The organism is Gordonia sp. GONU, from assembly GCF_024733855.1.
In the GTDB taxonomy this organism is placed as follows: Bacteria; Actinomycetota; Actinomycetes; order Mycobacteriales; family Mycobacteriaceae; genus Gordonia; species Gordonia amicalis.
On the sequence record NZ_JANRHB010000017.1, the window covers coordinates 1 to 57,671 of the forward strand.

At 68.4% G+C, this 57,671-nt stretch carries 45 protein-coding genes and 2 pseudogenes (1 of these 47 running past the window's edge); 23 read left to right on the forward strand and 24 right to left on the reverse strand.

Annotation, left to right across the window (positions count from 1 at the left end; all coding sequences use genetic code 11):
- From NWF34_RS15685 to NWF34_RS15695, 3 genes and pseudogenes are all read right to left on the reverse strand, one after another.
- Positions 1–227: pseudogene (locus NWF34_RS15685) on the reverse strand (HNH endonuclease); the annotation flags it as partial.
- Positions 228–411: 184 nt separating this feature from the next.
- Entirely contained in the window at positions 412–1,914 is a 1,503-nt protein-coding gene (locus NWF34_RS15690; RefSeq protein ID WP_258325459.1) for an aldehyde dehydrogenase family protein, read from the reverse strand.
- Positions 1,863–2,111: a hypothetical protein gene (locus NWF34_RS15695; protein ID WP_258325460.1), complete on the reverse strand. Its 249-nt coding sequence runs from the start codon at positions 2,109–2,111 to the stop codon at positions 1,863–1,865. Before NWF34_RS15695 ends, NWF34_RS15690 begins: the two co-directional genes overlap by 52 nt.
- Before the next feature lie 133 nt (positions 2,112–2,244).
- On the opposite strand from NWF34_RS15695, the gene NWF34_RS15700 reads away from it, so the two are divergent.
- Positions 2,245–3,042 carry an SDR family oxidoreductase gene (locus NWF34_RS15700; protein ID WP_258325461.1) on the forward strand — a complete coding sequence of 266 codons (798 nt, stop codon included), beginning with the start codon at positions 2,245–2,247 and terminating at the stop codon, positions 3,040–3,042.
- A gap of 4 nt (positions 3,043–3,046) precedes the next feature.
- Here NWF34_RS15700 and NWF34_RS15705 read toward each other — a convergent pair whose 3' ends face one another.
- On the reverse strand, positions 3,047–4,006 hold the full coding sequence (locus tag NWF34_RS15705; protein ID WP_258325462.1) for a phosphotriesterase: 960 nt from the start codon (positions 4,004–4,006) through the stop codon (positions 3,047–3,049).
- Between the two features lie 177 nt (positions 4,007–4,183).
- Here NWF34_RS15705 and NWF34_RS15710 point away from each other — a divergent pair, with 177 nt between their 5' ends.
- On the forward strand, positions 4,184–4,738 hold the full coding sequence (locus NWF34_RS15710; protein WP_258325463.1) for a dihydrofolate reductase family protein: 555 nt from the start codon (positions 4,184–4,186) through the stop codon (positions 4,736–4,738).
- Here the strand turns inward: NWF34_RS15710 and NWF34_RS15715 are convergent.
- From NWF34_RS15715 to NWF34_RS15735, 5 genes are all read right to left on the reverse strand, one after another.
- Positions 4,731–6,008 (reverse strand): hypothetical protein, encoded by a 1,278-nt coding sequence (locus NWF34_RS15715; RefSeq protein WP_024498926.1) that lies wholly within the window; start codon positions 6,006–6,008, stop codon positions 4,731–4,733. The genes NWF34_RS15710 and NWF34_RS15715 overlap by 8 nt on opposite strands.
- A gap of 95 nt (positions 6,009–6,103) precedes the next feature.
- The gene (locus tag NWF34_RS15720) at positions 6,104–6,928 is read right to left on the reverse strand and encodes a hypothetical protein (RefSeq protein WP_024498927.1); all 825 of its coding nucleotides are present in this window, start codon (positions 6,926–6,928) and stop codon (positions 6,104–6,106) included.
- A gap of 155 nt (positions 6,929–7,083) precedes the next feature.
- Positions 7,084–8,256 carry a hypothetical protein gene (locus NWF34_RS15725; RefSeq protein WP_024498928.1) on the reverse strand — a complete coding sequence of 391 codons (1,173 nt, stop codon included), beginning with the start codon at positions 8,254–8,256 and terminating at the stop codon, positions 7,084–7,086.
- 291 nt (positions 8,257–8,547) lie between these two features.
- On the reverse strand, positions 8,548–9,924 hold the full coding sequence (locus NWF34_RS15730) for a DUF6777 domain-containing protein (RefSeq protein WP_024498929.1): 1,377 nt from the start codon (positions 9,922–9,924) through the stop codon (positions 8,548–8,550).
- A 226-nt stretch (positions 9,925–10,150) separates the two neighbouring features.
- Complete coding sequence (locus NWF34_RS15735; protein WP_024498930.1) at positions 10,151–11,647, reverse strand: NAD(P)/FAD-dependent oxidoreductase; 1,497 nt, start codon at positions 11,645–11,647, stop codon at positions 10,151–10,153.
- A 130-nt stretch (positions 11,648–11,777) separates the two neighbouring features.
- Here NWF34_RS15735 and NWF34_RS15740 point away from each other — a divergent pair, with 130 nt between their 5' ends.
- A complete protein-coding gene (locus NWF34_RS15740) occupies positions 11,778–14,006 on the forward strand; it encodes a molybdopterin-dependent oxidoreductase (RefSeq protein ID WP_258325464.1) in 2,229 nt (742 codons plus the stop codon).
- 89 nt (positions 14,007–14,095) lie between these two features.
- Here NWF34_RS15740 and NWF34_RS15745 read toward each other — a convergent pair whose 3' ends face one another.
- Positions 14,096–14,755 (reverse strand): fasciclin domain-containing protein, encoded by a 660-nt coding sequence (locus tag NWF34_RS15745; protein ID WP_258325465.1) that lies wholly within the window; start codon positions 14,753–14,755, stop codon positions 14,096–14,098.
- A 154-nt stretch (positions 14,756–14,909) separates the two neighbouring features.
- Here NWF34_RS15745 and NWF34_RS15750 point away from each other — a divergent pair, with 154 nt between their 5' ends.
- Positions 14,910–16,454, forward strand: a complete 1,545-nt coding sequence (locus tag NWF34_RS15750; protein WP_258325466.1) for a molybdopterin-dependent oxidoreductase — start codon at positions 14,910–14,912, stop codon at positions 16,452–16,454.
- Position 16,455: 1 nt separating this feature from the next.
- Here NWF34_RS15750 and NWF34_RS15755 read toward each other — a convergent pair whose 3' ends face one another.
- On the reverse strand, positions 16,456–17,025 hold the full coding sequence (locus NWF34_RS15755; protein WP_258325467.1) for a DinB family protein: 570 nt from the start codon (positions 17,023–17,025) through the stop codon (positions 16,456–16,458).
- A 159-nt stretch (positions 17,026–17,184) separates the two neighbouring features.
- On the opposite strand from NWF34_RS15755, the pseudogene NWF34_RS15760 reads away from it, so the two are divergent.
- Positions 17,185–17,802: pseudogene (locus NWF34_RS15760) on the forward strand (pyridoxamine 5'-phosphate oxidase family protein).
- A gap of 216 nt (positions 17,803–18,018) precedes the next feature.
- Here NWF34_RS15760 and NWF34_RS15765 read toward each other — a convergent pair.
- Positions 18,019–19,593 carry an AMP-binding protein gene (locus NWF34_RS15765; protein WP_258325468.1) on the reverse strand — a complete coding sequence of 525 codons (1,575 nt, stop codon included), beginning with the start codon at positions 19,591–19,593 and terminating at the stop codon, positions 18,019–18,021.
- Positions 19,594–19,688: 95 nt separating this feature from the next.
- Between NWF34_RS15765 and NWF34_RS15770 the strand changes: the two genes are divergently transcribed.
- Both NWF34_RS15770 and NWF34_RS15775 read left to right on the forward strand, forming a co-directional pair.
- Positions 19,689–20,492, forward strand: coding sequence for a LuxR C-terminal-related transcriptional regulator (locus tag NWF34_RS15770; protein WP_258325469.1), 804 nt, complete (start codon positions 19,689–19,691; stop codon positions 20,490–20,492).
- A 73-nt stretch (positions 20,493–20,565) separates the two neighbouring features.
- On the forward strand, positions 20,566–21,447 hold the full coding sequence (locus NWF34_RS15775; protein WP_258325470.1) for a DUF5995 family protein: 882 nt from the start codon (positions 20,566–20,568) through the stop codon (positions 21,445–21,447).
- A gap of 350 nt (positions 21,448–21,797) precedes the next feature.
- Here NWF34_RS15775 and NWF34_RS15780 read toward each other — a convergent pair whose 3' ends face one another.
- Positions 21,798–22,073, reverse strand: coding sequence for a Rho termination factor N-terminal domain-containing protein (locus NWF34_RS15780; RefSeq protein ID WP_006438464.1), 276 nt, complete (start codon positions 22,071–22,073; stop codon positions 21,798–21,800).
- 269 nt (positions 22,074–22,342) lie between these two features.
- Between NWF34_RS15780 and NWF34_RS15785 the strand changes: the two genes are divergently transcribed.
- The gene (locus tag NWF34_RS15785; protein WP_024498939.1) at positions 22,343–23,431 is read left to right on the forward strand and encodes an S-(hydroxymethyl)mycothiol dehydrogenase; all 1,089 of its coding nucleotides are present in this window, start codon (positions 22,343–22,345) and stop codon (positions 23,429–23,431) included.
- The gene (locus NWF34_RS15790; RefSeq protein WP_258325471.1) at positions 23,431–24,060 is read left to right on the forward strand and encodes an MBL fold metallo-hydrolase; all 630 of its coding nucleotides are present in this window, start codon (positions 23,431–23,433) and stop codon (positions 24,058–24,060) included. Before NWF34_RS15785 ends, NWF34_RS15790 begins: the two co-directional genes overlap by 1 nt.
- A gap of 65 nt (positions 24,061–24,125) precedes the next feature.
- On the opposite strand, the gene NWF34_RS15795 is transcribed toward NWF34_RS15790, so the two are convergent.
- Complete coding sequence (locus tag NWF34_RS15795) at positions 24,126–24,668, reverse strand: hypothetical protein (protein WP_258325472.1); 543 nt, start codon at positions 24,666–24,668, stop codon at positions 24,126–24,128.
- Between the two features lie 111 nt (positions 24,669–24,779).
- Here NWF34_RS15795 and NWF34_RS15800 point away from each other — a divergent pair, with 111 nt between their 5' ends.
- The 3 genes from NWF34_RS15800 to NWF34_RS15810 all read left to right on the forward strand — a co-directional run bounded on the left by NWF34_RS15800 (position 24,780) and on the right by NWF34_RS15810 (position 29,566).
- A complete protein-coding gene (locus NWF34_RS15800; protein WP_258325473.1) occupies positions 24,780–26,558 on the forward strand; it encodes a SulP family inorganic anion transporter in 1,779 nt (592 codons plus the stop codon).
- Positions 26,559–26,618: 60 nt separating this feature from the next.
- Entirely contained in the window at positions 26,619–27,986 is a 1,368-nt protein-coding gene (locus tag NWF34_RS15805; RefSeq protein WP_258325474.1) for an MFS transporter, read from the forward strand.
- 62 nt (positions 27,987–28,048) lie between these two features.
- Entirely contained in the window at positions 28,049–29,566 is a 1,518-nt protein-coding gene (locus NWF34_RS15810; RefSeq protein ID WP_258325475.1) for an ATP-dependent DNA ligase, read from the forward strand.
- 3 nt (positions 29,567–29,569) lie between these two features.
- Here NWF34_RS15810 and NWF34_RS15815 read toward each other — a convergent pair whose 3' ends face one another.
- Both NWF34_RS15815 and NWF34_RS15820 read right to left on the reverse strand, forming a co-directional pair.
- Complete coding sequence (locus NWF34_RS15815; RefSeq protein ID WP_258325476.1) at positions 29,570–30,421, reverse strand: anti-sigma factor; 852 nt, start codon at positions 30,419–30,421, stop codon at positions 29,570–29,572.
- 176 nt (positions 30,422–30,597) lie between these two features.
- Positions 30,598–31,005 carry a YccF domain-containing protein gene (locus tag NWF34_RS15820; protein ID WP_024498946.1) on the reverse strand — a complete coding sequence of 136 codons (408 nt, stop codon included), beginning with the start codon at positions 31,003–31,005 and terminating at the stop codon, positions 30,598–30,600.
- A gap of 95 nt (positions 31,006–31,100) precedes the next feature.
- On the opposite strand from NWF34_RS15820, the gene NWF34_RS15825 reads away from it, so the two are divergent.
- The gene (locus NWF34_RS15825; protein ID WP_024498947.1) at positions 31,101–31,355 is read left to right on the forward strand and encodes a hypothetical protein; all 255 of its coding nucleotides are present in this window, start codon (positions 31,101–31,103) and stop codon (positions 31,353–31,355) included.
- 213 nt (positions 31,356–31,568) lie between these two features.
- Positions 31,569–32,045 carry a hypothetical protein gene (locus NWF34_RS15830; protein WP_258325477.1) on the forward strand — a complete coding sequence of 159 codons (477 nt, stop codon included), beginning with the start codon at positions 31,569–31,571 and terminating at the stop codon, positions 32,043–32,045.
- 113 nt (positions 32,046–32,158) lie between these two features.
- Here the strand turns inward: NWF34_RS15830 and NWF34_RS15835 are convergent, their stop codons facing one another.
- The gene (locus NWF34_RS15835; protein WP_258325478.1) at positions 32,159–32,719 is read right to left on the reverse strand and encodes a maleylpyruvate isomerase family mycothiol-dependent enzyme; all 561 of its coding nucleotides are present in this window, start codon (positions 32,717–32,719) and stop codon (positions 32,159–32,161) included.
- Between the two features lie 37 nt (positions 32,720–32,756).
- Between NWF34_RS15835 and NWF34_RS15840 the strand changes: the two genes are divergently transcribed.
- The 5 genes from NWF34_RS15840 to NWF34_RS15860 all read left to right on the forward strand — a co-directional run bounded on the left by NWF34_RS15840 (position 32,757) and on the right by NWF34_RS15860 (position 38,091).
- Positions 32,757–33,593 (forward strand): AraC family transcriptional regulator, encoded by an 837-nt coding sequence (locus tag NWF34_RS15840; RefSeq protein WP_243828565.1) that lies wholly within the window; start codon positions 32,757–32,759, stop codon positions 33,591–33,593.
- A gap of 100 nt (positions 33,594–33,693) precedes the next feature.
- Positions 33,694–35,001: a GAF domain-containing protein gene (locus NWF34_RS15845; RefSeq protein ID WP_258325479.1), complete on the forward strand. Its 1,308-nt coding sequence runs from the start codon at positions 33,694–33,696 to the stop codon at positions 34,999–35,001.
- Positions 35,002–35,165: 164 nt separating this feature from the next.
- On the forward strand, positions 35,166–36,689 hold the full coding sequence (locus NWF34_RS15850) for an aldehyde dehydrogenase family protein (RefSeq protein WP_006438484.1): 1,524 nt from the start codon (positions 35,166–35,168) through the stop codon (positions 36,687–36,689).
- 335 nt (positions 36,690–37,024) lie between these two features.
- Complete coding sequence (locus NWF34_RS15855; RefSeq protein ID WP_024498953.1) at positions 37,025–37,450, forward strand: DUF779 domain-containing protein; 426 nt, start codon at positions 37,025–37,027, stop codon at positions 37,448–37,450.
- A gap of 104 nt (positions 37,451–37,554) precedes the next feature.
- Positions 37,555–38,091 (forward strand): hypothetical protein, encoded by a 537-nt coding sequence (locus tag NWF34_RS15860; protein WP_238064115.1) that lies wholly within the window; start codon positions 37,555–37,557, stop codon positions 38,089–38,091.
- On the opposite strand, the gene NWF34_RS15865 is transcribed toward NWF34_RS15860, so the two are convergent.
- From NWF34_RS15865 to NWF34_RS25385, 3 genes are all read right to left on the reverse strand, one after another.
- Positions 38,060–39,604, reverse strand: a complete 1,545-nt coding sequence (locus NWF34_RS15865; RefSeq protein WP_024498955.1) for a dynamin family protein — start codon at positions 39,602–39,604, stop codon at positions 38,060–38,062. The two genes, NWF34_RS15860 and NWF34_RS15865, sit on opposite strands and share 32 nt — an antisense overlap.
- On the reverse strand, positions 39,604–41,526 hold the full coding sequence (locus NWF34_RS15870; RefSeq protein ID WP_024498956.1) for a dynamin family protein: 1,923 nt from the start codon (positions 41,524–41,526) through the stop codon (positions 39,604–39,606). Before NWF34_RS15870 ends, NWF34_RS15865 begins: the two co-directional genes overlap by 1 nt.
- Before the next feature lie 157 nt (positions 41,527–41,683).
- Positions 41,684–44,833: an IniB N-terminal domain-containing protein gene (locus NWF34_RS25385; protein WP_309148641.1), complete on the reverse strand. Its 3,150-nt coding sequence runs from the start codon at positions 44,831–44,833 to the stop codon at positions 41,684–41,686.
- 352 nt (positions 44,834–45,185) lie between these two features.
- Here NWF34_RS25385 and NWF34_RS15880 point away from each other — a divergent pair, with 352 nt between their 5' ends.
- The 3 genes from NWF34_RS15880 to NWF34_RS15890 all read left to right on the forward strand — a co-directional run bounded on the left by NWF34_RS15880 (position 45,186) and on the right by NWF34_RS15890 (position 50,309).
- Positions 45,186–46,892 (forward strand): Hsp70 family protein, encoded by a 1,707-nt coding sequence (locus NWF34_RS15880; protein ID WP_024498958.1) that lies wholly within the window; start codon positions 45,186–45,188, stop codon positions 46,890–46,892.
- Entirely contained in the window at positions 46,879–49,386 is a 2,508-nt protein-coding gene (locus NWF34_RS15885) for a helix-turn-helix transcriptional regulator (RefSeq protein ID WP_258325480.1), read from the forward strand. The genes NWF34_RS15880 and NWF34_RS15885 overlap by 14 nt, the downstream gene beginning before the upstream one ends.
- A 215-nt stretch (positions 49,387–49,601) precedes the next feature.
- Entirely contained in the window at positions 49,602–50,309 is a 708-nt protein-coding gene (locus tag NWF34_RS15890) for a hypothetical protein (protein ID WP_258325506.1), read from the forward strand.
- 129 nt (positions 50,310–50,438) lie between these two features.
- On the opposite strand, the gene NWF34_RS15895 is transcribed toward NWF34_RS15890, so the two are convergent.
- The 4 genes from NWF34_RS15895 to NWF34_RS15910 all read right to left on the reverse strand — a co-directional run bounded on the left by NWF34_RS15895 (position 50,439) and on the right by NWF34_RS15910 (position 54,193).
- A complete protein-coding gene (locus tag NWF34_RS15895; RefSeq protein WP_258325481.1) occupies positions 50,439–50,903 on the reverse strand; it encodes a hypothetical protein in 465 nt (154 codons plus the stop codon).
- Between the two features lie 287 nt (positions 50,904–51,190).
- On the reverse strand, positions 51,191–52,480 hold the full coding sequence (locus NWF34_RS15900; protein ID WP_258325507.1) for a sensor histidine kinase: 1,290 nt from the start codon (positions 52,478–52,480) through the stop codon (positions 51,191–51,193).
- Positions 52,481–52,490: 10 nt separating this feature from the next.
- On the reverse strand, positions 52,491–53,129 hold the full coding sequence (locus NWF34_RS15905; RefSeq protein ID WP_096272711.1) for a response regulator transcription factor: 639 nt from the start codon (positions 53,127–53,129) through the stop codon (positions 52,491–52,493).
- Between the two features lie 2 nt (positions 53,130–53,131).
- Positions 53,132–54,193 (reverse strand): alpha/beta hydrolase fold domain-containing protein, encoded by a 1,062-nt coding sequence (locus NWF34_RS15910; RefSeq protein ID WP_096274880.1) that lies wholly within the window; start codon positions 54,191–54,193, stop codon positions 53,132–53,134.
- A gap of 559 nt (positions 54,194–54,752) precedes the next feature.
- Here NWF34_RS15910 and gltB point away from each other — a divergent pair.
- A protein-coding gene (gene gltB, locus NWF34_RS15915; protein WP_258325482.1) for a glutamate synthase large subunit crosses the window boundary here: on the forward strand, positions 54,753–57,671 show its 5' portion. It continues 1,665 nt past the right edge of the window; the window shows 2,919 of its 4,584 coding nt (coding positions 1–2,919); the start codon lies at positions 54,753–54,755; its stop codon lies beyond the right edge, outside the window.

Genomic DNA, 57,671 nt, shown 5'->3' on the forward strand with positions numbered 1-57,671 from the left:
ATGAACTGGGTGATGCTGCGGTGCCCGGTTTTGTGGGGCAGGTCGCGGTCGGCGATCTCGACGATCTGCCGGTCGCCGGCGAAAGTGAGTCGGGCGATGGCGCGTTCGGTGTCGGCGGCGAGGTCGACGAGCTCGGCATCGGAGCATTGTGTCAGGTCGACGGTCTGCAGTTCGGTGGTGATCCGGTGTAGTTCTTGTACGAGTTCGGAGGCGCGGGTCGACGGCACGACGTCGGAGTTCGAGATCTCGATCAAGACGGTCACCCCCCGATGCCGCTGGTGCGAATGTATGTTCGAACTCGACTGTACTCGCTATTGCGTTGTGGTGCAACGAGAATCCGGACGGCTCACCGCCGAAGAACTTGTCGGTGGGTTGGTGTAAAGGGATGGAATCCCGCTACCGGCCTTTACCTCAAGGAAAGAGGATCGACCGGAACGCCTGCGGAATGCGCGACCATCCCGGCCGTGCCGCGTAGTGGGTGAGGGCTTCCGAAGCAGAATTGTTCGACTTCGAGGTGACATAGACCGGCGACGCCGGGGCGATGGTCGATTCTCCGCCCAACCACGACCGCGCGAAGGGGCGGAAGGAACCGTAGACCACCGATCTCTCCGGGTTGGGAATCAGCAATCCGTTGTGCACCACGCCGATTCCGCTGCCCACGTCGTCCAGGGTGTTTCCCGGGTAGGCGCCCCAGCTGAGCGTCGGCGACAGAAACGCGAACGCCGCCCAGCAGTTCACCCCGATCGCTCCGTAGTGCAGCTCGGCGAGCGACTCCTCGAGACGGGGCCCGAGGTCCTTGCGATCGCGTGGGGCGATGATGACACTGGCGCCGAGCTGGCCGTCGAGCCTGGTGTTCGCGAAGTGCACGGCGTCGCGCAGGAATGCGGCTCCGGTACCGGGTAACTCGGTGTGTCCCAACACCAGGGTGAAGAACTCCGTTGTGTACATGGCGTCGGATGTGGAGTCGTCGACCTGGACGAGCAGTCGGCCACCGTGGTGTTCGGCGTGCGGATACTCCTGCTCGGCGAGGCTCATCTTGCGGTCGCTGCCCGGATACCACGGTGCCCGCGGCGGGATCTTGTCGAGGAGTGAACGGATCGCGTCGAGGAACTGCGAACGTTGGGGCCACGAGGAGCTCAGGATGAGCGGCTGACCTGCGATGCAATTGTGTCCGGCATTGTGGATTCGTTGAGTGACAACATGTTCGGCCTGGTACCTGATGTCGGCATCGGACCACTTGCCGGGAACGACGATCATCGGTGACACGCCACCGAGTTCGCTGGTGATCGGCTTGGTCAACAGCGGGGTTCCCTCGGCTCGACGTCGTTCCCCCTCCTCCCCGGGACCCCACACGATCGCGTCATGCGCGGCACGGCTACCGGTGATGTGCACATGGCTGATGCCGGGATGTGAGGTCAGATACTCGCCGGTCTCGATGTCGCCGTTGACGATTCGCATCACGTTGGCTTCGATGAGCGGCGCGAACGCCTCGAAATAGATCCCGTGTAGATCGCGAAAGGTCGGATTGAGTTTCAGGATCGACGCCCGGTTGTACGCCACGAGTTCGTAGAGCACGTCATAGGGGCCGATCAGCGTGGCGTTTCCGGCCCCGAGGACGAGGCCGACTCCGCCGGAGTCACCGGGGGTGAGGGTGCCGAGACCGGCGCCGGCGCGGACTTCGCCGAAGCCGACCCCCGGTGGCATCCAGATCTCGCCGGCCAGACCGTGGAACAGCAGTGCTTCCTGCAGTCCGAGCGGCATGGCCTTGAAGGTCAATCGCCCGCCCGGTGCGCTGCCAGTGCGGATGCCGTCCACCGGGCTCCCTCCGGCAGCGACCACGCGTAGGGTCTTCGCGAGCCTGGTCAGCCCGGCCATGATGATGTACGGACCGGACAGCCACTCCTCGCCACGCACCGATGGGGGGTGGACTTGATGCGGATCGCGACCTCCGCCCAGCGTCGACTGACCTTGTCGACGGCCGTTCGCGTGCGTAGGAGCAGATCCGCGCGTTCTTCGAGCGGCATCGCCGTCCAGGTGGCGACGCCCTGCGCGAGCTCGTCCAGCATGCCGTCGAGTTCGGCATGCGCCGGCGGAGAAACCCCGGCCGTCATGACGTCCAGTGTCGCACCGCGCGTGGTGGGTGGCCAGACCCACGAGCGAACTCCTCGGCACGGGTCAGCCGCCGGAGACGATGCGTACGTCTGGTAGGTCTTTATCCAGACTCACCGATCGAAGGAGATCTCCATGGACGTCGCAGGCAAGGTTGCCATCGTCACCGGCGGTGGGGGTGGGATCGGTGGTGCGCTCGCGCACGCCCTGGTCGAGGCGGACGCGAAGGTCGTGGTCACCGACCTCGACGCGGCGTCGGCGGACAGTGTCGCCGATGCACTCGGCGACTCCGCCGTCGCGATCGCCGGTGATGCCTCGAGCGACGACCACATCGACGCGGCCGTCCGCCTGGCCGAGTCCACCTTCGGGCCGGTCGACCTGTACTTTGCGAACGCCGGTATCGGACGTGGTGGCGGCCTGGACACCGACGAGGCGATGTGGGATCTGGCGCTCGACGTCAACCTGCGCAGCCACATCCGGGCGGCGCGTCGTCTCGTGCCGGAGTGGGTCGAGCGGGGCGGCGGCTACTTCGTCAGCACGGCGTCGGCTGCCGGACTGCTCACCCAGATCGGCAATGCGCCGTACTCGGTCACCAAGCATGCCGCCGTGGGTTTTGCCGAGTGGCTCAACATCACCCACGGCGACGACGGTGTGCGGGTCAGCTGTCTGTGCCCGATGGGCGTCGACACCAAGCTGCTCCGGCCCGAGGACGACTCGGCCACGCCGGACCAGAAGCTGATGCAGAAGGCCGTCGAGACCGCCGGTGAGGTCCTGACCCCGGGTGCGGTCGCCGCGATCGTGCTGGAAGCTGTTGCCGACGAACGATTCCTGATCCTCCCGCACGCCGAGGTGCTGGACATGTATCGGCAGAAGGGCGCCGACTACGACCGCTGGCTGCGCGGTATGCGCCGCTACCAGCGATCCCTGACCTGAGGCGCTACTCGAAGTACCGGCGCGGAACGTCGACGAGCATCGTCGTGATGTCGGCCTCGCTGACGCCGCGTTCACGCAGCGCGGGCAGGACGTCATCGCTGATGTGGCGATAGTTCCACTTGGGCAGCGCCTGCTTCTTCGCCTCGTGGTCGAACCAGTCGATGAAGCACGACGCGTCGTGGGCGAGTGCCATGCGGTCGGCGTAGCCGCGCTTGCACAGTTCGGCGACCGTGTTCACGCGGTCCTCGAACGGCAACAGCAGATCGAGACCGAATCGGTCCATGCCCAGGATGGAGCCGGCGTCGGCGATCTTCATCAGGTAGTCGAGGTCGACGCTGTCGCCGGAGTGGCCGATGACCACCTTCGTGAGATCGGCACCCTCCTCGGCCAGCACCCTCTGTGCCACCAGACCCGACTGGGTGTGCGGGTTGGTGTGCACGGTGATGGGTGCACCCGTCTGCGCGCTGGTCTGCCCGACGGCTCGCATCACGCGTTCGACGCCGGGCGTCAGGCCCTGCTCCTCGATGGCGCACTTGAGGAATGCGGCGCGTACGCCGGTGTCGGCGATGCCCTCGGTCAGGTCCTTGGTGAACAGATCCACCAGCGGTTCGGGCACGTCGAAGAGCAGGCCGGGACCGGCGTAGTGGAACTGGAAGGGTATGTCGTTGTAGGTGTAGAGCCCCGTCGCGACGACGATGTTGAGGTCGATCTGCTCGGCGATCCGCTGGATGCGCGGAATGTACCGGCCGAGACCGAGAACCGTGGGATCGAGGATGGTGTCGATCCCGAGTTCCTTCAGTTCGGCAAGGTCGTGAACGGCCTCGGCGACCTTCGCGTCCTCGTCCCAGTCGTCCTGGTAGTTCTGCCGGAATTCCTCGCCGACGATGAAGACGTGTTCGTGCACAAGCACTTTGCCGAGTTCGGCGGAATCGACCGGGCCTGCGGCGGTGTGGACGGTGGCCACGAGAACCTCCTCGCCGGGTCGCCTCGTTGCGCACCCGCTGGGCCGACCCTAACCGACCGACCTCAGGCCTGTACGACGTTTCGACGGCACTCGAGACGTAGATCGATGAGTTCCGGATGGGCGCCTGGTCTGTCATCGTGACGACAACGCAGTCCCCGCGAGCACAGGAGCATTCCGATGGGAAAGATCCACGTCCACGAATTCATCACCCTCGACGGCAGTTACGAGAACCCCGGTTTCACGATGCCGTACGGGTTCACCGACCGGATGAGCGAGGTGGTGGGCGGTTTCACCGGCGCGTGCGATGGCATCCTGTTGGGCCGCAAGACGTTCGAGATGTTCGGACCCGCCTGGTCGGAACGCACCGTCGACGACGACCCCGGTGCGCCGTTCTTCAACGAGACCACGAAGTACGTCGTGTCCGGCACGCTCGACGAGGCGGCGGGCTGGCAGAACTCCGAGGTCATCGGGGCGTATGACCCGGAGAAGATCGAGAAGCTCAAGAACGAACACGACCTGTACATCAGCGGCAGCGGCACTCTCGTCCGAGCTCTGCTGCACGACAAGCTGATCGACGAACTCCACCTTCTCGTCTACCCGGTGGTGCTCGGCACCGGCGCACGCCTCTTCGACGGCCTCGCCGACCTACCGCTCACGCTGGTGGAGACGGAATCCTTCGACAACGGCGTGGTGCACCTGTCCTACTCGTCCACCGGCGAAGGCGTCAGGTGAGTTCCATCGCGCTGAGGAGCAGCTGCGCCACCTCGGCGTAGGCGCGGTGCTCCGCCTCGCAGAACGCGATCTCCTCGTCGCCGAGTTCGGCCTTGCGGGCCGAGGCGAGGTTGTCCATCCACTCGCGCATCTCGGCGGCGCAGATGTCGAAGAACTCGTGGACACGTTCGGGATCGCGCCGGCACGCGATGAGCACGGTGGTCGGGGACAGCTTGTTCCCGGGCTTCTGGTTGACGCGCAGCAGCGCCAGCAACGCTCCGGGAAGGCGTTCGCCGCGACACCGGTGTGCGGCTTTCCGGCCGCCCTCCAGACGGGCGATCATCTCCGCGCGGGCCGAGCCGGCGAACTCGTCCCAGCGGCGCAGCGCGGCGTCGAGATTGGCGGGGCTGAACACGGCGACGTCGAGGCGACGTTGCGCGTACACGAGGCCGTTGCGGACGACCACGGCGATCTCCGGCCAGCGCGGCGAGAACTCGGAGACGAGCATCCCGAGGACCGACGGGGCCGGCACCGCCGAACTCAGAATCGTCACGATCTCCAGCGCGCGTGCGTCGCGCGTGGGCCGGAGGAGCGACGTGCCCGACGACCGCAGGAAGATGGCCTTGCGGGGGCTGATCACCACCGGCCGGCCCGCCGCCGCCATCGCCGCCCGGACGAGCTCGACGAGATGGTCCTTGGACTGCGGCACGACCCCGGTCTCGGCCGGTGCGTCGAGCGGATGGGCCAGCGAGGCGAAGCGGATCGTGTCGGCATTGGTGGTCTCCGGGTCGAGCGCGTGCGCACCCAACTCGCGGCCGTGACCGTCGGCTCCGGAGGCGTGGTCGGTGGACTCGGCGTCGGCCGACCCCGACGTCAGTTGATGCCGGGAGTAGGACGGGTCGCCGATGCTGACGAAGGACGGGTGGATGACTCCCCAGACCTCGCGGAGCGCTCGTACCGCCGCGCGTGCGAGGTCACCGAAACGGTGGTCGGCGACCTCGTAACAGAAAGCGCTGCGACCCTCGAGCCGGCACCAGCCCCGGTCGACGATGAAGGTGGCCTGCCGCATCCAGCGGTCCTTGTCGGTCCACGTCAGATCGCCCGCGGAGATGGTGCAGCGCAACCGGTCCTCGTCGGCGACCGCGAACGTCATCCGCCTGCGCCAGCCACCGGCCGCGGCCTCGACCACGGTCAACGACTGACCGGGCGCCAGCTGCGGCACGCGGTCCGCGAGGGTGTCGGTGAAGTCCCGCCATGCCGCCTCGACGACGGCATCGAAATCGGGGGACATTCGCACTCCTCAAGCTGGGGTCCTCGTGAATGACGGCCGCCGGCGAACCCGCGGAACTCGAATATTACGACGCCTTCCTGACACCCGGGTGAGATCTACAGCCGAGAGGAATGCCTCCTCGATTCGTCCCTCGCCGCTTCGGGGCAGTCGGATTCGCGGTAGGCCGAATGCCAGGGGAGTCGACGGTCGAGGTAGTCCGCACAGGTCAGCCGCGAGTGTCGTGGTGTGAGACCGGTCAGCGACTCCCACGTCACCGAGTTGACGATCCGAACGGCGGCCGACCCCATGCGGGTCGGGTGCCACGTGTCGGCGGACTCGAGCGGACCGATCACCCGGGCGACCGCGGTGCGCGGTGGGGTGCGGGCCTGCTCTGCCCGCGAGATGTCGCAGAGGACGCAGGTACTCGCCGACGCGTGGTGGCGGCGTCGTGCCCAGGATTCGGCCCGCATCGGAATCACCGTGAGTTGCACGAGCGTTCCGCGCGGATCGGGTCCCCGGCTCGTGTGGGTCGACGGCGCGACCAGTTGCCGGTGACCGCCCGTACCCGTCCGGTACGACGCCAGGGTCTGTTGCGTGGGCACCTCGATGTAGTCGTCGGTGTCGAAGTCGGGCGTGCCGGTGAACACCTTCCCGCTGATCGCGTTGACCCCGTCCACGCCGATCATCACCAGGAACGGGTGCTGATGCGGCGAGGAGAAGTCGATCCACGTCGCTTCGGACTGCCACATCGGGATCACGGCGTCGGCGTCACCCGTCGGAGAGCCCTGCGCGAGACGCAGCGTGGTGTCGGCGGTGAGTCCGGCCCGTTCGGTCAGATCACCGGCGCGCAGTGTCCGGGGAAAGGTGACATGCAGACGGGCGTCGGATCCCAGCTCGGGGAAGGTGAAGGTCAGCGTGCCGTGATCGGTGGTGAGGGTCATGCAATGCTCCGATGGAATGCCCGGGCGGGGTCGCGCGCAGGAGACCCCCTACCGATATAGCTCACGCACCACCGTCGCGCCCGCGTACGGAACCGAAATCCTCCGGATGGACTACCCGGAATGCGCCAGGTGGGGAAGCGGTGTCGTGCGCGCGGTCACTTGGCCGTCGGGCGACTGTCGGCCGCGTCGTCGGAGAGGACGACGACACGGAGCGCGGCGCGCAGATTGTGGGTCGTCGCACGCCAGGCGTCGGCTTCATGACGGCATGCGTCGGCTTCGGCCGCATCGGAGGCCGCAGTCGCGTCGGCCGCCGAGCGTCGCCAGCTGAGGTACTGCTCCTCACAGGTGTGGATGAACGAGAGGATGTCGGCCTGGTTGTACCGGCAGATCTTCGCGACCTCGCGGGCGCTCAGCGACCGGCCGTCCGGGTCGAGTTCGAGCAGCGTCTGCAACGCATCCGGCAGGCGTTCCTCGGTCTCGGGACGAACCGGCGTCGCGCTCTGCGTGATCTGCTCGATGACGTTGGGCGCGCAGTCCGCGAGGAAGCTGAACCACTCGGCGAGCGCAGAACTCAGGTTGTGGGGGTGGAAGACCGCGCATTCGAGGGTCAGTGTCGCGAACACCTCGTTCTGGAGGAGGTGCACCCGGACCGCAGAACCCATCGTCGGCTGGGCCGCGACGATGTCGGCCGCACGTCTGCGGTCGGTGATGTCACCGGCCAGGCGCGCGAAGAACTCGAGACGGGGCGCGTCCGAACGGGGGCTCAGCCACGACGAGACGGGCTTGGTCGGGAGGGCGATGTCGCCGTCGGCGTCGGTCTGGATCCGGCAGCCGGTCAGGTCTTCGAGCGAGCCGACGAGCAGCGCACGCAGGTGATCGTCGTCGAAGGGCTGGACGGCCACCTCGATCTGCGGTTCCGCACGTGCCGCGGGAGTGTGGTCCAGGAATGCCGGGTGCACGACCTCCCAGACCTGACGCAACGTGGCCACCGTCGCATGGGCGAGTTCGTCGACGCGTCGACGGCCCACCTCGTAGATGTGGGTGCGGTTGCGCAGCCGACGCCAGCCGAGCGCGTCGAGCATCTCGAGATGTTCGAGGAAGTACTCCTCGGTAGGGTGCAGATCGGTGTCGTCGATGGTGCACCGCAGGCGGTTCGAACCGGTGAGGGTGAAGCGCAGTCTGCCGTGAGGACCTTCGGGGATCAGGGGATCCTGCTGGATGGTGAGTGTCGAACCGGGGGTGAGGTTGGCCAGGCGGTCGCCGACGTGAAGCTGGAATGTGCGCCAGGCGTCATCGATGTTCGAGTCCACGGTGAAGTCGGTTGTCATGTCGACTTCCTTTCTCGTGCGCTGAGATCGAAAGTGCCCAGTGCTGCGGGGTGCAAAACGTGCGTCGGGTTGCGGTCGGTGTCGATGGGGACGAGCAATCCGGATGAGCCGGCTCAGACGATGACCGACCGCGAACCTCTTCGGGACCAGGTTAGGTGACCGCGGAGACATTGTTGGTCGGTTGATCAGACCTGATGCTGGAACCGTACCGCGCCCGGGGTCAACCGGCTGACTCAGCAGGCGGTAATGCCAGGAACGCGGGCATAACAGCAGGTCAGAGCAGGTCGACTTTCATGCGGCCGGCGACGAGTAAGGCACCTCCGCCGGCGACTCCGGTGCCTGGCCGGGCTCCTCGGGTGGCGGGACGTACTCGCTGGTGGTCGGTTCGGTGGTCGTCGGTGTCTCGGTATGGGTTTCCGCCGGTGGCGGAGCCTCGTAGGTCGACGCGTCCGCCGGCGGGGCCGACCTCGGGATCTCCGGCGGTACGGCGGTCTGGGATGCGGGGCTCTCGGATTCGGACTTCGGGGACGCGGGATTCTCGGACGAACCGGACGACGGCGCCTCGGACGAACCCGATGCACCGGAACCCGGCTGCTCCGACGAGTCGGAGGCGGCCGGCAGGCCGTTGTTCTTTGCGGCACGCTCTACGACGGCCGGCGCGGCGGCCGGGTTGCCGGCCTCGAGCAGTCCGTTGCGTTCGGCGTCCTCGTCGGTGCCCGCCGCGAAGGGGGTGTTCAGGTCAGCCGGAGTGGGCAACGGTTCGGAAAGAGGTGGCAGTCCCGACAGATCGAGCAGTCCGCCCATCGTCCGAGGCAGGATCTCGCCGGTGAGGAAGTTCAACAGCTGCAGGACCGACCCGCTCGTCCCCGCGACCGGTGTGGGTGCGCCCGGAACGATCGTCGACGTCCGGCTGACCGCGGTGACGTTCTGGTTGTTGTAGGCGATGCGGGTGACCTCGCGGCTCTGGTAGCCGGACCACGGCTGACCTTCGAGCCGGTAGCCGCCGAGGGGTGCCGAGACCGGTGGTGCAAGGGGATTGCCGCTCGAGCACATCGCGCGCGGGACACCCGCCGCGTCGACGTACACCGACGTGCCGCGCTGCAGGACCGACTGGAACGGTTCGGCCCGCCCCGACGTGTAGGTGTGGTTCGTGACCCAGGTGTCGGCGGTCAGGACCACCGGGGTGAGGGTGTTGAGGTAGTGCGGGATGGCGGCGGTGCTGATCCCGAAAACGCTCGTCCAGGCGGCGGCCGTCGCCGGATCGGCCATGAGCCGGTCGCTGAGTGCCGCGGTGTCGCACGCGGAGGTGTCGCCGGTCGCGTACAGACCGGCCTCGGTGCCGTTGACCGCGCGGCCACCCAGGTCGGGGGCACCGACGCTCGCCGAGAGAGCGACGTTTCCCGGCAGGTTCCCCGCACCGGCGACGAGCACCGGGTCGGTGAACGGATCGACGCCGGGATCGTTCGCCGCGGCCAGCGTGAGGCCGGGTACGTAGATGTCACCCTTGCGGGCCTTCACGACGAAGACGATCCCGGCGGCGAGCACGAGGGCCAGGACGACGACGATCGCACCGAGAACGAGTGTGAGGGCCCGCCGGTTCTGGGGCTGGGGAGGGCTCGCACCGAACGGCGTCGAGGGATGGATCGGGAAACCGGGCGGATAAGTCATCGGGGCGAACTCCTCTTGCCGACGCGCCGGCGACAACGGACGCGGTCGTGGCGGGCGGAGGCGCTCGCCGAGTTCGAGTATCAGCGGCGCGTCGGACGCCAGGCAAGGCCTGACCAGCGAAGATCGGTCATCTGCGGCCAAATCTCGACCGTTCGGACCACTCGGTGTAACACCGCGATCGACGGACCCGACAAACCGGTCTGGGTCCGGGGGACAGGCGTCCCGCTCAGATCCGCCCGAACACCATCGAGTCGTCGATCTTGCTGATGCGGTGGTCGATCGCGTCGCGGTAGTAGTTGTGGCGGACCTTCCAGTGCCCGTGGGTGCCCGACTTCGGCAACGCGTCGGGCGACCGCTCGACGTATCCGGCCTTGAGATCCCACAACGGTTGAGATGGCATCGGCTCCGAACCGAGATGCGGGTAGGCGTGGGTGTAGCCGTTCTCGCGCATGTACTTCACCAGGTTCGCCACCGACCGCGCCGTCATGTCGGCGCGCAGCGTCCACGAGGCGTTCGTGTAACCCACCGACCAGGCGAGATTGGGGACGTCCTCGAGCAGGTGGCTCTTGAAGACGAAGCGGTCGTGTGGCTTCACCTCGTCACCGTCGACGCGCAGGCGCGTGCCGCCGAACCCGAGCAGCTGCAGACCGGTGGCCGTGACGATGATGTCGGCATCGAGATGCCGTCCCGAGGTCAGGCGCACGCCGGTCTCGTCGAAGCGGTCGATGTGGTCGGTGACCATCTCGATCGATCCCTCGGTGATGCCGTTGAACAGGTCGGCGTCGGGAACCAGGCACATGCGTTGGTCCCACGGGTTGTAGGTCGGGTTGAAGTGGATGTCGACCGGATAGTCCTCGGGCAGGTTCGCGGCGACGTTGGCGCGGATGAGTTTCCGGCCGAGCTTCGGGAAGCGGTGGGTGAGATGCACGATCGCCGCGGTCTGCGTCGCATAGCGCAACCGGATCGCCCGGTGGGCGGCGGCGGGCGGAAGCAGTTTCTTGAGGGCCGGTGCGAGGTAGGCCTTCTGCTTCGACGAGAAGATGTACGACGGTGAGCGCTGCAGCATCGTCACGTGGGCGGCCTGGTCGGCGAGGTTCGGGATGAGGCTGACCGCCGTCGCGCCGCTGCCGATGACGACGACGCGTTTGCCGCGGTAGTCGAGATCCGCCGGCCAGTGCTGCGGATGGATGATCTGCCCGGTGAAGTCCTCGGCGCCCGCGAACCGGGGTGTGTAGGGCTGGTCGTAGTCGTAGTAGCCCGTCGCGAAGACCAGGAAGCGGCAGCGGTAGGTCTCGGACCGCTTGTCCTCCCCGTCGCCGACCTCGACGCCCAGCGTCCACGTGTCGGTCGACGAATCCCAGTCGGCGGTCAGCACGTGCTGTGAGAACCGGATCTGATCGGCGATGCCGTACTTGTGCGCGGTGTGCTCGATGTACTTCCGGATGTCGTCGCCGTCGGCGAGTGCGCCGGGTTTGCGCCACGGCTCGAACGGATAGCTGAGCGAGTAGATGTCGCTGTCGGAACGGACCCCGGGGTATTGGAAGAGGTCCCACGTGCCGCCCACCCGAGCACGCCGTTCGAGGATCAGATAGTCGGCGTCCGGGTTCTGCTCACGCAGGCGATACGCGCAGTCGATGCCGGACAGACCGGCCCCGATGATGATGACATCGCGTACGCGGGTGTCGGGATCGCTTGCTGGGCGGGCGGGGTCGATCGCGGTCACAGGAACCTCCTCCGTGGGATGCCTCGGGTGGTGTCATCATGCAACACTTGTCATCAGATGTGAACGGAATCACACCGACTGTCACGACGATAGGCCTCCGGCCGACGACCCGGGGCCGGGGGGACGGCACATGACGCAGGACAAGCCCACCTACTGCCGGATCTGTGAGCCGCTCTGCGGGATGATCGCCACCGTCGACGGTGATCGGCTGGTCTCGCTGCGGCCCGACAAGGACCACCCGCTGTCGAAGGGGTTCGCCTGTCCCAAGGGCATCGCTTTCGCCGAGATCGTCAACGACCCGGATCGTCTGCGTCATCCGCTGCGTCGACGCCCCGACGGCGACTTCGAACAGATCTCCTGGGACACCGCCCTGGCCGAGATCTCCGACCGTCTCCGCGAGGTCCAGCGCGCACGGGGCAGCGACGCCGTCGGCTGGTACTTCGGCAATCCCGCGACGTTCTCCACCGGGCACGTCCTGTGGGCCGCGGTCTTCATGAACCTGCTCGGGACACCGCATGTGTACTCGGCGGGATCGCAGGACGTGAACAACCGCTTCGTGGCGAGTCACTTCCTGTACGGCAACCCCGTCGCCGCTCCCATCCCGGACATCAACCGGGTCGACTACCTGATGATCATCGGCGCCAATCCCGTTGTGTCGCACGGCTCGGTGATGAGCTCGCCACGCATCCGCGAGGGGCTCAACGCGATCACCGGGAGGGGCGGCACCGTTCTCGTCGTCGACCCGCGGCACACCGAGACCGCCCGCGAATTCGATTGGCTGCCCATCACCCCCGACACCGATGCACTGTTCCTGCTGTCGCTGCTGCAGGTGATGTTCGACGAGGGATCGGTCGACGAGGAGCGGTTGCGGCGCCGGGCGCGCGGGGTCGACGACTTGAAGGCGATGGTGGCCGGCTATGCGCCGGAGGTGACCGCGGCCCGCACCGACATCCCGCCGGAGAAGGTTCGGGAGATCGCCCGGGCCCTGGTCTCGACCGAACGCGCCACCGTCTACGGACGCGTCGGGACGTCCCTGGGCCGGACGGGCACGCTGACGACCGCACTGCTCGACATGGTCAACCTCGTGGCCGGCAATCTCGACGTGGTCGGAGGGTCGATGTTCGGCGACCTCGGTGTCCCCGGACAGCGACTGGGTGTGGCTGCACTCCAGCGGATTTCGAGCTTCGCCTGGGCGGGGCGGCGCAGCCGCGTCGGGAACCTGCCCCAGGTGTTGGGCACTGCGCCGGCGTCGTTGATGGCCAAGGAGATCACCACGCCGGGAAAGGGACAGTTGCGTGCGCTGTTCGTCAGCGCGGGCAACCCGGTGCTCTCGGTACCCAACGGCGACGAACTGCGCGCTGCGCTCGACGACCTCGATCTCCTTGTGTCGCTGGACATCTACCGCAACGAGACCAACGCCCACGCCGACTACATCCTGCCGGCCACCACGATGTACGAACGCGAGGATTTCCTGCTCCCGTTCCAGGCGCTGTTCACGACGCCGTTCAAGCAGGCGACCGAGGCGGTGATCCCGCCTCAGGGCGAGGCGCGTGAGGAGTGGACGGTGATCAACGACCTGATCGGAGCGCTGTCGAGGCGGAATCCGCTGCTCGGTGCGTTCCACCTCGTCAACGTCGTCACGCGACGTCTCGGACGGCCGGTGACCCCGCGCGTGGTGTCCGACCTGGTGATCCGGATGGGCCTGGGCGGTGATCGATTCGGTCTACGACGCGACGGGGTGACCTATCGCAAGCTCGTCGAGAGGTTCCCGCACGGGATCGTCGTGGCCGACGGTCTCGCTCCCGGGCAGCTGAGAAAGACGGTGACGTTCGCGGATCGGCGAATTCGGCTGGCGGCACCGGAGTTGATGGACGAGGTCGAGCGGCTGACCGTCGACCCGGACGAGCAGTATCCGTTGCGGCTCATCGGTATGCGGGAGATCCGCTCGGAGAACAGTTGGCAGCACAATGCGCCGATGCTCCTGCGCGGAGGCCGGTCGCACGCGGCCCGGATGCATCCCGACGATGCGAACCCACGCGGTCTCGGCGAGGGTGACCTGGTGACCGTCGCGTCACGCCACGGCCGGATCTCGTTGCCGGTGACGATCACCGAGGACATCAAGCCCGGTGTGGTCGCGATCCCACATGGCTGGGGACACAACGGTTCCGGCGGTTGGACCCGTGCGAACGCGGCTGCCGAGAACGACCTCGGTGCCGGCGGGGTGAACGTCAACGCCCTGATCTCCTCGGACCCCGCCGATCTCGAACGTCTGGCGGGGATGGCGAACATGACCGGGGTGCCGATCCAGGTGTCCGCACTTACGGCCGATCGCGCCGCCGACGAGATGGCCGACTACTGAACGCACACACGACGGTTCCCTGGACGAGCGGCGTGCTCGTCCAGGGAACCGGCGTGTGCTTCCTCGTACCGGACCGATGGGATCGGTGATCAGCCGGCGGCAGGCGGCGTCAGGACGGTGTCGATCATGTAGACCTGCGCGTTGGCGGTCGCGACGCCACCGCAGACCACGCTGCTCGTGTCGTTGACCTTGAGCATGTCCGGCGACCCGGTCACCGTCAGGGTCTGACCCTCGAGTGTCTTGTGTTCACCGACGACCTTGTCCGGCGCGGCCTGACCCGAAACCACATGGTAAGTGAGGATCTTGGTCAACAGCTCCGAATCGGTCTTGAGCTGCTCGACGGTTTCGGCCGGCAGCTTGGCGAAGGCGTCGTCGGTGGGTGCGAAGACGGTGTACTCACCGTTGTTGAGTGTGTCGACCAGGTTCACCTGCGGATTCAGTTGCCCGGACAAGGCCTGCGTGAGCGTCTTCAGTTCGGGGTTGTTCGATGCGGCAGTGGCGACCGGGTCCATTGCCATCCCGGAAACCGAGCCTGCGCCAGAGGGGTTGGCCGAAGCGTAGTCCGCACAGCCGGGGCCGACCGGTCCGGTGGCGGTGTCGGCGGACTCGCTGGTCATTTCCGTCATGGCACCGGTCGTGGAAGTGCTGCTGTCCGAGTCGGAGTCGCTGGAACACCCGGCAACGACGCCGACGGCCAACACCAGCCCGGACGCCGCGACCACGAGGCGCTGAATTCGTTTGATGGCCATGGCCCATCCAATCTAGTAGGTCGTGGCCCGACCGTCTGGCCGGACTCACGACGTCATTCGCTGCTCTGGTCGTTGCGGATTGCTCCGGTGTCGGATTGGTCCAATCCGAGTGCTGTCGGTGAGCGAACTCCAGTCGGAAGAAACGGAGCTGACGATGGTGCGAGTGTTTCGGGAGTCGACTGTGCGGGCAGCGGTGTCCGGTGTCGTAGCGGTGGCGGGCGGCCTGGCGGTCGGCGAACTCGTCGCGGTAAGTGTCTCGCAGTTCGCGTCTCCGTATCGCGCGGTCGCGGCGTTTCTCGTCGACCATGCGCCTTCATTCGCCCGCGAGTTCGCGATAGACCGCTTCGGAACGGCGGACAAGCCGGTGCTGCTGGCAGGCATGGCGCTGGTGATTCTGCTGATCGCCGTGACTGCCGGAGTGTTGCAGGTCAAGCGCCCGCCCGTCGGGGTGCTGATCGTCGTGGCCTTCGCGGCTGTCGGCGTGGCTGCCGCGTTGACCCGTCCCACGGTGGAGGTGTCCTACGTCGTTCCGCCGGTTGCCGCCGGCCTGGTGGCGGTAGGTGTGCTGGTGGTGCTGGGGCGCGGGAGTGCCGTCGGGAACGTGTCCGAAGAGGATGCGTCCCGCTCAGGGGGGTGGTCTCGCCGCCAGTTCGTCGGTGCGGTCGGGATCGTCGTCGTGACGGGTGCGGTGTGCGCCGGCCTGGCCCGGCGCGCCGCGGACACCGGTGGCGCTCTCGCGGAACGCGTGCGGCTTCGGTTGCCGCGCACGACTTCTGCGAGCAGGCCGGTCCCGCCGGGTACCGAGTTGCGGATCGATGGTGCGACACCGTTCATGACCGGCAACCGCGAGTTCTACCGGATCGACACCGCGCTCCAGGTCCCGCAGCTGACCACCACGGATTGGCGGTTGAGGATTCACGGGATGGTGGACCGCGAGATGACACTGAGATGGGACGACCTGCAGTCGATGCCCGCGATCGAGCGGATCATCACGCTCACCTGCGTGTCCAACGAGGTGGGCGGCGACCTCGCCGGGAACGCACGCTGGCTCGGATACTCGATGCGCGACATCCTCGCCGAGGTCGGGGTACACGCCGACGCAGATATGCTGCTGGCCACCAGCGTCGACGGATGGACGTCGGGAAGCCCGCTCGAGGCGATCCGGGACGGCCGCGATGCGCTGCTCGCCGTCGGCATGAACGGCGAACCGCTACCCCTCGAGCACGGATACCCCGTGCGGCAGTTGATCCCCGGTCTCTACGGTTACGTGTCGGCGTGCAAGTGGGTCGTCGACTGGGAGATCACCCGCTTCGATCGCGCCGAGGCCTATTGGACCCAGCGGGGCTGGGGCGTGCGGGGACCGATCAAGACGGCGTCGCGGATCGATCGGCCCGCACCGCTGTCGACGACGCCCGCGGGACCGGTGGTCGTCGCGGGCACCGCGTGGGCGCAGCATCGGGGTATCCGTTCGGTGGAGGTCCGCGTCGACGACGGACCATGGAATCCGGCCGAGCTCGCCACCGAGTACTCGACCGACACCTGGCGGCAGTGGACATGGATCTGGGACGCCACGCCCGGCCGACACACGTTGTACTGCCGCGCGACCGACGCCACCGGCGCGACGCAGCCCGAAGAGCGGGTGCCGCCCATCCCGGAGGGCGCGACCGGTTGGCACAGTCGGGCGGTGACCATCGAGTGAGCTACTGCACCCACTCGGCGTCGGCCCAGTCCTGACCCTCCGAGATCGCGCCCATCGTGGTCTGCCCGTCGAGCGCCTCCCGGATGATGTCGGCGTGTCCGCAGTGGTGGGAGGTCTCGCGGAGCAGGTGAAGGATCATCGTGCGGATCGTGGACCACTCGCGCTCGGGTGCCCACGGCGCGGTGGGTTGAGGGATCAGTTCGTCGAGACTCTCGGCGTCGGCGATCACGCGGTCGAGTCGAGCGGCGTTGCGGTCGTAGGCCTCCAACCACCCGGCCAGGGTCTCGCCCTCGGTCAGCTCGTATTCGGTTGTCGCCCGGCTCATGTCGAACTCGGCGTTTTCATCCCGCTCGGTGATGACGTCGGCGGCGTTCTCCTCACCGTGGGCGAGGTGCTTGATCAGGGCGCCGATTGTCAGCGTGCTGACCGTGCTCTGCTTGCGTGCCTGCTCGTCGGAGAGGTTGCGGGCGGCGATCTTGAGCAGGTTGCGCTGGTCCTGCAAGAGGGTGAGAAGTTCGCGCTTCTCGCCGATGACATCGACGCTGAGTTCTGCGGGGGTGTAGGTGCTCATGATGCTCTCCGGTTCGTCGTGGGTAGCTCGTTCGTGCTGGTGAGAACCACGTTATGAGCCATTGAGGACAACTCCGGTCCTCGTCCCCACGTCTTCTGCAGCCGAGCCGGACGGCTATTTCGGTTGAGCGGAGGTGGCCCGTACCCGACGATGGGCGCCATGACATCCCCACTCGGCGCGCTCACCCGCAAACCCGATCGCGCGACTGATCGTGCAGCCCTCGACGAACTCCTCGACGAGGCGAAAGTCGGGACGCTCAGTACCGTCGTCGACGGCCTGCCGTGGTCGGTGCCGATGCTGTTCGCCCGCGACGGCGACGCCATCGCGCTCCACGGATCGACCGGGGCGGGAGCCCTGCGTCATGTCGCGGCGGGAGCGCCCGTGACGTTCACGGTCTTCGCGATGGACGGCCTCGTCATCGCCGACACCCTCTTCGATCACTCCGCCAACTACCGTTCGGCGGTGGTGCGGGGCACGCTCGAGCTGGTAGACGACGCGAGGTCGGCGCTGGAGGTGTTGTCCGACAAGCTCATTCCGGGTCGAGTTGCCGAGGTGTGAGAGACCACGCGGAAAGAACTCGCGGCCACCGTGGCTCTGCGACTACCGATCGTCGACGGCCAGTGGATCGCCAAGGCCCGCACCGGCGGACCGGGCGTCGAGTCGTCGGACTGGACCGGCGTCGTACCGATGAGAACGGTCTACGACGAACCGATCACGTATTCGGGTGCGACGCCGCCGGATTCGGTGCTGGCGTTGACCAGACGGCCTATCGGGTGATGAGGGGTCCCCGGCCGACGGGTCACCCGGGGGTGAATGACCCGTCGGCCGTGACGGTTCGCGACGGTGCGAACCGAAATCGGGGTGACCGGGCCAGCCGGATTGCGGCAGCCGGCCACGGCACCTCGATGGTCACGCGGCCCAGCGAAAGGGGGGCACCCGCTGGGTCGCGCGTCATGGCCGCGTCGTCTTCGATCACCGACGAACGCGGTCGGTCTATCCCTTGCGCAGCAGGAACCGCTGGATCTTGCCGCTGGGCGTCTTGGGGAGGGCGTCGACGAAATGCACGGTGCGCGGGTACGCGTGGGCGGCGAACTCGCTCTTCACCAGCTGCTGCAGCTCCTTCTCGAGGGCTTCGGTGCCCTCGACGCCGGGGGCGAGCACGACGAACGCCTCGATGACCTCGCCGCGCAGTTCGTCGGGGCGTCCGACCACCGCGACGTCGATCACCGACGGATGCGTGATGAGCACGCTCTCCACGTCGAAGGGGCCGATTCGGTAGCCGGCCATGATGATCACATCATCGTCGCGCGCGGTGAAGAAGTAGCGTCCTTCCTCGTCGGCGCGTCCGGTGTCGCCGGTCAGGTACCAGCGGCGGTCCTCGGTGAACCGTGCGGCGGTCTTGTCCGGGGCGTCGAGGTAGCCGGAGAACCACATGAGGGGGCTGGCGGGGACGTCGATCGCGATCTGGCCGTCGACGACGCCGGCGGCGAAGCCCGGCATCGGCTTGCCCATGGAACCGGGGACGAGCGCCTCGTGGACGTCGTCGTGCCAGTGGTTGTTGATGAACATGCCGTGCTCGGTCTGGCCGTAGTGGTCACGGACCTCGGTGCCGAGTGCCTGCTGGGCCCAGCCGATGACGTCCGGGGTCAGCGGCTCGCCGGCCGACGACGCGCGTCGCAGCGAGAAACCGGTGATCCGCGGGTCCTTGCTCAGCGAGCGGTAGACGGTGGGTGCGGCGGCGAAGTTGGTGACGCCGAGACCGCCGAGGATCTGGGCGGTGAGTTCCGGGCTGAAACCGGCGTGGAGCAGCAGGTTTCGGCGGCCGGCGGCCAGCGGGCCGAGGATGCCGTAGTAGAGGCCGTACGCCCAGCCCGGGTCGGCGGCGTTCCAGAACACGTCGTCGGCGCGGACGTCGAGCCCGTAGTGCATGTAGGCGACGAACGATGCGAGCGCCTTGACCGGCACCGGGACGCCCTTCGGTGCACCGGTGGTGCCGCTGGTGAACAGCAGGATCAGCGTGCCCTCGCCGCCCACGGCCACCGACTCGGCGATCGGATCGTGCGAGTCCACCAGCTCCTCGAACTGCTCGCCGGCGATGATGGCCTGGATGCCCTCGACGCCGTCCAGCTTCGACGCCTGGCTCGGCTCGGTGATCACGACCTTCGCGTTTCCGGCGCGCAGCCGCATCTCGATCGCAGGGGTGGCGAACGCGGTGAACAGCGGGATGTAGACGGCACCCAGGCGGGCGATGGCCAGCAGCGCGACGACGAGCTCCTCGCGCTTGCCCATGAGGACGCCGACGGTGTCACCGCGACCGACGCCCAGGTCGGCCAGTGCCGACGCGAAGCGCTTGGACCGCTCGGCGAGGTCGCCGTAGGTCACGTCCGTGGTCACCGGCACCGGTGCGGAATCGGCGTCGGCGGAGGCCTCGACCTCGATCACGGTGAACGCCACCGCGTCGGGATCCTGACCGTCGACGAGGAGTGCCGCCGCGTTCGCGTCGGGCGCCCCGTAGATTGCCAACCAGCGGTCGACCATGTCGGTGGGGGTCGTCGTCGCCTGTGTCATCGTGAACCTCGCTCTTGACTGAGTAAGCTGGGTCACAGTGTGACCGCCGTCCGTAGTCCCTGCCACCCTCCGAAGAGGGGGATAGAAGAGGTGAGATGCCCGAGCCGCTGAGCGGGATCGTCACCGACGCGTTGCGACGGGTGCGCACATCGAGCGGAGTGCCGCTGGCCTTCGCCGGCGTCGTCAACAATTCGACGAGTCTGCGTCTGCAGCATTTCGCCGGTAAGCATGTGGGTGCGCTGAATGGGCTGTCGGTCGATGTCGGGCACGGACTGGGCGGCAAGGTGGTGGCGCTGAACCGCCCGATGGTGGTCGAGGACTATGTGCGGACCCCGCACATCACCCACCGCTACAACACCCTCATCGAACGCGAGGGCCTGCGCGCGATGATGGCCGCACCGATCATCGTCGATCGCACGCCGGTCGCGGTCATCTACGGCGCGCTGCACACCCCCGATCCGATCGGCGGGCGCATGCTCGACGTCCTGGCCGCGGAGGCCCGCGCCGTCGAACAGGAGATCGTGGCCTCCCGGACCCGGCTGGAGCAGGGTGCACAGAACGAGGACGAGCTGCGCGACCGCATGACCGCCGCGTACGCACGCCTGCGGTCACTGGCCGACACCGTCGACGACGCCCGCCTCTCCGAACAGCTCACCGCCATCACCGAGGTCCTGCTCGCCGAGGCCGCCGCCGACTCATCCGCGGTCGAGCTCACCGGACGCGAGCAGGACGTGCTGTCGCTCGCGGCCCTCGGCTACTCGAATGCCCGCATCGCCGAGGCGCTCGGCCTGACCGTGCACACCGTGAAGAGCTATATGAAGGACGCGATGCGGAAGCTCGGCGCGTCGTCGAGGCTCGAAGCCGTGGTCGTCGCGCGACAGGCAGGCCTGCTGCCCTGATCGCCCGCGATCGGTGGAGATCGTGGGGTTTGACGCGCATGTCTGCCACCGGATCGGGGTATCCCTCGGCTTCATGCGACTGTTTTCGGCGATCCTGCTGAGCCTCGGACTGACCTCGGCCCTTCTCGTGGCGGCACCCGCCGACGCTGCGCCGACGACGGTCTGCGGATCGACGCTCACCTCTGCCGACCGTGCCCGCATCGTCGAGCTGAGCTCGTACGACGCCGGGTCGCGGGAGCTCCCGCTGGTCCAGCTTCGACGAAACGTCGAGCGGCTCTACGGAATCGTCGACATCCTCACCGAGAACGACGACCGTCGCGGATTGTTCGCGCTCGGGCTGGCGTCGGTCGAACGCGACGCGGTGATGCCGTTGCAGAACCGGCCGCAAGTCTTCCAGACCCCGGGCTGGGCACCGGTGATCAGCCTCGAACTCCTCAACCGCTTCCTCGACGCAGTGCGCGAGGAGTTCAGCGGGCGTCCGGTTCCTGCACAGTGGCGGCATTACTTCGACATGGCCGCCGACTGCCGCGTCCCGGGTCAACGAGTCGCGATGGCCGGCTACAACGCACACATCACCGTCGACCTGGCCTATGCGACCGCCGACTCCCGGGCGACGACGACCAACGCCCGTGACTTCTTCTTCATCGTCGACTCCATTGCTGCGCACGGTAATTCGATCGTGACGTCGACGAACCGCGAGTATGGGGTCGACCTCGGGCCGGTCCTTCGCTTCTACGTGCTGGGGGAGGGGCTCGACCGGGTCGCCGGTGCCGGCCGCGCAACCGGTCCGATGCTGCGGGCGGCGGATGTCGGCTACAACGTGCTGACCTTCCGTAACGGGCTCGCGCTGCAGGACCGGAACATGGTCGCGGGGGCTCGTGGTGACGTCCGTGGACTGTGGAACACCGGCGAGACCGCGCTGACCGCCTTCCAGGACGCCGGGCTCATCCGCTGACTGCTTCCGCTCGTTGAGCCACGGCGTCGTGTGCTCGTTGAGCCGGTAGCGAGCGCGAGCGAGCCACCGCGTTGTTTCTGCTCGTTGAGCCGGTAGCGAGCGCCAGCGAGCCACCGTGTCGAAGCGAGTATCACGCAAGTGTGCGCGGCCCCGGAATAGATCCGGGACGGTCGCAGTTGAAGACCTCGACGGTGACGGATTCATGCCCCGGGCCTCACCCCATTTGCCGCTTCGAGCGGCCACTCGCCGAGAGGCGCACTGACCGGCATCGTCCATCAACACGCCGAAGCCGCCGACCCTTCTGGGCCGGCGGCTTCGGTGCTGTTCGGGCTGCTCCTCGAGCTGCGGTCTCAGTGGTTGCGCAGCTTCTCGACCAGCTCGTCCTTCTTCAGATCGGAATACCCGCTGATGTCGAGTTCCTTCGCGCGCTTCTTGAGCTCGTCGACGGTCCAGTCCTCATAGGAACCGGATTTGCCGCCGCTGTGGCCCACGTCCGACCGGGAACTGTTGGCCGCGGCGTTGGCGATCCGCGCGGACTTCTCCTTCGAGTTTCCCTCGTCGCGCAGCTTCTCGTAGAGCTCGTCGTCCTTGACCGATGGTCCCGGGTCACGTTTCTTCTCAGCCATCGTCTGCCTCCTCGTGGTCGACACGAATGGTTCTCCCATGTGGCGTGCCCGACGACGGATACAACCAAACCTGGCGGCCCGACCGGGTTCCGTCGAGCGGTTCCGTCGTTGACCACTACTGGTGAACGATGTTGACCATGAGTGGACGGTCGATACGCGTACCGATAAGGTTGTGGCGATGTGTCCGGTGAGGGCGAATCACGTCGTCGCGACCGGGAGCACAGCCGAGCAAGAAACGCTGACAACGCAGTTGCGGAAGGAACCAACGCATGTCTCAGACAGTCAAGGGAGTCATCTCGCGCAGCAAGAAGGCGCCGACCGAGGTCGTCGACATCGTGATCCCGGACCCGGGTGCGCGCGATGTCGTCGTGTCGATCAAGGCCTGCGGTGTCTGCCACACCGACCTCGCCTACCGCGAGGGCGGCATCAACGACGAGTACCCCTTCCTGCTCGGTCACGAAGCCGCCGGTGTCGTCGAGTCGGTCGGCTCGGATGTCACCCATGTCGAGGTCGGCGACTTCGTCGTCCTGAACTGGCGTGCGGTCTGCGGTCAGTGTCGCGCGTGTAAGCGCGGCCGTCCGTGGTACTGCTTCGACACCTTCAACGCCAGCGTCCCGATGACTCTGACCGACGGCACCGAGCTGACCCCGGCGCTGGGCATCGGCGCCTTCGCCGAGAAGACCCTCATCCACGAATTGCAGTGCACCAAGGTCAATCCCGACACCGACCCGGCTGTCGCCGGTCTCCTCGGCTGTGGAGTCATGGCCGGTATCGGCGCCGCCATGAACACCGGCAACGTGGGCCGCGGCGACTCGGTCGCCGTCATCGGTTGCGGCGGTGTCGGTGACGCCGCGATCGCCGGCGCCAAGCTGGCCGGTGCGACGACGATCATCGCGATCGACCGCGATCCGTCGAAGCTCGAGTGGGCCAAGGACCTCGGCGCGACCCACACCATCGACGGCAGCAAGGTCGACGACGTGGTCACCGCGGTCCAGGACCTGACCGACGGCAACGGCGCCGACGTCGTCATCGACGCGGTCGGCCGCCCGGAGACCTACAAGCAGGCCTTCTACGCGCGCGATCTCGCCGGCGTCGTCGTCCTGGTCGGTGTGCCGACGCCGGAGATGACCCTGGAGATGCCGCTGGTCGACTTCTTCTCGCGCGGTGGCGCACTGAAGTCGTCGTGGTACGGCGACTGCCTGCCCGAGCGCGACTTCCCGATGCTCATCGACCTCTACGAGCAGGGCCGTCTGCCGCTCGACAAGTTCGTCACCGAACGCATCGGCATCGACGACGTCGAGGCCGCGTTCTCGGCGATGGAGGCCGGCAAGGTCCTGCGTTCGGTGGTGGAACTCTGATGGCCGGGCTGCGTATCGACAACGTCGTCACCTCGGGCACCTTCAGCCTCGACGGCGGCACGTGGGATGTCGACAACAACGTGTGGCTCGTCGGCAACGACGACGAGGTCATCATCATCGACGCCGCGCACTCGGCGGCCCCGATCCTCGAAGGTGTCGGCGACCGCACGGTGAAGGCGATCGTGCTGACCCACGGTCACAACGATCACGTCACCGTTGCGCCGGAGCTGTCGGAGGCCACGGGTGCGCCGATCCTCCTGCACCCCGGAGACGACATGCTCTGGAACGACACCCACCCCGGGGTGTCGCATCAGGATCTCGAGGACGGCCAGAAGATCAGCATCGCCGGTACCGAGCTGACGATCATCAACACACCCGGCCACTCGCCGGGTTCGTCGGTGATCCACCTGCCCGAGGCGGGCGTGCTGTTCTCCGGTGACACCCTGTTCCAGGGCGGACCGGGAGCGACCGGACGCTCGTACTCGAGCTTCCCGACGATCATCGCCTCGATCACGGAGAAGATCTTCACCCTCGACCCCGAGACCAAGGTCTACACCGGTCACGGCGACGGCACGACGATCGCCGCCGAGGCACCCCATCTCGAGGAGTGGATCAAGCGCGGCAGCTGAGCCGCGAGGAATCGACCGGAGAGACCCGGCGCGGACCGCCTGTCAGGCGCCCGCGCCGGGTTTTTTCACGGGACGTCGCGAGGGGGTTGCTGCGGGTTCCTCGTCGGGTTCCCGCCGGGTAGGTGCTCGCCCAGCCGGTTGCCGCCCGGTTGGTTGCCAGCCGGTTGGTTGCCGCCCGGTTGGTTGCCGCCTGGGCGGCTGTCACCCAGTTCGTGTTTGTGGCCGGGGGTGTCCAGGGGACGATCGTCGCGGCGTTCGGCCTCGGCCCGGACGTCGGGATCGAGTTTGTCGGCGTGGGCGAGCGTGCTCTGTACTTCGTCCCGCTTCTCGGCGGCGTGGCCTTCGTGGGCGCGAGCCTGTTCATTGAGTCGTCGGGCCTCGGCGGCCTTGGCATCGGCCTCGGCCTGGACCTTGCGCGCGTGCGCCTGCGCCTCTTGCGCGGTGGCCTCCCGCCGGCGCAACTCCGACATGTCGCCGGCCGCGTTCTCGCGGATGCGCTGGGCCTTCGTGCGCCGGAGATCTCTGCGCTTCCGTAGGAAGAACAGCAGTGCGACTAGCAGGATGATCACGACGATCACGGCGATGATGATCCACAGGGCGGTGTCCACGGTGTCCTCCTCAGACGGAAAGCATGGTCGGCACCGGGTACCCAGAAACCGGCGCCACGAACCGGGACAAGTGCGGTGGGAAGGCCGAGTCGGCGGGGTACGGTCTACGTCATGATCGCGCTCCATGCGCTGGTCCCGCCCGCGCTGCGCGGTTACCGGCTCGCGTGGCTGCGTGCCGACGTCGTGGCCGGAGTGACCCTCGCGGCCGTCGCGATCCCAGAATGCATGGGGTACAGCTCGATTGCGCATGTGCCGGTGTCGGCTGGGTTGTACACCATCATCCTGCCGGCGGTCGCCTTTGCGTTGCTGGGGGCCTCGCGGCTTCTCGTCGTGGGCGCGGACTCCGCAACCGCGGCACTGCTGGCGTCGGGTATCGCCGGTATCGGCGTCGTCGGGGTGGAACCCGATTCGCCCGAGTGGTTGGCTTGGGCATCGCTGATCGCCCTGGTCACGGGGGTGTTCCTGGCGCTTGCGCGGCTGCTGAGACTGGGATTTCTCGCCGACTTCCTCTCCACCGCGGTTCTGGTGGGCTTCCTCGCCGGGACCGGCCTCACGGTCATCGTCGGGCAGGTTCCCGGAATGGTCGGCCTGCCGCGAGCCGAGGGCTGGGTGTGGGAGCGGTGCGCCGCGATCGTCGACCGTCTGGGCTCGATCGACTGGGCATCGACGGCGTTCGCGGCCGCGTCGCTGGGCGTGCTGCTGGTGGCGCGGCGGGTTCTCCCTCGATCACCCGCGGCATTCGTCCTGGTGGTGGCATCCATCGTGCTGGTCGCGGTGTTCGGCTGGGACGACGACCTGCCGGTCGTCGGAACCCTGCGCGGCGACATGCCGCATTTCGGTCTGCCCACCGGGTTGGGATGGGATGCCGTGCCCAAGGCGGCGACCGTCGCGTTCGGCTGCGCGGTGGTGATCCTGGCCCAGAGCGCGGGCACGGCACGAGGACTCGCGCACAAGCACGGCGAGACCACCGACGTGAACCGCGACATGGTCGGCCTGGCGGCGGCCAACATCGTTGCGGGACTGAACTCTACGTTCGTGGTGAACGGAAGCCCCACCAAGACCCAGTTCCTCGAGGAGCAACGCGGCCGCACCCAGGTCGCCAACCTGACCATGGCCGCGACGGCACTGGCCGCGGTCGCCTTCCTCGGCCCGGCGCTGGCCCACCTGCCGCATGCCGTGCTCGCCGCGATCGTGTTCCTGGTCGCGATCGACCTCATCGACGTGCACTCGTTCCGTCGGATGTGGCGGATCCGCCGGATCGAGTTCGGGATCGCGGTGCTCACCGCGGTCGTCGTCGTGGTGTTCGGGGTGCAGAACGGGATTCTGGCCGCGATGGTGGTGTCGTTGCTGGAGATCATCCGCCGGCAATACCGACCGGAGAGGTTCGTCGTCGGGGTGTCCGATCACGGACGTGCGCGAGAATATCGGCCCGCTCGGGGCGGCCAGCAGTCCATGCCGGGCCTCATCGTGTTCCGCTACGACGCAGATCTGTTCTACGCGAACGTCAATCGATTCGCCGACGACGTCGTGGCGCTCGTCGAGTCCGCCCCCGATCCGGTGCGCTGGCTGGTCCTCGACTGCACGGTGATCTCGTATGTCGACTACTCGGCAACCGGTGTGCTCGACGACCTCGTCGCGTTCGTGCATTCGCGGGACGCCCATTTCGTTCTCGCCGGCGTCGATCCCGAACTCGAGGGCATGTTGCGTGCGCAGGGACTCCTCGAGGACTTCGACCCGGCGCATGTCTTTCCGACCGTCGGCGCGGCAGTCCGGGCGTTCGAGGCCGCCTATCCCACAGGCGAGTCACAGGAGCCGCCTCCGGCGACGCCCGAGGGGCTCATGGGCGGCGAGAAGGCCGAGGATGACACCGCCGAGACGGACAACGGGTGAGTGCCTCACCGGCCCACCACTCGCCGACGTGACGTGGTTCGCAGGCGTAACCTCCCACGAATGAGCGAGTCCGCCGTCCGCAACATCGACCACCCCGAACAACCACCGGTACCCCGGAGTCGCATCGTCATCGCGTCGATGGTCGGTACGAGCATCGAGTTCTTCGACTTCTACATCTATGCCACCGCCGCGGTGCTGGTGTTCCCGGTGCTGTTCTTCCCGTCCGGTGACGAGACCGCGGCGTTGTTGTCGTCGTTCGCGACCTTCGGACTTGCCTTCGTGGCGCGGCCCATCGGCTCGGTCCTGTTCGGCCACTTCGGTGACCGGGTCGGCCGCAAGGCGACGCTGGTCGGGTCATTGCTCACGATGGGTGTCGCGACCTTCGTCATCGGCCTGCTGCCCACCTACGACTCGGTAGGCTATCTGGCCCCGGCCCTGCTGGCGCTGATGCGCTTCTGCCAGGGTCTCGGTCTCGGCGGGGAATGGTCTGGCGCAGCGCTTCTCGCGACCGAGACCGCCGAGAAGGGCAAGCGGGCCTGGGCCGCCATGTGGCCGCAACTGGGCGCGCCGATCGGGTTCCTCTTCGCCAACGGCACCTTCCTGCTGTTGATCTACGGCCTCGACTTCGACGCCAAGACCTCCGCCTCCGACCACGCGTTCATGACATGGGGATGGCGAATCCCGTTCCTCGCCAGCGCGATCATGGTCGCCGTCGGCCTGTACGTGCGCCTGAAGCTCACCGAGACACCGGTGTTCGCCAAGGCGGTGGAAGAGGGCAAGAAGGTCAAGGCGCCGCTCGCCGAGGTGGTGAAGTCCAACTGGCGGGAGCTCGTCGCGGGCACCTTCATCATGGTCGCGACGTACACGCTCTTCTACATCGTGACCACCTGGATCATCTCCTACGGCACCGGCAAGGTCACCGACGCGTCGGGTGTGAAGCTGTCGATCGGCTACGCCGACTTCCTCGAGCTGCAACTCATCGCCGTGCTGTTCTTCGCTGCGTGCGTGCCGATCTCGGGTCGTCTCGCCGACCTGTTCGGCCGTCGCGCCTTCCTCCTCGTGGTCACGGCGGCGATCATCGTGTTCGGACTCTGCTTCGAGCTGATCCTCGACCCGTCGTCGATGACCGACGGCACGATGCTGTTCTTCCTGATCCTCGGCATGACCCTGATGGGTCTGACGTTCGGGCCGATGAGCGCGATCCTGCCGGAACTGTTCCCGACCAACGTCCGCTACACGGGTTCGGGGATCTCCTACAACGTGGCCTCGATCATCGGCGCCGCGGTCGCGCCGTTCATCGCGACGTGGATCGTTGCCGACTTCGGTGTGGGCTGGGTCGGTGTGTATCTCGCCGTCGCCGCCTGCACGACGCTGATCGCCCTCTTCAGCGTCCGGGAGACCAAGACGGTCGACCTGACCGAGGTCTGAGGTCCGGCACCGGCTGCCGCGAGGTGCCGGCCGTGTCCGACCCGCGGCGTACCGTCGGTGGCGTGAGATTGATCGACGTGGTTCAGACGTCCTCCGATGTCGCGCGCGACCGCTCACGCACCCGCAAGACCGAGGTGCTGGCCGGGTTGCTGGGCACCGCCACCGATGCCGAGCTCCCCATCGTGGTCGCCTGGCTGTCCGGCGAGATACCGCAGGGCAGGTTGGGTGTCGGCTGGCGATCACTGTCGAAGCTCGTGTCCGAACCGGCCGGGGAGCCGTCCCTCGAGGTCGCCGAGGTCGACGCCGCATTCGGCGAACTCGCTTCGGCGAGCGGACCGGGTTCGACGAGCCGCCGCGCCGAGATCCTCAGCGCGATGTTCGGCGCCGCCACCGAACCGGAGCAGAAGTTCCTGGTCGCCTTGCTGACCGGCGAGTTGCGGCAGGGCGCGCTGGCCGGGGTCATGACCGACGCGATCGCGAAGGTCACCGGTGAACCGCTGACCGCGGTGCGTCGTGCGCACATGCTCACCGGATCGTTGCCGGAGACCGCGGCGCTCGCTCGCTTCGGCGCCGAGGCGCTGGCGGGAGTGGGACTCGAGGTCGGCCGCGCCGTCGAACCGATGCTCGCGACTCCCGCCGACAACCTCGACGCCGCCCTGGACCTTCTCGGCCCCGACCTCATCGTCGACTACAAGCTCGACGGCGCGCGAATCCAGGTGCACCGCAAGGGCGCCGACGTCTCGGTGTACACCCGCACACTCCGCGACGTCACCGACAACGTCCCCGACCTCGTCGAGGTCATCGCCGGACTGCCCTGCGACTCGGTCATCCTCGACGGCGAGACCCTCATGCTCAGCGACGACGGACGGCCGCGGTCGTTCCAGGACACGATGAGCCGGTTCGGTTCCGGGCCCACCGCGGCCGGCGAGCCCGAACGGCTGCTCAAGCCGTTCTTCTTCGACTGCCTGCACCTCGACGGCGTCGACCTCATCGACCGCCCGCTGTCCGAACGTCTCGCCGCGATCGACTCGATCGCCCCGCAGCTGCGGATTCCGGCGGTGACACGTCCGACCGCCGAGGAGGCCCAGCGCCACTTCGACGCCGCGATGGCCGACGGCCACGAGGGCGTGATGGTCAAGTCCCTCGACGGACTCTATGTGGCCGGCCGTCGCGGAAAGGCCTGGCAGAAGGTCAAACCCACGCACACCTTCGATCTCGTCGTGCTCGGTGCCGAGTGGGGTTCGGGCCGCCGGACCGGCTGGCTGTCGAATTTACATCTCGGCGCCCGTGACCCCGAGACCGGCGAACTCGTCATGGTGGGCAAGACGTTCAAGGGTCTCACCGACGAGATCCTCCGATGGCAGACCGAGGAGTTCCCGAAGCACGCCACGCATCGAGACGCTCACACCGTCTACCTGCGCCCGGAGATCGTCGTCGAGATCGAACTCGATGGTGCGCAACGCAGTTCGCGCTACCCCGGTGGTGTTGCACTCCGCTTCGCGCGCGTCGTGCGGTACCGGCCCGACAAGAACCCCGACCTCGCCGACAGCATCGACGCGATCCGGGCGCTGCTCAAGTAACGGTCAGCTCAACGACAGCTGGGCCACCGGAGCGCTGGTCGGTTGCGTCGAACCCCCGGGCGGTTCGACGGTGAACGCCAGGGCGTCGGCCGTGTTGATCCCGGACAGGACCGCGGTGGTGACCGGTTCGACGTCCGCGTCGGTCATGGTGCCGGCCGAACGTGTCCCGCCGGGACCCACGAGCCACATCTGGTACACCGTGCCCGGCTTCGGTGGCGGCACCGAATTCATCACCAGCACAGCGGTATCGGCGGACTGGGCCAGGTAGATGGTGGCGCTCCCGGTGGCGACCGGAGCACTCGTGGACCGCAGGTCGCCGGCCGAGAACACCTGCTCGGCCGGTGAGGCGACGGGTGGGGTAGTAGCGGGTTCGTCCGAGTTCGACAGTCCGATGGCCCAACCGAGCGCGCCGACCGCGATCGCGGCCACGGCGGCGGCGGTGAGGTAGGTGAAGCGACGTGACCGGTTGGGGCGTCGGGCGTCGAGGTCCGCGAGCGGTTCGACGGGCACAGATGGCGCCGACTCCGGCGCGCCGACCCCGGGCTTCTCCACGATCTCGACGGACGGGCCGGGCACGCGGGCCGACGGTTCCTCGAGTCCCGCCTCGGCCCGCGCGGCAGCGAGTACCCGATCGCGCAGGGACGGTGGGGGCGGAGTCGCAGTGGCCGCGCTGATCGCGGCCATGGCCTCCCTGGTGGCCCGGACCTGCTTGGCGAACAGCTCGCGAAAGTCCCCGGGAGCGGAGGCAACCCGCGCCTCGATGTCGCGCAACTCATCGGAGGACAGTGCGTTCAGCCCGACGACCGGCGCCAACTCGAGCAATTCGGCTTCCTCGGGATCGAGATGATCAGTCATCACCCACCCCCTGCCCTCGGTCTCGTACCGCGTTCACCTTCTGCTGCTGTCCTTCCGCTGGGCGGCAGATGTCCGCCCGCAGCCGCGGACGCAGAGCCTCGACGCTCATAGTGGTCCGGGCGAGGCTCATGCCTCTTCTTCGGACTCGACGACCCACTCGGATGGGTCGGGCACCCTCACATGCGGGCGGGGACCCCGCCGGGCATCGGCTGGTCGGTGGGGACGATCTCGGCGCCCAGCGGGAGCAGCGAGATCGGCACCATCTTGAAGCTCGCGATGCCGAGCGGGATGCCGATGATGGTGATGCAGAGGGCGAGGCCGGTGGCGATATGGCCCAGGGCGAGCCACAGTCCGGCGACGATGATCCAGATGATGTTGCCGATCATCGAACCCGCGCCGGCGGTGGGTTTGCGGACGACGGTGCGGCCGAACGGCCAGAGTGCGTAGTTGGCCATCCGGAACGACGCGATGCCGAATGGGATGGTGATGATCAGGATGCAGCAGATGATTCCGGCGACGACGTAGCCGATCGCCATCCACAGGCCGCACAACAGCAGCCAGATGACGTTGAGGATGGTCTTCATCAGTCCATTGTGTACGCGTCGGCGCGCAGTGGGGTCAACAGCGTGACGACGCCGACCCGCGCCCTGACGGACGGGTCACATTACGATGGGACGTCATGGGAGCGCGGTCGGTTCGGACACGTGAAGCGGTGTGGGCGTTGGTCGCCACGCTGGTCCTCGTCATCCGCATCCTCGCGACGATCGCCCTGGTTGTGTTCGTGATCGGCTGGGCGGTCGCGGCCGTCCGCGGCTCCCTCGACAACGCCTTCCTCTGGCCGGCGATCGGCGCCGGTGCCGCGCTCCTGCTGAGCACCTATCTCTATGGCCATCTGCGGGTCCGGTATCCCCGCCACAACGGCTGGATTCCGTAGGTTCGCCCCTGCGGACCCGTGTGCGGCAGGATGCGTGCATGGGTCGACTCTGTCTGTGGTTGATGCTCGCGGGAAGTGTGATCGCGATGCTGACGGCCGCATTGTTCGAAGGACTCTTCGGGGCCGGGCTTCGGTGAGTTCTACGCGATCTCCTCACCTGCCGGAGGGCCCGTCACTGTCTCGGAACCCGGCCGATACCTCGTCGTCGCGGCCGTGGGCGCCGTGGTGGGGTTGCTGACCGGCGTGGTCCTCGGTATCGCCGGCGCACGGATCGACGAACGACGCCGCCTGGGTGTCACCGCCGTTGCGGGCCTTGGAGGTTGTGCGGTGGGAGTTCTTCCGGCTTTGGCACCGGCGTACAACGCAGCCGACTTGCCCGGCGGGATGACGCCGATGGTGCTGTATGCGGTGAGTGGTGCCGTTGCCTACGGTCTGGCAGTGGCTGCGGTGTTCTGGGTCCTGCGCGCGGGAGGTGATCCCGCAGCGCGAGCCACCGCCAGGACCACGGCTATCGTGCTGCCCGTCGGCGCGGTGGTCGCGACCTTGGCCGGTATGGGTAGCGCATGGCTTCTGGGGTTCTCCACCACCACCTCGACGTGGCTCGTGGTGGTGTCCGTGGTCCTGGTGTTCCTCACCGTCACGTTCGCGGCCGCGCGTGTGCTCGGGATTCGTTCGCACGAAACCGGGTGAGGCCGAATGCCGTCGGCTGACGTGCTGGTGGGGGCTTCGACGCGGTGCCTCGCTGCGCTCGGAACCGGCTCAGCCGGCGGGGGGTGGATCGGTTCGGCCGGCGGGTCGCTGAGTCAGGCGCGCCTACCCAACCTGGCGAGCAGGGTGGTCTGGCGATCGGCGCCGGCGGGCACCTCGAGGCGTTCGCAGACCCCTTCGGAGTAGAGCGCGTCCCCGAAGCCGTCGGCGGCGGTCTCCATCTCGGTGAGCTGGTCGTCGGTGAAACGATGATCGAGGCCGGCGGCCGTGGCGACATCCCACCGATGGGCGATCATGTCGAAACCGTAGAAGCGGATCATCGTTTCCCCGATGGTGGTCGGACCGAAATGGCCGTCGAAGGCACGGTCGGCGATGGCCGGATCGGCGAGGCGGGAGGCGACGGCGTCCCGATGGGTCTGCCAGGCCGCCGCGGGATCGTCGAACGGCGGGGTGGGACCGAGGTCGACGTCGTGTCCGGCGAAGAAGTCCCGCTGGCTGTCGACGACGTGCGCCACGACGTCGCGGGCCGTCCACCCGTCACACGGCGAGGGGTTGGACCAGGCCTCCGCCGGCACGGTCGCGAGGACCTCGCCGAAGCCGTCGGCGTAGGAGTTGTAGCGGTTCAGCAGTGGTGAATTGTCAGTGGTGGTGGTCATGATGACAGTCAAGCGCCAGGACAGGGGACGGTGATTGATGAAACCCGACAACTCGGGATCGACGCGCCTCGACGACGTCGAACGCGCTCACCTCGTCGATCCTGCGGACGCGGGCCGTCGCCGCATCGGCCGGTGGGGTCCGAGTCCGGACCTCGACGAGATGATGCGACGGTTCTGGGTGCCGGTCTGGTCGGTCCCGCCCGGGGCCGAGGCGCCGCAGCGCGTGCTGCAGTACCCGGTGTGCCTGCTCGTCATCAGCAAGACCTATGCCCGGTTCTACGGAGTGGTCACCGGCCTGTCGGAGACCGTGCTGACCGGCGACGGCTGGGCGGTCGGGGTGATGTTCACCCCCGGTGCCGGCGGATTGCTCGTCGGGGACGTCGCGCAGTGGACAGACCGGTTCGATGAACTGTCGGTGGTCTTCGGCGAGTCCGGCGACGGTCTGGCACGGTCGGTGCGTGCGGTGATGGAACGCGCGCCGGAGGACGAGGACACCCAGCGCGCCGCGACCGACGTCGTCGAGGACTGGTTGCGGGGATACCTCCCGATGGACGAGGACGGTCGTGTCGTCAACGCGATCGTCGACTGGGTCGAGAACGATTCGACGGTGGTCGCGGTCGCGCAGATCTGCGAGCGGTTCCACATGACCGAACGGAGCCTGCAACGACTCACCCGCCGCCGGTTGGGTCTGACACCCAAATGGCTCATCCAGCGTCGTCGCCTGCAGGAAGCGGCGGAACGTCTTCGCGAACCCGAGGAGACCCTCGCCACGCTCGCCGCCGAGCTCTCCTACGCCGACGAGGCCCATTTCGTCCGCGACTTCAAAGCCGTCACCGGAATGACGCCGCGGGAGTTCTCCTCGCGGTTCGCCTGACCAGGCCGAGTAGTCTCTAGACGCCGACACACCCCGATTGTTGCCGGGATCACAGTTTGCCAGGCAGAATCGTCGACATATGGCGAGCGACGGAGGGCGCATGACTGACGCGGCTGCGGTGGCGACACGCATCCGCCGCGCGTATGAGGAATTCCTCTCCGGCGTCACGCCGCCGTCGGATGCGGTGCGCTCCATCGTCCGTGATTCCTGGGCCCGTTCCCTGAGCCGCGGCATCGATCCCAGCGACGTCAACCCGGCCGACGGACTGCCGACCGGCGAATCGGTGCCGGTGATGACCGCCGACGAGTTCGCCGAATACCGGGCGGCACACCCCATCACCGCGGTCCGGCCACTGGTGCAGTCGCTGATGGTCGACGCGATCGCCGACACCGGCGTCGTCGTGGCCCTGACCGACCAGGTCGGGCGGCTGCTGTGGGTCGAGGGTGACTCCGCGGCCCGCGACAAGGCCGGCGACATCAACTTCGTCGAGGGCTCCGTCTGGAGCGAAGAGGCCGTCGGGACCAACGCTCCCGGTCTCGCCCTGGCCGTTGATCGGGGTGTGCAGATCGTCGGTCCCGAACACTTCGCCGGCCCGGTCCAGGAATGGAGTTGCGCCGCGGCTCCGGTGCACGACCCGTTCACCGGGCACGTCATCGGCGTGATCGACGTGACCGGCGGACGCGAGGTCGCGGCACCGTTCGCGCTCGCCGCAGTGCGTTCGGTGGTCGCCGCCGTGGAGCGGGAACTGCAGTCGAGTGCCGTGGATCTCGCCGATCCGGCGACCTTCCACGCGGGACTCCCGCGGTTGAGCGCCGCCCACCTCGCGGTGCTCGGTGACGGCCCGCATCGCTGGCGTCGCACCGCCGACGGGGCGAGTGCGCGCACCGTGTCCCCACGTCATGCCGAGATTCTCGTTCTGCTGCAAGCCTTTCCCGAAGGTCTCAACACCGAGCAACTCGCGCTGAAGCTCGCCGAGGAGGGGCTCGACCCGGTCAGTGTGCGGGCCGAGATCTCCCGTCTGCGGCGCGATCTCGGTGCCGACGTCGTCGCGAGCCGCCCGTACCGCCTCACCCTCGACATCTCCTCCGACATCTCCGACATCCGGGCGCGCATCGAAAGCGGGACCGACCTGCCGACGGTGGTCGACGATCTCGGCCGCGGCGGTCTGCTGGTCGAGTCGACGGCGCCCGGCATCGTCGAGATCTTCGAAGAACTGCGCGAGGATCTGCGTTCACGGCTGATCGCCGGCGGCGACGTCGCCGCGCTGCGCAAGTGGACCTCCTCCGTTCACGGTCGAGACGACCTCGCCGCCTGGCGCCGGCTCGAGCACCGACTCCCCGTCGGGCACCCCGACCGCGCTGTCGTCGGAGGTCGCATCAGGCTGCTCGACAAGCGCTACGGACTCTGACTCCGGTTGGCGTCTGGCCTGGTCAACGCACGTTGCGCACGTTGCAACCCTTGTGCAACCAGCCCGCACCTAGCGTGTGCAGCAGATCACATCGGATACCCGGGGTGTCCCATGTGACACGTTCCAGCCGCCCTCGAGAAGAGGCCGACACGCAAGGAGTGACCATGACCGTCTTCGCAAAGCCCGGTGCCGATGGCTCGGTGATGAGCTACGAGTCGCGCTACGACAACTGGATCGGCGGCCAGTGGACCCCGCCCGTCAAGGGTCAGTACTTCGAGAACCCCTCGCCGGTGGACGGCAAGACGTTCTGCGAGGTCGCCCGTTCGACCGCCGAGGACATCGACCTCGCCCTCGACGCCGCGCACAAGGCGGCGCCGGCCTGGGGCAAGACCCCCGTCGCCGAGCGTTCCCTCGCCCTGTTGCGCATCGCCGACCGCATGGAGGAGAACCTCGAGAAGCTCGCGGTCGCCGAGACCTGGGACAACGGCAAGGCCGTCCGCGAGACCCTCGCCGCCGACATCCCGCTGGCCATCGACCACTTCCGTTACTTCGCCGGTGCGTTGCGCGCCCAGCAGGGTTCGATCTCCGAGATCGACGAGGACACCGTCGCCTACCACTTCCACGAGCCGCTCGGCGTCGTCGGCCAGATCATCCCGTGGAACTTCCCGATCCTCATGGCGGTCTGGAAGCTCGCGCCGGCTCTCGCCGCAGGCAACGCGGTGGTGCTCAAGCCCGCCGAGCAGACCCCGGCATCGATCCTCTACCTGGTGAGTCTCATCAGCGATCTGCTGCCCGCGGGTGTTCTCAACGTGGTCAACGGATTCGGCGTCGAGGCCGGCAAGCCGCTCGCGTCGAGCAACCGCATCCGCAAGATCGCCTTCACCGGTGAGACCACCACCGGCCGCCTCATCATGCAGTACGCGTCGGAGAACCTGATCCCGGTCACCCTCGAGCTCGGCGGCAAGAGCCCGAACATCTTCTTCAACGACGTCATGTCCTCCGACGACAGCTTCCTCGACCGTGCGCTCGAAGGCTTCTCGATGTTCGCACTCAACCAGGGCGAGGTGTGCACCTGCCCGAGCCGCGCGCTGATCCAGCAGGACATCTACGACGAGTTCATCGCCAAGGCCGTCGACCGCGTCTCGAAGATCAAGCAGGGCAACCCGCTCGACACCGACACCATGATGGGTGCCCAGGCGTCGAACGACCAGTTCGAGAAGATCTCCTCGTACCTCGCCATCGGCCGGGACGAGGGCGCCCAAGTGCTCACCGGCGGCGAGGCCGCGGATCTCGGCGGCGACCTGTCCGACGGCTACTACATCAAGCCGACCGTCTTCCAGGGCAACAACAAGATGCGCATCTTCCAGGAGGAGATCTTCGGCCCGGTCCTCGCGGTCACCACCTTCAAGGATTTCGCCGACGCCATGCACATCGCCAACGACACCCTGTACGGCCTGGGCGCCGGCGTGTGGAGCCGTGACGGTGCGACCGCATATCGGGCCGGTCGCGAGATCCAGGCCGGTCGCGTGTGGACCAACACCTACCACGACTACCCGGCACACGCGGCCTTCGGCGGCTACAAGCAGTCCGGCATCGGTCGCGAGAACCACCTGATGATGCTCGAGCACTACCAGCAGACCAAGAACCTCCTGGTCGGCTACGCGCAGAACGCGAAGGGCTTCTTCTGATCTGGACCTTCCTGCTCCTTGAGTAGCCCGGAGCTTGCGGAGGGCGTATCGAAAGGACTCGCCAACCCTTCGAGACGCTCGCAAGCTCGCTCCTCAGGGGGCGGGGGACGCTCGCAAGCTCGCTCCTCAGGGAGCGGGAGACGCTCGCAAGCTCGCTCCTCAGGGAGCGGGGGACGCTCGCAAGCTCGCTCCTCAGGGAGCGGGGGACGCTCGCAAGCTCGCTGGTTCTGCTCCTTGAGTAGCCCGGAGCTTGCGGAGGGCGTATCGAAAGGACTCGCCAACCCTTCGAGACGCTCGCAAGCTCGCTCCTCAGGGAGCGGGAAAGGTGATTGAGAATGACCACCGAACAGAGTGCTCCTGATCGGGTGGTCGCCACAGACGCCGCCGTGCAGCTCTTGACCAAGTTGTCGGAGTTGCACGGCGGACTCATGATCCACCAGTCCGGTGGGTGCTGTGACGGCTCGGCCCCGATGTGTTATCCGGTGGGGGAGTACCGGGTCGGCCAGCGCGATGTGTTGGTCGGCGAGATCGAACTCCCCGAACCCATTCCGGCCGTGCGGGTCTGGATCAACGGTGACCAGTTCGAGTTGTGGAAGCACACGCAGCTCATCCTCGACGTCGTGAAGGGTCGTGGCGCCGGGTTCAGTCTGGAAGCGCCCGAAGGCGTGCGTTTCCTCTCGCGTGCGCGGGCGTTCACCGAAGAGGAGAACGAACTCCTCGCGGCGTCACCGCCGTTGACGGGTGCCACAGTCGGCGACTGAGTGACTTTCGCAGAGTGCGTCGTGAGTGTCGAAATCCGATACTCACGACGCACTCTCGGTTCGCCGGGAAGATGTCGTCGACCGCCTACCATCGAAGGATGTCGATGCCCGGCGATACACCGCCACCTCGTCCGCGGGTTGCCGTCACGCCCATGCGCCCCCGGCAGACGACCGAACGCCCCGGGACCGTGCGCTGGGTCGTCCTGGGGTGGATCGTCACCGTCGCGCTGATGATCGTCACCGTGCTGGTGATCGCGGCGTCGCTCGACGACATCCGCGCGGTACTGGCCGCCGACCTGATCCGCGAACATCCCGAGAGCGGCACCGCCGCCGGACGCGCCGTCGACGTCTCGTTGCTGGTGGGCGCGGGTGTCGCCCTGCTCGTCGTGGTGCTCGGCGTGACCGGCGCGGTGCGGCTCTGGAGCGGCCGACGATCGGGTCGGACGCTCCTGGCGTTCGGCGCGCTGGTCGCGACGGCCGGCGCGGTGGGCTTTCACCTCACCGTCGGTCCGTCGTCAGAAGGCCTCGGCGACGCCGGGTTGCCCACGCCGGTGCTGTGGGCGCCGGCGGCCGCGGCGGTGATCGCGCTGATCGTCACCGGGGCCGCGTTCACCCGAGCGGTGAGTGCGTTCCTACGCTGAAATCCCCTGTCCCAAAGGGCGACCGCTGCTCGTCGAGTCGCGCGACGATGCCCTCGGCGCTGCGGACGGCCACCTGGCATGCGGACGCGACGTCCGGGGCGATCAGTGGGTGGCCGGCGAGGGACCGCCAGGTGCGAGCGGCCTGGATCGCCGACGCACGAAGGTCCGGTACATCGGTCCCGGTGGGCTGACCCAGGCGCGTCGCGGGATCGATCCCCGAGCCGCCGATGAGGCGGGTGAGGTCGGCGATCTGTTCCGGGGGCAGGTCGAGACCGCCGACGCGAATGGTGCTGAGCAGCCGCAGTTCCCGGAAGCCGTGTACGTCGGCGAGCTCCCGGCGGACCGACGCCCGTAGCTGCGCCGCCCGCGGCGAGGCGGACGCGGCCAGCAGGTGATCGAGGGTCACCAGCGCCGAATGGGATTTGAGCTCGTCGGCGCGCTGGGCGAACTGAGTGTCGATGATGGCGCTCAACTCCGACAAGCCGCTGCGTTCGACGAGTTCCGCGGCCAGCTCGGTCGACGACGTCGCGCCGAAGCGGATGAGGGTGACCGCCAGCCGGATGCCGAAGACACCGAAACGCTCGGCCAGCGACCGTCGGAGATCGGCGGGGATGTCGGGCAGGATGTCGGGCCGGGCGAAACGGTCCATCGTCAAAAGAGCCGCCTCGAGCTCGGCCCCGGGCGTCGAGGCGAGCTGGGCGAGTGCGCGGAACTCGACCTCGCGGAGCGTCCGTGCAGCCAGTGCGAGCAGCCCGGCGACGGGGACCACCGCCTGGCAGAGGCCGGTCCGTTCGAGTTCCCCGGCGAAGCGTCCCGCGATCTGCTGGGCGGAGATCATCGCATCCATCCGTCCGGCGCCCAGTTCGTCGGCGCGGGATACGACGCCGACCACCCCCAGCGGACCCGACGATCCGCCGATCGCGGTGCCGATGCGCCGCAGCATGGCCGTGTCCGTGGCGGTGAGGGAGCGCAGCAGATAGACGACGGCGTCGACGCCGGACCGTCCCCGGGCCTCATCGCTCCCTGACTCGCCTCGGGGCGCGAGGAGGCGAATCGTGGAGTCGGACAACTCCGTCGACAACGACGCGGTGCCCGGCGTGTCCACGATCGTCGTGGATTGCAGCGCGCGGGCGGGCCATTCGACGTCGAGATGGTCCACGCGGTCGGCGGTGAGCCGTCCGAAGTCGAAGCCCAGGCGCCCGTCGATGCGGGTCACCGGGATTCCGACGGTCCGACCGTCGTCGATGTGCGCGGTCACCGACGGCGACCGGCCGCTGCGGTACCAGGTGACGACGCGCGTGCACTCGGTGGCATCGGTCGGTGCGATGTCCTGTCCGACAAGTGCATTGAGCAACGTGGACTTGCCGGCCTTCAGCGATCCCGCCAGGGCGACCCGGACCGGCTGATACATTCGGTGTTCGCAGAGGTCGAGCTCGGCATGCGCGCGGGGGTCGTCGGCCAGGGCGCCGCGGGCGGCGTCGAGAAAGGCACGCGCACGATCGATCCCGGCCATCAGCGAGACTGCCCTGACGCGTGGCGACCGGCCTTCGGCTGCGCCGGGTCGAGATGATCCGGATCGAAGTGATCTGCGGCCTTGCGGAGGGCGGCGACCGCGGTCAGCCGGGACTCGAGTTCGGCAGCTCGACGGGCCCGCTCGGACTCGGTGGACGTCGCCGCTGACTGTGCGGCACTGAGGGATTCGGAGATGGAACGGGCGGTCTGCTCCGCGACGGAGCTGAAATGGTCGCGCAGCACGCGCTGGATGACGCGCAACCGGTCACGGGACTCCTTGCCGACCTGGAAGCTGACGTCGTCGGTGAAGGCCCGCACCGCCACCTTCGCCTTGGCGCGCCGCTCGAGCACCTTGGCCTGCTTGTCGTCACGGTATGCCTTGGTGCCCAACAGGAGTCCGGCGCCCACCGAGACCGGGTTGATCAACGCCATCCCGACCATCGTCGAGATGAGCCCGAACATCAGCACGCCGCCGTAGGACCCCCGCATCCCGATCAGCAGTTTCTGCGTCACGCCGACCTTGCCGCTGTCGAGTTCGGCGAGTTCGGCCACCGAGTCGAGCACGCCGGTCAGGTCGGCGACGTCGATGTCGGGGAGGGAACTCTGCCCGGCGGCGGCGAAATGGTCGGCGACCCGTTCGGCCAGCCAGACCGACCGCTCGTGAGCCCAGACGAAGTTGTCGCCGATCACCGCTGCCGTCTGGTCGGCCAGCCACTCGCTGAGCTGCTCCCAGTCGACGCCCGGATCGCCCTCGTCGATGGCGCGTTCGGCTTCGCGGGTGACCGCGCGCAGCCGATCGCGCAGGTCGTGGTCGATGTCGGCGGCGAGGTCGGCGACCCCGTCGGCCAATGTCTGCTGCCACTGTGCCGATTTCCGGCGCATCGCCTCGGCGTCGGCCTTGGCCTCCTGCAGCGCCCGGACGGCCTTGTTCGCGGTGTCCGGATCGCGGAGTGCGGCCAGTTCGCTGCCCAGGGTGAGGGCGAGATGTTCACTGACCACCCGGAGATCGGTGGCGACCGCCCCGCGGGCCGCTTGCTGCGCGGTCGCCACCACGCGGTCGCGCAGGTAGCGGTAGAGATCGAGGAAGCCGGCTTCGGCGTTGAGTTCTTCGTCGCCCAGGCGCAGCGCGTGCGAGCGCAGCACCGACGAGACCGGCAGTACGGGGATGTCGATGCCGGCGGTCCGCAGATGCGCGCGATCGGCATCGGCGACGGCCCGCCAGTGCGGATACAGGTCGGTCTTCGTGATCAGGCACGCGACGGTCGGGCACAGGCCGATCACCTGCTGGAGGAAGGACATCTCCGGCGCGGTGAACTCCTGGCTGGCGTCCGACAGCACCAGGACTGCGTCGGCGGCTGCCACCATGCCCAATGTGGCTGCGGCATAAGGGTGTCCGTGGCCGCCGACGCCGGGTGTGTCGACGAGGACGAGACCGTCCGCCAGCAGCGGACCGGGGGCACCGATCTCCAGCCGCAACACCTCGCGGCCGCCGGCGAGCGGGGAGTCGGGGGTGATGGCACCGATCGCGTCCATCGGGACCGGAACGCGATCGTCGTCAGACGGACCGTCGACGACGAGGTGGGCCGTCGGTTGCGGGGCATGCGAGATCACGGTCGGCACCGCGGTCGTCTCGTCGTCGCCCACCGAGCACACGTCGAGGTCGAGCAGCGCATTGACGAAGTGACTCTTGCCCTGTTTGAGCTGCCCCACCACGACGATCCGCAGGCGGGGGTCGGAGATGCGGGTCCGTGCGCCGTCGAGGCGGGTGACGAGGTCGTTTCGCCCGGCCTCGCGGGCCACCTCCGACATGGTGGCCAGCAGATCGCCGATGGTCGACGGCGTCGCCTGGGTGGTGGCCGCGGGGACCTGCGCGACGTCGTCCGGCCGTCCGGCGGGCGGGAATTCGGCGGGTGAACTTGTCATGGTGTCCTCACGGTAGTTCTGAGTCGGCGCACGCGGTCGGCATTGGGGACGTGTCCGGGTGCGCTACCCGGAGACGGGGTCGGCCCCGGCGCCGCACGCGTCCAGCGAGATGCTGGTCGTCGGGCGGCGCCGGGGCGTTTCCGTCGTGGTTCGGGGGTCAGCCGGCGTCCGGTCCGGCGTCGACGTCTCCGGATGCGGCCGCACCGGCATCCGAGTCGGCTCCCAGTCCACCGGTCAGACCGCCGGTGAGACCACCGGTGAGGTCACCGGTCAGGCCGCCGGTGAGTCCGCTCGTCGTGTCGGCCACACCCCCGACCGTCGAGTCCAGGGCTCCGCCGAGTCCGGCGTCGGTGTGCGTGACGCCGCCGAGGTCGACGCCGCCGCCGGCCTTGCCGCCGCCGGTGAATCCGCCGGTCAGGCCGCCGGAGACGTCCCCGGGAAGGTCGGCCCCGGGAATGTCGGTGCCGAGGTTGCCGGCGGCGTCGGTCGTCGCGCCGAGGGTGCCACCCAGGGTCGAGTCGAGCGCACCGGCCGCCTCGCCGCCGACGTTCACTGCGCCGCCGGCCGCGCCGGAGACGGCGGTGGTCAGGTCGCCGGTGACCTCCGCCGGGAGTGAACTGTCGAGGCCCAGGTCGCCGCCGAGGCCGAGGCCACCGCCCAGACCCAGATCACCGCCGAGACCCAGGTCACCGCCTAGATCCGGACCGCTGTCCAGGACCGAACCGATCCCCGTGTCCAGCGTCGTCCCGAGCCCGGCGAGTCCGCCGCCGAGTCCGGTCTCGAGGGTGCCGGTGAGATCGTCGGCGGCGGTGCCACCCAGTCCGACGGTGGTCAGGATCGGGCCGCCCACAGTGATGCTGCCCTCCGGGGAGATCACGAGACTCGGGTTGAGCACCGCGCCGAGCTCACCGGTGAGCACATCGCCGAGCCCACCCGTGGCCTCCAGCGTCGAGTCGAGGGTCGCGACCAGGCCGTTGGTGGCCGACAGATCGACATCGAGTGCGTTGCTGAGCGTGCTGCTCAGGGCGCCGGCCAGGTCCGCTCCACCCGCCAGCTCGCCGGCGAGGCTGCCGCCGAGCTCGCCGCTCAGTGCGGTGCCGAGAACCGCGCCCAGGGATGCGCCGAGGTCGGCTCCCACGTCGCCGCCGGCACCCAGGACGGTCTCCAGGGTTCCGGTGAGGTCGGTGGCCGTCTCGGTGACCAGGCCGAGATCAGCGCCCGCCGCGAGTGCGGCGTCCAGTGCTCCGCCGAGTTGGGTGATGAGGGCGCCGTCGACGCCGAGGGCCCCGCCGAGGTCGGCGGCCAGCAGTTCGCCGACACCGAGGCCGGCTCCGGCCGCGGCGTCGAGGATGCCTTCGACACCCGCGGTCGCACCCAGTACCCCGCCGAGCGCGGCACCGAGCTCGGCAGCGAGGTCGCCGCCGCCACCGATCGCGGCGCCTAGCTGGGCGGCCAGGTCGGTGGTGAGTCCCGCGTCGAGGAGGCCGGTCAGATCGGTGCCGAGTACGCCACCGAGTTCGAGTGCCCCGCCCAGTGCGGCGCCGAGATCGGCGCCGGCGGCTGCTCCCAGGACGCCGCTGAGCACGGTGCCCAGTGCGGTGTCCAGCCCGGCGCCGGTCGACAGCAGCCCGCCGAGAGCGGCACCCAGCTCGCCGCCCAGGCCGCCGACCACGTTCAGTCCGCCTTCGAGGGCGCCCCCGACGGAGCCCTCGACGACGCTGCCGAGTCCGGCGCCAAGTCCTGCCCCGAGACCCAGTCCGGTCTCGAGTGCCCCGCCGAGTCCGCTGGTCAGATCGGCCGCGAGACCACCGTCCAGCGCGGCCGCCAGGGTGCCGCCGAGTGCCGCGCCCAGGGCGCCCGCGGCGTCGCCACCGGCCTCGAGACCTGCGGCGAGCGCGCCGGCGAGGGTCGCACTCAGGTCACCACCCGCGGCGAGCGCCGAGTCGAGGTCGACGAGACCGCCGGCCGCGAGCACCGATTCCAGGGTCGCCGCGAGCCCCGCCTGCGCGCCGCCGCCCACTCCCAGGGCCGCGGTCAGCGCGCCACCGAGAACCGCGTTCGCGCCCGCTGCACCGCTCAGCGCCAACCCGCCGGCCGCGGCGGCGCTCGAGGTCAGAGCAACACCCAGCGCGGTCCCGAGCGACGCGGCGGCCGTGCCGCCCGCTGCCAGGGTGGAGCCGAGAGCGCTGGTCAGGGTAGCCCCGAGCTCGCCGGACAGGTCGGCGACGGCCTGCGCGTCGAGCAGTCCGGAGAGCGTCGCGGACAGGTCGCCGGCGACGTCGAGCGTCGAGGTGAGGGCGGCGGTCAGATCGCTCGACAGGTCGGCCCCGAGGCCGAGTGCGCCGGAGAGGACCGCGGAGATGGCGCCACCCGCACCGAGTCCGGCGGCGAGCGCCGTGGAGAGGTCGGCACCGAGCGCACCGCCGGCACCGAGCGTGGCGCCGATCATTCCGCCGAGGGTCGCGCCGAACTCGCCCGCGAGTTCGCCGCCCGCGCCGAGCGCCGCCGACAACTGGGCGGCGAGTCCGCCACCGAGGCCGAGTCCGAGGTCGGCGCCGGCGGCGAGGAGGGCGTCGAGGGATGCGCCGAGTTGACCGGCCAACGCACCTTCCGCGTCGATCGCGCCGGCCAGCGCACCGGCGATCGCCGCCCCGGCGCCTGCACTCAGTTCGAGGCCTCCGGCGACCAGGGTGTCGAGGGCGGCACCCAGCGCGGCGCCGAACTGCGCCGCCACCTCGCCTCCGGCGCCCAGTCCGGCGGACAGAGCCGCACCGAGGGTGACAGCCAGCTGGCCGGCCAGATCGAGGTCGCCGAAAGCGATTCCGCCGAGGTCCAGGTCTGCGAGCGAGAGGCCGGAGAGGTCGACGCCGCCGAGCCCGATCCCACCGATGAGCCCGCCGAAGTCGATGTCGCCCAGGCCGACCCCGCCGAGACCGATGTCACCGACACCGGCGTTGATGCCCCCGCCGTTGATGCCACCGACGTTGATGCCACCGAGGCCCAGTCCACCGAGACCGAACCCGATTCCGCCCCCGGCGCTCGCACCACCTCCGACGGCACCGCCGATCGCCCCGCCGCCGAGGCCACCACCGGCCCCGGCAATGGCGCCGAGGCCACCACCGGCAGCGCCGCCGACGGCCAGTCCGGAGTCGGCGACGAGCGGCGTCGCGGCCGAGATGTGTGCGGGCGTGATCCCGGTGAGCCCGGCACGGTCGATCGCGGCCTGGGGATTGCCGCAGTAGGCGTTGAACGCGTCCTCGTCGCGAAGCAGGCCGAGGATGAAGTCGAGTACCGCATTGGTCGGCATGGCGTCGTTCCTTGCGTCGGAGAGATCGCAGTTCGATCCCGTGTCGAATCCGACGCTAAACGCCGGCGCGGTGCGCGACATCGGGGTAAATCCCCAGTCCTGTCGCGACAGTCGATAGGGGGCCGGCCCCCTGGGGACAACCCGACAGGGGGCGGAGCTGATAGGGGGAAGGGGAGTTTCCCCCTAATCGTCGCCGAAGGGCTAACGGCCGGGTCACGATCGGCGACACACTCTGTGAAGTGCACGGTCGCATCGGCCGCGGCACGCCCAACAGACGATCGCCCACGCCACGCCGGTGGCGGCCGGCGATCGCCATCGACCACCCCGCAGGTGGGAACAGGAGCTGACCGACATGGGGATCGCGATCGGTGTGAAGATCGGGAGCGCGAACAGTGTCGCGGTCGTCGCCTCGGAGCACTCGTGGGAGAGGTCGCTCTCCGTCGAGACCGCCGCGCTGGTGGGTTCCGGCGATTTCCTCGACCGTGTCGGTGATCCCGTCCCGGTACTCGACGACCACGGACAGAGCCGGTCGGCCGCGCAGATCCACGCCGAGGCGATCGTCGCGCTCGTCACCCGCCTCGACCTGGGCGAGCACTCCGTCGCGCACCTGACCGTCGTGCATCCCGACACGTGGACATCGCAGGCGGTCGACGAAGCCCGCGCCGCACTGCTCGCGCGGGACGACGTGCTCACGGGCGAGATCAGCTGGGTGGCGGAGTCGCGGGCGACGCTGGCAGCCGTCGAACACCACGAAGGTGCCTTCGGCGAGGGTCTGGTGATCAGCTACGACCTCGGCGCATCAGCCCTGACCGTCGCCGTGCTCGCGACCGGTGACGAACCGCGTGTGGTGAGTCGGCCCCTGCGCCTCGACTCGGTCAGCGGGAACGAATTCGACCGGCTGTTGCTCGGGCACACGTTGCGGGTCACCGGTGTCGCCGCCGGGCTCACCGATCCCGGCGCCGCCTCGTCGGTTCTCGACGATCTGAGCCGGCTCCGTACCGAATGCCGCCGCGCCAAGGAATCCCTGTCGGTCGACACCGACGCGGTCGTCGACGTCCGCGTGGGCGAGGTGACCACCGTCGCTCGGCTCGTCCGCGACGACGTCGAGGACCTGGTCCGCGGACCCCTCGCGGAATCGGTGGCACTGATCCGGGAGGCACTCGCGAGTGCGGGCGGCGACCAGGCGGGAGGACACCCTGCCCCCGTCTCGGCGATCGTCCTCGGCGGTGGGGGCGCGTCCATCCCGCTCGTCACCGAGATGCTGTCCTCGACCCTGCGCCTGCCGGTGATCCTCGATCCCCAACCCGAATCGGCGTCCGCGGCCGGTGGCGCACTGATCGGTATCGCCGCGATCGGTGATCGTGACCCCGCGCCGATCGTGCCCACCGCCGCGGTCCCCGGGCAGGCGCTCGCGGTGTTGCCGGAGGAACGTCCGCTGCGGGAGATCGAGCCCGCTCCCAGTACACCGGTCGCAGCTCCGGCTCCTCGCCTGTCCCGTCGTCGGCGCGGGATCCTGATCACGGCCGGCGCCGCAGCGCTGGTGCTGGTCTCGGCCACCGGTCTGTCGGTGGGGACGGGTCTGGTCGGGTCCACGGGAGAGGCGACACCGCCTCCCGCCGGCGCGGTGACCACCACAGCCGGCCCGGCATCGGGCGCCCCCGGCGCACCACCTCCGACCGTGGCCGGAGCCAACACGGGCACCCGCACCGCCGACGCCGGCACGGGCACGGGCACCCGAGCCGCGGGCACAGGCGCCCCGCGCCGTACGACGGCCGGTGCCCCGGCTGCCGGTACACCGGCGCCGGGGACCACAGCGCCCCGCGGCGGTCAGTCACCCGCGCCCGGCGGGCCGGCCCCCGCGCCGGCGGCTCCGCCGGCGCCGAACCCCGGTACCTCGCCCGCGCCCGTCGAGAACCCCCCGGCGGATGCCCCCGAGCCGAGCCCCGAAGAAGGTTCGGGCGGTAACGGCATCACCCCGGGCGGTGTCCTGCAGGCGCCCGGCAAGATCCTCGACGGAACCGGTCAGGTCCTCTGTGGCGTCACCGGTGTCGTCTGCTGACGTGGGGCGAGCGGCGACCTCGCCCACCCCGCCGGTCGGCGATCGCCGGGGCCCCACTCCCGCGTCTACCTGGATCGACGACATCCTCGACCGTGCCCCTGCGAAGCTCCCGCTCTGTGCGGTCGTCGTGGGCACCCCGGGAAGTGGTCGCACGGGTCTTCTGAAGGCCGTGCACGAGCGCTTGCGTGGTCTCGACGTCCCGGTCAGCGTCGGCATGCCCTCGACCGACGTCCCGGCCGGGTCGATGGTGGTACTGGCCGACGACCTCCACACCTGGCCGGGTGACCTCGTCGCCCGGATGGCGACGATGGTCGACGCCGGAACCATCCAGCTGGTCGCCACGACCGAACCGCGCGACACCGATCAGGTCCTCCGCCGGGTGCTGGACCTCGCCCGACGCTCCGGCACGCTCCTCGAACTCGGCGCGATGAGCACGGCGGACGTACTGACCCACGCGGCTCGGACCGGTCTCACGCTGACACCGGCGACCGCATCGCAGATCCGCCGGCGCTGCGGTGGTGCCCGCACCGTCGTGACCGCCGCGCTGCTCTCGATCCGGGAAGCGGCCGCGGCCGCCGCTCCCGGGGAACCGGTCGACGAGATGGCGGTCGTCGAACGCGTGGCGCGCGATCGCCACCATCGGCTGCTCCGGGGTCTCGACCCGACGACGCTGTCCGTCCTGGCCCTCGCGTCGGTACGGGCCCCGCTGGACCCCGAGAGCCTCGCCGAGACCCTGGACGTCCCGCGGGACGCAGCAGTCGGGGCACTGGACCGCGCGCGGGGAAGCGGTCTGCTGCGCGGCGCCGACGTCTTCGTGTCGTCCGCAGGCGAACCGCTGTACGCCGTCCTCGGGAACCGGCGACTCGATCACCTCCGCCGTAGGTCGGCCGCAGTGCGTCTGCGGGCGACCGAGCTGACCGCCGACGACGCGTTGCACGCCGCCCAGTCGGGGGTCGAGGACCCGCGGCTCGTCGACGCTCTGCTGGAAGGTGCGGCCGATGCCACCGCGGCGCGCGCAGTGGTCCTCCTCCGGGCCGCCGATCGTGTCGAGCCGGGACGTGACGACGTTCGTCTCCTGATGGCCCAGCGCGCGTTGGCGTCCGGTGACATCGATGGCGCCGGTGCGGTCGCGGACGCCCGGCTCGAGTCGGCCGACCCGGGCGAGAAAGGGATCGAACACTGGGTGGGGGTCGCGGCGGCGGTCGCGGCACATCGGGGTCTCGGTTCCCATGCGGCGGACCTGTATCGCTGGCTCGGATCGGACAACGTTGCGGCGGAGACGCTCTCCGCGGTGACCGCACTCCTGGCGGTCGGGGACCGGACCGTTGCCTCGGCGATCGCCGCCGCGGGTGACGGGCAGCCGCCGGTGGGTGTCCGTGCCGTGCGATCGCTGGCGATCCGGGGTCTACTCGCCTCGGTCGGCGGCACCGACGACGGCGGTCCCGGCGACGGGGTCGACCTCGTGGTCCGTGGCCTCGCGGCCGCCGTACCGAGCAGGTCGGGTCCGGCGACCGCGAGGACGTTGCACGCCGCCGTCGCGCTCGCGCTGAACAGCGGCGACGTGCATGCGGCCAGGACACTCCGGGCAGCGGCCGGTGAATCCGCCCCCGGCGCTCTGCTCGAGGCGGAGATCGCACTGTCCAGCGGCGACCTCGAGTCGGTCACCCGTCTCCTGCCGACCATCGCACCCGTCGGCATGGTCGACCGGCTCCGAGTCCACGCCATCCGCCTCGGCCTGGCGCGTCGCAACGGTGACGTCCCGGCGCTGACGGCGCTGTGGCCGGAAGGTCTGTCACTGCTCGCCGCGACCGAGGTCGACCTCTATCTCCTGCGTCCACTCGCAGAGTTCTGGCAGGCTGCCGCCCGGCTGGCCGACACCGCGTCGATCGGCCGGTGCATCACCGCGGCTGATCGATTGCTCGACGCCTTGGACAACCCGGTGACATGGTCGGCACCTTGGCATTTCGCCGGAGTCCAAGCGGCTGTCATCGGCCGCGATGCCGAGTTCGCAACCGAGCGGCAACGGCACCTCGACGCCGCGGGCGCACAGCACGCGCGTGCATCGGGCCTGGCGACGGCCGCCCGCACCTGGTCGGCACTCACTTTCGAGCAGGCCGGGAACATCACCGACGACCGCGTCTCCGACGCGGTCTCGGCTCTACGGTCGAACGGATTGATCTGGGAAGCAGTACGTTTGGCGGGCATTGCGGGGTTACATGCCGCCGACCCGAGCGCCGCTGCGGACCTCCTGGAGACCGCCCGCGCGGTCGACGCGGATCGGCGGCGTCCCCGACCGGTCGACGGTGTGTTGACCGAGCGTGAAGCAGAGGTCGCCCGAGAGCTGCTGCAGGGCTTCACATATCGCGAGATCGGTGCCCGCCTGTTCATCTCGGCGAAGACCGTGGAGCACCATGTATCCCGGATTCGACGCCGAGTGAATGCCGGGTCGCGCTCCGAACTGATGTCGGCGTTGCGGGCCGCCGGATACAGCTGATTCGCACGGCCACTTCTCCCATCGAGCATTACGTTCCACAAGAACCGAATACGAGAATTCGGCGCTCTGTCGGAATTGTCGCAAGTCGGCGAATTGCATTGGCGTCGTGCGAAATCGATTGTGTGATCTATGCCTCATCAGGGGTGGTACGTCGCGTTTTCGTTTGTTACGTTCGGCGAAGTCCGTCAGCCGAAATGTATATGGAGGCAAAACATATGAAACGAAATCTCATTCGTGTTACCACTATTGGTGCAGCTCTTGGCGTTGCCGGTTTGATCGCTCCGGCCGGGGCGAATGCCGCACCGGTGTCCGATACGAATTGTGCGAAGGTGTCGACCCCGGTCGATGCGGCCGGTTGGGGAAATGTGTTCGGCGATGAGCAAGGTCAGGCCGGAAAGCTCTCCGCCACGAATGTTGTGGACCAGGACGGTTCGCTGGAATTCGTGACCACCGAGCAGACCCCGCGACAGGCGTCCTATCACAGTGCCGGTGACCTCCCGCTCGCCGATCTGGTGAAGAACGACAAGGCCCTCACCTTCGAGAAGTCCGCAGGCCAGGCCAACTGGCAGATCCGCGTTACCGGCGCCAACGTCGCCGGTTCGAGCGACGGATTCCTCACGCTGGTCTGGACCGCTCCGGAGGGGGCCGGTGAGACCAATGCCGCCTCGTCCGACCAGTGGTGGGCCACCCGCGCCCTTCCGGGGATCGAGCGCGGTGCGACCGCGACTCTGAAGGACTTGCTGGCCGCGGCGAACAGCGAGGGTCACACGACCGTGGTGAACCACTACGGCATCTCGAGCCAGCCGGAGAACAAGGCCGGCAAGGTGAACGTCGACAACGTCTCGTTCAACGGCTGCACCACGAACTTCGCGGCCACGGGTGCCGGCGGTGCCTTCGGCTCGCTGGAGAACGTCTTCCCGTGATGCGTTGATGAGTCGAGCTCATCTCGGCGTTTCTCCCCGCTGGTTGAGCTCGTCGAAACCACCGCAGGCCCGCGACCATTCCGGTCGCGGGCCTGTGGTGTTTTCCAGTGATCAGCAGGCGTCCTCCACTCACCACTGGTCGAATCCGACATTGGCCTGCGGGAAGCCGGTGTCGATGTGATTGTTCATCCAGTACTGCTGCGACTGGGGTCCCCAGATCCCGCTCATCCCGGTGTTCACGTTGAACTTGTGGTTGGTGAGCTGGTAGTTGGCGGTGGGACCGAAGACTCCGATGCGGTACATGGCGTTGACGTCGAGATGATTGTTGAAAGGTGCGACGGCCGTGATGGTTTCGCTGGCACCGGGGTACAGGACCTGCTGCGGTGCGTTGACCCACTGACCGCCGTCGGCGTTGCTGCCGATCAGGTATTCGGGCTTGTTGGTGTGGTTGGTGATCGTCATCGCGACCGTCGGCTCGCCCGGGCGGGTGATCGGCATGGTGCCGGCATGGGCTGCTCCGGCGGCACCGAGTGCGATGCCGGTGGCTGCGGCGAGTCCGAGGGTTCCGGCTGCGATGCGGGACGCGATCTTCATGGGGTTCTCCGAGTCTCTGATGAGGGCTTCTGGGTGGTTGTTCCGGGTTGTTCCGGTGACACCAATGACTTTCCTCGGAAAAGACCGCGCCGGGATTCCGTCGACCGGGTGATGGACCGGTGGAATCTCCCATCCCCCGATCGGTGGACACGGATCACCGGTCGGCGCTGAAAACCGCCCCTGAAATGCACCCTCCACAGCACGACCGCGGACACTGTGTCGGCGAATCCGCAGCTCAGGGCGATGCCCGGGGGGCGGTTTCCGGGGGCGCTTCTCAGCGGGGCCGGTCAGACCTCGCGCGCCGGTACCTCGACCACGGCGACCGTCCCGCCGCCGGGTCTCGTGGCCAGCGAGAACGTGCCGCCGGTGCCCTCGATCCGTACGCGTCGCGAGGCCAGGCCGATGTGGCCGGCAGCCTGGCGTCGCTGAATCAGCTCCTCGATCTCGACGTCATCGGGCAAACCGATGCCGTCGTCGACCACCACCAGTCGCGCGACCCCGTCGTCGAACTCGGCGGTGATCTCCGCGGCGTCGGCCTCGGCGTGCTTGACGACGTTCGTCAGCAACTCCCGGGCTGCGGCGAACAGCAGCGAGTCGGCGGATGTGCGCAGTTCGGTCGGCCAGGCGGCGGTGTCGACGGAGATCGACGGAGCGCCGGCGCGACTGCCGTAGGACGCGGCGAGGTCGATGAGGGCGACGGCGAGGCCCGCTTGTTCGAGGACCGCGGGGTGCAGTTCGCTCAGGGTCGACCGGAGCAGCCGGGCCGAGTCGCGCAGAGCCCCGTCGACCCGGTTCAGGATGACCGGATCGGCCGAACCCCGAAGCGTCGCAAGCTCTTGCCGGGCGGCCAGCACGTACTGGAGGGCGCCGTCGTGCAGGTTGTCGGCGAGGTCGCGTCGTTCCCGCTCCTCGATCTCCATCGTGGCGTCGAGCAGCCGGGCCCGTTCGGCGGCAAGCGATCCGATCGTCGTCACCCGGGACCGTTGCAGCTGGGACAACAGGATCGCCCCGACTGCGAGTGCCGCCACGACGAGCACGCGCAACACGATGATCGACCACGGCTCGCCGTTCGCCTGCCGGGCGAGGATGTTGGCGACGGCGTAGACCACCACGGTCGCGACCACGACGATCGCGCACAGTCGCGGCTGCAGGGAGATGGCCGCGATCATCGGGACCAGGGCGAATCCGGCGAGCAGGGCGTCGGTGGTCCAACTGACCTCGTTCGACATCCCCGCGACGACGGCCAGGATCGTCAGGAGCAGCAGGTCGATCGGCAGTGCGAGCCACGAGTAGCGGACCACCCACGTGTCGTGGCGGCGCACCACGACCGCTCCGGCAACGCACCACGCCGCGTAGAGAGCGGCGGTGGCGACGCTGAACACGGCCGCATGGTCGGGCGGATCGAGACACACTGTCAGCAGCACGAAAAGCGCCAGGAACAGTCGCAGCAGCACCTGCACCCGGATACCGCGGATGGCGTGCTCGACGAGGATGCGATGGATCCGGGGCTCGTCGGCGAACTCGCCGAACCCGAGATAGACCGTCAGTCCGGCGATCTCGATGTCGGAGTTGCGCAGCACGCCGCGGCTACTCGAGAAGCCCACGACGCATCGCCTCGGCCACGGCGGCCGCGCGGTCGGAGACCCCGAGCTTCTCGTAGAGGCGCTGGGTGTGGGTCTTCACGGTCGCGGCACCGATGTACAGCTCCGCGGCGACCTGCGGAATCGATTGTCCCCGTGCGAATCCGGTGAGCACTTGGCGCTCGCGTTCGCTGAGGGCCGGGGTGCCGCGCTGGGTTTGGGCGCGGATCTCACCGACGAGGCCGGCGGCGAGCACCGGGGGCACCACCGTTTCTCCTCGGGCGACCCGCGTCACCGCACCCACGATCTCGTCGCGGTCGGCGTCCTTCGACAGGTATCCGGCGGCACCTTCCTGCAGTGCCCGGAACACGATGGGACCGTCGGTGACCGCCGACAGCAGGAGCACGCGCGTGGGCAACTGATCGCGGGTGACCGCGTGCGCCAGTTCGACACCCGTCATCCCGGGCATCTGATGGTCGACCACGGCGACGTCGGGGTTCGCGCGCCGGATGAGCTCGAGTCCGGCGACCCCGTCGGCTGCCTCGCCGACCACCCGCACCCGTCCGCTCTGCGTCAGACCCCGTGACACCCCGTCCCGGAAGAACGGGTGGTCGTCGACGACGACCGCGGTCACGAGGTCGTCCACACTCAGCTCGCCGGCTCGGTGCGCGTGGGTGCCGTCACGGTGATGAACCGCGCCGCGGTCTCCACGGCCTGTCGCGCCTCGGCGGACAGCCTCGGCATCAGCTGGAACACGTGTCCCTGATCCGGCCACGCCTGGATCACCGAAACGCCTCCGGCCCCGACGATCTCGTCGTGCGTGGCCCGGGCGTCGGCGCCCATGACCTCCAACGATCCGTACTGGATGAGGGTCTTCGGGAGGGTCATCTCCGGGGTGAGGCGGATGCGCATGCGCGGATGGTCGGGGTCAGCGGTCCGCGTGTAGAGACGAAGGATCTTGCGCGCGGTGACCGCATTGATGATCGGATCGTGGACGCCGCTGCGCTGATTGTCCACGGCCAGATCGAAAGTCGGGTCGTAGAGCGGAGAGAAGAGCACCATCGAACCCGGCTGCGGTGTACGGGTCGCGTGGTTGACGGCGAGGAGATCGAGGGCGAGGTGCCCGCCGGCCGAGTCGCCGGCCACCACGATGTCCTCGGCCCGGTAACCCTGCGTGAGCAGCCATCGGTATCCGCGGATGGCGTCGTTTCCCGCACACGGCCAGGGATGTTCGGGACCGAGCCGGTAGTCGAGGCTGAACGCCGAGAGTTCCGTCCGATTTCCCAGTCGCGCGACGAGACCGCGATGCGTGCGCGGGGAGCACACCACATATCCGCTGCCGTGCAGGTAGTAGATGATCCGGGTGCCGGGCCGGGGGGTCGCGGCTCGCCGGCCGGTCACCCATTCGCCGCGGATCTGGCCCCCGCGGAAGGTCTCCCTCACCAACTCGACCTGCGTGCCGGACGGCGGTGGACTGAGCCGTTCGATGGTGCGGTTCAGTCCCGGGCGGGTCCGCTGGATCATCTGCGCGGTCACCAGGGGATGGCTCCGGCCCGCGGCGAGCATCATCGGCCAGGTGACCCGCGCGAGGTAGGCGTTCACGGCGCGCGATCGGCGAGAACCGTGGGGGTCGACGCCGAGGCTTCCGAATGGTTTCTCGTCATCGGCGGGCGGCATGGGCGCCCCGCCCGAGGGTAAGGTGATGCTCATCACTCAGACGCTAGCCGCGCCTGGTGTCCGGTGTGCGACGAATATGCGGGTCGACACCTGACCGCGACCCCGCCGCGATCGAGTGGCCACCGCGATGGACCCGTCCCGTTACGAACAGAAGGCAGACAGCTCACGTCGGGCGGTCCGCACGGTGATGTCCGTACTCGCCCGATTTTCCTCTGACGTGCAGTATCGCGTCCATTGTGGTAGCCGGATTTCGATACTGGGCACCCCACATGGAAAAATGACCCACAATGCTCATACGGCAGCCCGCGGGCGCCCTCTGAAGTGCTGCGCGCAAAGCCGAGATGAGCATGGTGCTCGGGCCTCGACGATGCGGCCCGTGAGATTCCGTCAGCAACGGCGCTGACGGGGCCACCGCCTTGTGATTGTCGGCTCTGCCCCAGGTCAGCCCCTCGGGGGGAGGATGACGACGCTGTGGACATCGAGGTCCGCAAGGCGAACAGGCCGGCAACGGAGCCGGTTACACAGGCGGGGTGGCCCCCAGACATTGACCACTGTTAGTGCGTGCACTCTCCGCACGCAAAGTGAGGCGGATATGAAGCAGGCTCCGGGACCGGTGGGTCTCTACGACCCACGTAACGAGCACGACTCGTGCGGCGTGGCGTTCGTCGTGGACATGCACGGACGACGCAGTCGCAACATCGTCGACAAGGCGATCATGGCCCTGGTCAACCTCGAGCACCGCGGTGCCGCAGGTGCTGAACCGAACACGGGTGACGGTGCCGGGATCATGATCCAGGTTCCCGACCGCTTCCTGCGTGAGACGGTCGATTTCGAGCTCCCCGCCGAGGGCAGCTACGCGACCGGTATCGCGTTCCTCCCGCAGGGCTCCGAAGACGCTCGTCTCGCCTGCGAGGGCGTCGAGAAGGTCATCGAGTCCGAGGGTCTGACCCTGCTCGGCTGGCGCGAGGTGCCCACCAACGAGAACTCGCTCGGTGCGCTCGCCCGCGACGCGATGCCCACTTTCCGTCAGGTCTTCATCGGTGGCGCCGAAGGCATGGAACTCGAGCGCCGGGCGTACGTCGTGCGCAAACGCGTCCAGTACGAGCTGGGCAACAAGGGGGCGGGCGCCGACGGCCCCGGCCGCGAGACCGTGTACTTCCCGAGCCTGTCGGGACGCACCTTCGTCTACAAGGGCATGCTGACGACCCCCCAGCTGCGGGAGTTCTACGTCGACCTGCAGGACTCGCGTGTCGAGAGCTCGCTGGGCCTCGTCCACTCGCGCTTCTCCACCAACACCTTCCCGTCGTGGCCGCTCGCGCATCCGTTCCGCCGCGTCGCCCACAACGGTGAGATCAACACCGTCACCGGCAACGAGAACTGGATGCGTGCCCGCGAGGCGCTCATCGACACGGAGGCCTTCGGTGCCGACGCGGCGTCGAAGATCTTCCCGGTCTGCACCCCCGGTGCGTCGGACACCGCACGTTTCGACGAGGTGCTCGAACTGCTGCACCTCGGTGGCCGCAGCCTGCCGCACGCGGTCCTGATGATGATCCCGGAGGCCTGGGAGCGTCATGAGTCGATGAAGCCCGAGCACCGTGCGTTCTACCGCTATCACGCCACCATGATGGAACCCTGGGACGGCCCGGCGTCGGTGTGCTTCACCGACGGCACGGTCGTCGGAGCGGTCCTCGACCGAAACGGCCTGCGTCCCAGCCGCATCTGGGTCACCAAGGACGATCTCGTCGTGATGGCCTCCGAGGTCGGTGTCCTCGACATCGACCATGCCGACGTCGTGCAGAAGATGCGCCTGGAGCCCGGCCGGATGTTCCTCGTGGACACCGCCGCCGGCCGCATCGTCGACGACGAGGAGATCAAGGACGAGCTCGCCGCCGAGCACCCGTACCAGGAGTGGCTCGACGAGCATCTGGTCGACGTCAACGACGTGCGTGCGCTGCCGCACGAGCACATGGCCCACGACCGGGTCGCGTTGCGCCAGCAGGTCTTCGGTTACACCAGCGAGGAGCTCGACCTCCTCGTCGCGCCGATGGCCAGGACCGGCGCCGAGGCGCTCGGTTCGATGGGCACCGACACCCCGATCGCCGTGCTGTCGAAGCGTCCGCGCATGCTGTTCGACTACTTCCAGCAGCTCTTCGCGCAGGTCACCAACCCGCCGCTGGACGCCATTCGCGAAGAGGTGGTGACCGGCCTCGGCGACACGATCGGCTCCGAGGGCGATCTCCTGCATCCGGGTCCGAACAGCTGCCGCAAGATCGAGATCCCCGAACCGACCATCGACAACGACACGTTGGCGAAGCTGGTTCGGATCGAGGAGGACGGCCGCTACCCGGACCTGCGCAGCAAGCAGATCTACGGCCTGTACCCGGTTGCCGAGGGCGGCGCGGGCCTGCGCGCCGCACTGGACCGGATCCGCGCCGAGGTGAGCGCCGCGATCGACGACGGTGTGTCCATCGTGGTGCTCTCCGATCGTGAGTCGGACGAGACCAACGCACCGATCCCGTCGCTGCTGCTGACCGCGGCGGTGCACCATCACCTGGTCCGGGAGCGCAAGCGCACCCGGGTGGGCCTGGTGGTGGAGTCCGGCGACGCCCGCGAGGTCCACCACATCGCTGCGCTCGTCGGCTTCGGCGCCGGCGCGGTCAATCCGTACATGGCCTTCGAGTCGATCGAGGACATGGTCGAGCGCGGCGTGCTCGGCGACATCGACTTCGCCACCGCACGCAAGAACTACATCAAGGCCGCCAGCAAGGGTGTGCTCAAGGTGATGAGCAAGATGGGCATCTCGACCATCGCCTCGTACACCGGTGCGCAGCTCTTCCAGGTCATCGGCCTCTCCCAGGCGACCGTCGACGAGTTCTTCACCGGCCTGATCAGCCAGCTCGGCGGCATCGGTCTCGACGAGATCGCCGCCGACGTCGCCACCCGGCATGCACTGGCCTTCAGCGACCGGCCCTCGGAGCGCGCACACCGCGAGCTCGAGGTCGGCGGTGAATACCAGTGGCGCCGTGAGGGTGAGTACCACCTGTTCAACCCGGACACGGTGTTCAAGCTGCAGCACTCCACGCGCACCGGGCAGTACGGGGTGTTCAAGGAGTACACGAAGCTGGTCGACGACCAGTCGACCCGTCTCGGTACGCTGCGCGGCCTCTTCGACTTCAACTTCGGTGACCGCGACCCGATCCCGATCGAGAAGGTCGAGCCGGCCAGCGAGATCGTCAAGCGGTTCTCCACCGGCGCGATGAGCTTCGGTTCGATCTCGGCAGAGGCCCACGAGACGCTGGCCATCGCCATGAACCGTCTCGGTGGTCGCTCGAACTCCGGTGAGGGCGGCGAGGATCCGCGTCGTTTCCACCACGACGAGAACGGCGACTGGCGGCGCAGCGCGATCAAGCAGGTCGCGTCGGGACGTTTCGGTGTCACCTCGCACTACCTGTCGAACTGCACCGACATCCAGATCAAGATGGCGCAGGGTGCCAAGCCCGGTGAGGGCGGC

Bases quoted from the DNA above. Each gene is read 5' to 3' on its own strand.
- NWF34_RS15695 (WP_258325460.1), bottom strand. From the start codon at position 2,111: ATGACGGCCGGGGTTTCTCCGCCGGCGCATGCCGAACTCGACGGCATG.
- NWF34_RS15700 (WP_258325461.1), top strand. From the start codon at position 2,245: ATGGACGTCGCAGGCAAGGTTGCCATCGTCACCGGCGGTGGGGGTGGG.
- NWF34_RS15710 (WP_258325463.1), top strand. From the start codon at position 4,184: ATGGGAAAGATCCACGTCCACGAATTCATCACCCTCGACGGCAGTTAC.
- NWF34_RS15715 (WP_024498926.1), bottom strand. From the start codon at position 6,008: ATGTCCCCCGATTTCGATGCCGTCGTCGAGGCGGCATGGCGGGACTTC.
- NWF34_RS15720 (WP_024498927.1), bottom strand. From the start codon at position 6,928: ATGACCCTCACCACCGATCACGGCACGCTGACCTTCACCTTCCCCGAG.
- NWF34_RS15725 (WP_024498928.1), bottom strand. From the start codon at position 8,256: ATGACAACCGACTTCACCGTGGACTCGAACATCGATGACGCCTGGCGC.
- NWF34_RS15730 (WP_024498929.1), bottom strand. From the start codon at position 9,924: ATGACTTATCCGCCCGGTTTCCCGATCCATCCCTCGACGCCGTTCGGT.
- NWF34_RS15740 (WP_258325464.1), top strand. From the start codon at position 11,778: ATGACGCAGGACAAGCCCACCTACTGCCGGATCTGTGAGCCGCTCTGC.
- NWF34_RS15745 (WP_258325465.1), bottom strand. From the start codon at position 14,755: ATGGCCATCAAACGAATTCAGCGCCTCGTGGTCGCGGCGTCCGGGCTG.
- NWF34_RS15750 (WP_258325466.1), top strand. From the start codon at position 14,910: ATGGTGCGAGTGTTTCGGGAGTCGACTGTGCGGGCAGCGGTGTCCGGT.
- NWF34_RS15755 (WP_258325467.1), bottom strand. From the start codon at position 17,025: ATGAGCACCTACACCCCCGCAGAACTCAGCGTCGATGTCATCGGCGAG.
- NWF34_RS15765 (WP_258325468.1), bottom strand. From the start codon at position 19,593: ATGACACAGGCGACGACGACCCCCACCGACATGGTCGACCGCTGGTTG.
- NWF34_RS15770 (WP_258325469.1), top strand. From the start codon at position 19,689: ATGCCCGAGCCGCTGAGCGGGATCGTCACCGACGCGTTGCGACGGGTG.
- NWF34_RS15775 (WP_258325470.1), top strand. From the start codon at position 20,566: ATGCGACTGTTTTCGGCGATCCTGCTGAGCCTCGGACTGACCTCGGCC.
- NWF34_RS15780 (WP_006438464.1), bottom strand. From the start codon at position 22,073: ATGGCTGAGAAGAAACGTGACCCGGGACCATCGGTCAAGGACGACGAG.
- NWF34_RS15785 (WP_024498939.1), top strand. From the start codon at position 22,343: ATGTCTCAGACAGTCAAGGGAGTCATCTCGCGCAGCAAGAAGGCGCCG.
- NWF34_RS15790 (WP_258325471.1), top strand. From the start codon at position 23,431: ATGGCCGGGCTGCGTATCGACAACGTCGTCACCTCGGGCACCTTCAGC.
- NWF34_RS15800 (WP_258325473.1), top strand. From the start codon at position 24,780: ATGATCGCGCTCCATGCGCTGGTCCCGCCCGCGCTGCGCGGTTACCGG.
- NWF34_RS15805 (WP_258325474.1), top strand. From the start codon at position 26,619: ATGAGCGAGTCCGCCGTCCGCAACATCGACCACCCCGAACAACCACCG.
- NWF34_RS15815 (WP_258325476.1), bottom strand. From the start codon at position 30,421: ATGACTGATCATCTCGATCCCGAGGAAGCCGAATTGCTCGAGTTGGCG.
- NWF34_RS15820 (WP_024498946.1), bottom strand. From the start codon at position 31,005: ATGAAGACCATCCTCAACGTCATCTGGCTGCTGTTGTGCGGCCTGTGG.
- NWF34_RS15825 (WP_024498947.1), top strand. From the start codon at position 31,101: ATGGGAGCGCGGTCGGTTCGGACACGTGAAGCGGTGTGGGCGTTGGTC.
- NWF34_RS15835 (WP_258325478.1), bottom strand. From the start codon at position 32,719: ATGACCACCACCACTGACAATTCACCACTGCTGAACCGCTACAACTCC.
- NWF34_RS15840 (WP_243828565.1), top strand. From the start codon at position 32,757: ATGAAACCCGACAACTCGGGATCGACGCGCCTCGACGACGTCGAACGC.
- NWF34_RS15845 (WP_258325479.1), top strand. From the start codon at position 33,694: ATGACTGACGCGGCTGCGGTGGCGACACGCATCCGCCGCGCGTATGAG.
- NWF34_RS15850 (WP_006438484.1), top strand. From the start codon at position 35,166: ATGACCGTCTTCGCAAAGCCCGGTGCCGATGGCTCGGTGATGAGCTAC.
- NWF34_RS15855 (WP_024498953.1), top strand. From the start codon at position 37,025: ATGACCACCGAACAGAGTGCTCCTGATCGGGTGGTCGCCACAGACGCC.
- NWF34_RS15860 (WP_238064115.1), top strand. From the start codon at position 37,555: ATGCCCGGCGATACACCGCCACCTCGTCCGCGGGTTGCCGTCACGCCC.
- NWF34_RS15865 (WP_024498955.1), bottom strand. From the start codon at position 39,604: ATGGCCGGGATCGATCGTGCGCGTGCCTTTCTCGACGCCGCCCGCGGC.
- NWF34_RS15870 (WP_024498956.1), bottom strand. From the start codon at position 41,526: ATGACAAGTTCACCCGCCGAATTCCCGCCCGCCGGACGGCCGGACGAC.
- NWF34_RS25385 (WP_309148641.1), bottom strand. From the start codon at position 44,833: ATGCCGACCAATGCGGTACTCGACTTCATCCTCGGCCTGCTTCGCGAC.
- NWF34_RS15880 (WP_024498958.1), top strand. From the start codon at position 45,186: ATGGGGATCGCGATCGGTGTGAAGATCGGGAGCGCGAACAGTGTCGCG.
- NWF34_RS15890 (WP_258325506.1), top strand. From the start codon at position 49,602: ATGAAACGAAATCTCATTCGTGTTACCACTATTGGTGCAGCTCTTGGC.
- NWF34_RS15895 (WP_258325481.1), bottom strand. From the start codon at position 50,903: ATGAAGATCGCGTCCCGCATCGCAGCCGGAACCCTCGGACTCGCCGCA.
- NWF34_RS15910 (WP_096274880.1), bottom strand. From the start codon at position 54,193: ATGAGCATCACCTTACCCTCGGGCGGGGCGCCCATGCCGCCCGCCGAT.